At 44.2% G+C, this 57,445-nt stretch carries 58 protein-coding genes (2 of these 58 only partly in view); 43 read left to right on the top strand and 15 right to left on the bottom strand.

Annotation, left to right across the window (positions count from 1 at the left end; translation table 11 throughout):
• The 4 genes in view from MHO32_RS02595 to MHO32_RS02580 are tightly spaced (at most 2 nt apart) and all read left to right on the top strand, a layout consistent with a single transcriptional unit that may run on beyond the window.
• Positions 1-1,097, top strand: partial view of a restriction endonuclease subunit S gene (locus MHO32_RS02595; RefSeq protein WP_239210599.1) — the 3' portion only. The gene continues 175 nt to the left of window position 1, outside the view; 1,097 of the gene's 1,272 nt are visible here — the last part of the coding sequence; its start codon lies off the left edge, out of view; the stop codon is at positions 1,095-1,097.
• A gap of 2 nt (positions 1,098-1,099) precedes the next feature.
• Positions 1,100-4,081, top strand: coding sequence for a type I restriction endonuclease subunit R (locus MHO32_RS02590; RefSeq protein ID WP_239210598.1), 2,982 nt, complete (start codon positions 1,100-1,102; stop codon positions 4,079-4,081).
• Positions 4,081-5,961 carry an AAA family ATPase gene (locus MHO32_RS02585; protein WP_239210597.1) on the top strand — a complete coding sequence of 627 codons (1,881 nt, stop codon included), beginning with the start codon at positions 4,081-4,083 and terminating at the stop codon, positions 5,959-5,961. Before MHO32_RS02590 ends, MHO32_RS02585 begins: the two co-directional genes overlap by 1 nt.
• Positions 5,961-7,880, top strand: a complete 1,920-nt coding sequence (locus MHO32_RS02580) for an N-6 DNA methylase (protein WP_239210596.1) — start codon at positions 5,961-5,963, stop codon at positions 7,878-7,880. The genes MHO32_RS02585 and MHO32_RS02580 overlap by 1 nt, the downstream gene beginning before the upstream one ends.
• Before the next feature lie 319 nt (positions 7,881-8,199).
• Here the strand turns inward: MHO32_RS02580 and exsE2 are convergent, their stop codons facing one another.
• The gene (exsE2, locus tag MHO32_RS02575; RefSeq protein WP_005450284.1) at positions 8,200-8,490 is read right to left on the bottom strand and encodes a T3SS regulon translocated regulator ExsE2; all 291 of its coding nucleotides are present in this window, start codon (positions 8,488-8,490) and stop codon (positions 8,200-8,202) included.
• Between the two features lie 7 nt (positions 8,491-8,497).
• Positions 8,498-8,944, bottom strand: a complete 447-nt coding sequence (locus MHO32_RS02570; protein ID WP_239210595.1) for a type III secretion system chaperone — start codon at positions 8,942-8,944, stop codon at positions 8,498-8,500.
• Positions 8,945-9,317: 373 nt separating this feature from the next.
• On the opposite strand from MHO32_RS02570, the gene MHO32_RS02565 reads away from it, so the two are divergent.
• The 20 genes from MHO32_RS02565 to MHO32_RS02470 all read left to right on the top strand — a co-directional run bounded on the left by MHO32_RS02565 (position 9,318) and on the right by MHO32_RS02470 (position 27,329).
• Complete coding sequence (locus MHO32_RS02565; RefSeq protein WP_239210594.1) at positions 9,318-9,725, top strand: YscW family type III secretion system pilotin; 408 nt, start codon at positions 9,318-9,320, stop codon at positions 9,723-9,725.
• Between the two features lie 583 nt (positions 9,726-10,308).
• On the top strand, positions 10,309-11,169 hold the full coding sequence (locus MHO32_RS02560) for a helix-turn-helix transcriptional regulator (protein ID WP_239210593.1): 861 nt from the start codon (positions 10,309-10,311) through the stop codon (positions 11,167-11,169).
• A 143-nt stretch (positions 11,170-11,312) separates the two neighbouring features.
• Positions 11,313-12,293 (top strand): T3SS regulon anti-activator ExsD domain-containing protein, encoded by a 981-nt coding sequence (locus MHO32_RS02555; protein WP_005450278.1) that lies wholly within the window; start codon positions 11,313-11,315, stop codon positions 12,291-12,293.
• Between the two features lie 12 nt (positions 12,294-12,305).
• The gene (locus MHO32_RS02550) at positions 12,306-12,734 is read left to right on the top strand and encodes a YscB family type III secretion system chaperone (RefSeq protein ID WP_017188269.1); all 429 of its coding nucleotides are present in this window, start codon (positions 12,306-12,308) and stop codon (positions 12,732-12,734) included.
• Between the two features lie 65 nt (positions 12,735-12,799).
• Positions 12,800-14,605, top strand: a complete 1,806-nt coding sequence (gene sctC, locus MHO32_RS02545; RefSeq protein WP_223295722.1) for a type III secretion system outer membrane ring subunit SctC — start codon at positions 12,800-12,802, stop codon at positions 14,603-14,605.
• Between the two features lie 5 nt (positions 14,606-14,610).
• The gene (gene sctD / locus MHO32_RS02540) at positions 14,611-15,912 is read left to right on the top strand and encodes a type III secretion system inner membrane ring subunit SctD (RefSeq protein ID WP_239210592.1); all 1,302 of its coding nucleotides are present in this window, start codon (positions 14,611-14,613) and stop codon (positions 15,910-15,912) included.
• Positions 15,899-16,105 (top strand): EscE/YscE/SsaE family type III secretion system needle protein co-chaperone, encoded by a 207-nt coding sequence (locus tag MHO32_RS02535; RefSeq protein ID WP_005450274.1) that lies wholly within the window; start codon positions 15,899-15,901, stop codon positions 16,103-16,105. The genes sctD and MHO32_RS02535 overlap by 14 nt, the downstream gene beginning before the upstream one ends.
• A 15-nt stretch (positions 16,106-16,120) precedes the next feature.
• Positions 16,121-16,369 (top strand): type III secretion system needle filament subunit SctF, encoded by a 249-nt coding sequence (gene sctF, locus MHO32_RS02530; RefSeq protein WP_053052857.1) that lies wholly within the window; start codon positions 16,121-16,123, stop codon positions 16,367-16,369.
• Between the two features lie 3 nt (positions 16,370-16,372).
• Positions 16,373-16,729, top strand: coding sequence for a YscG family type III secretion system chaperone (locus MHO32_RS02525; RefSeq protein ID WP_005441753.1), 357 nt, complete (start codon positions 16,373-16,375; stop codon positions 16,727-16,729).
• Entirely contained in the window at positions 16,729-17,361 is a 633-nt protein-coding gene (locus tag MHO32_RS02520) for a YopR family T3SS polymerization control protein (protein ID WP_009698264.1), read from the top strand. Before MHO32_RS02525 ends, MHO32_RS02520 begins: the two co-directional genes overlap by 1 nt.
• An 8-nt stretch (positions 17,362-17,369) precedes the next feature.
• Entirely contained in the window at positions 17,370-17,714 is a 345-nt protein-coding gene (gene sctI, locus MHO32_RS02515; protein ID WP_005450269.1) for a type III secretion system inner rod subunit SctI, read from the top strand.
• 2 nt (positions 17,715-17,716) lie between these two features.
• Positions 17,717-18,460, top strand: a complete 744-nt coding sequence (gene sctJ, locus MHO32_RS02510; RefSeq protein WP_005441767.1) for a type III secretion system inner membrane ring lipoprotein SctJ — start codon at positions 17,717-17,719, stop codon at positions 18,458-18,460.
• On the top strand, positions 18,453-19,118 hold the full coding sequence (vscK, locus tag MHO32_RS02505; RefSeq protein WP_009698262.1) for a SctK family type III secretion system sorting platform protein VscK: 666 nt from the start codon (positions 18,453-18,455) through the stop codon (positions 19,116-19,118). The genes sctJ and vscK overlap by 8 nt, the downstream gene beginning before the upstream one ends.
• On the top strand, positions 19,097-19,732 hold the full coding sequence (locus tag MHO32_RS02500) for an HrpE/YscL family type III secretion apparatus protein (RefSeq protein ID WP_005441770.1): 636 nt from the start codon (positions 19,097-19,099) through the stop codon (positions 19,730-19,732). Before vscK ends, MHO32_RS02500 begins: the two co-directional genes overlap by 22 nt.
• A 224-nt stretch (positions 19,733-19,956) precedes the next feature.
• A complete protein-coding gene (locus MHO32_RS02495; protein WP_005450263.1) occupies positions 19,957-20,352 on the top strand; it encodes a hypothetical protein in 396 nt (131 codons plus the stop codon).
• Between the two features lie 3 nt (positions 20,353-20,355).
• Positions 20,356-23,247 carry an ADP-ribosyltransferase gene (locus MHO32_RS02490; protein ID WP_049535756.1) on the top strand — a complete coding sequence of 964 codons (2,892 nt, stop codon included), beginning with the start codon at positions 20,356-20,358 and terminating at the stop codon, positions 23,245-23,247.
• Between the two features lie 482 nt (positions 23,248-23,729).
• Positions 23,730-24,170, top strand: a complete 441-nt coding sequence (locus MHO32_RS02485; RefSeq protein ID WP_050903570.1) for a type III secretion system chaperone — start codon at positions 23,730-23,732, stop codon at positions 24,168-24,170.
• A gap of 12 nt (positions 24,171-24,182) precedes the next feature.
• Positions 24,183-25,160, top strand: a complete 978-nt coding sequence (locus MHO32_RS02480; protein WP_009698260.1) for a hypothetical protein — start codon at positions 24,183-24,185, stop codon at positions 25,158-25,160.
• A 220-nt stretch (positions 25,161-25,380) separates the two neighbouring features.
• On the top strand, positions 25,381-25,839 hold the full coding sequence (locus MHO32_RS02475; protein ID WP_017188265.1) for a CesT family type III secretion system chaperone: 459 nt from the start codon (positions 25,381-25,383) through the stop codon (positions 25,837-25,839).
• Between the two features lie 11 nt (positions 25,840-25,850).
• Positions 25,851-27,329 carry a cation transporter gene (locus MHO32_RS02470; RefSeq protein ID WP_045488059.1) on the top strand — a complete coding sequence of 493 codons (1,479 nt, stop codon included), beginning with the start codon at positions 25,851-25,853 and terminating at the stop codon, positions 27,327-27,329.
• A 165-nt stretch (positions 27,330-27,494) separates the two neighbouring features.
• Here the strand turns inward: MHO32_RS02470 and sctU are convergent, their stop codons facing one another.
• The 8 genes from sctU to vscN all read right to left on the bottom strand — a co-directional run bounded on the left by sctU (position 27,495) and on the right by vscN (position 34,612).
• Positions 27,495-28,547, bottom strand: coding sequence for a type III secretion system export apparatus subunit SctU (sctU, locus tag MHO32_RS02465; RefSeq protein WP_005450246.1), 1,053 nt, complete (start codon positions 28,545-28,547; stop codon positions 27,495-27,497).
• A 122-nt stretch (positions 28,548-28,669) separates the two neighbouring features.
• Entirely contained in the window at positions 28,670-29,452 is a 783-nt protein-coding gene (sctT, locus tag MHO32_RS02460) for a type III secretion system export apparatus subunit SctT (RefSeq protein WP_005441782.1), read from the bottom strand.
• Positions 29,449-29,715, bottom strand: a complete 267-nt coding sequence (vscS, locus tag MHO32_RS02455; RefSeq protein ID WP_005441784.1) for a SctS family type III secretion system export apparatus subunit VscS — start codon at positions 29,713-29,715, stop codon at positions 29,449-29,451. The genes sctT and vscS overlap by 4 nt, the downstream gene beginning before the upstream one ends.
• Positions 29,716-29,728: 13 nt before the next feature.
• Positions 29,729-30,379: a SctR family type III secretion system export apparatus subunit VscR gene (vscR, locus tag MHO32_RS02450; RefSeq protein WP_005426130.1), complete on the bottom strand. Its 651-nt coding sequence runs from the start codon at positions 30,377-30,379 to the stop codon at positions 29,729-29,731.
• On the bottom strand, positions 30,376-31,341 hold the full coding sequence (sctQ, locus tag MHO32_RS02445; protein WP_239210591.1) for a type III secretion system cytoplasmic ring protein SctQ: 966 nt from the start codon (positions 31,339-31,341) through the stop codon (positions 30,376-30,378). Before sctQ ends, vscR begins: the two co-directional genes overlap by 4 nt.
• On the bottom strand, positions 31,338-32,822 hold the full coding sequence (locus MHO32_RS02440) for a type III secretion system needle length determinant (RefSeq protein ID WP_239210590.1): 1,485 nt from the start codon (positions 32,820-32,822) through the stop codon (positions 31,338-31,340). The genes sctQ and MHO32_RS02440 overlap by 4 nt, the downstream gene beginning before the upstream one ends.
• Before the next feature lie 9 nt (positions 32,823-32,831).
• Positions 32,832-33,293, bottom strand: coding sequence for a type III secretion protein (locus MHO32_RS02435; RefSeq protein WP_005441793.1), 462 nt, complete (start codon positions 33,291-33,293; stop codon positions 32,832-32,834).
• A complete protein-coding gene (gene vscN, locus MHO32_RS02430; RefSeq protein ID WP_239210589.1) occupies positions 33,290-34,612 on the bottom strand; it encodes a SctN family type III secretion system ATPase VscN in 1,323 nt (440 codons plus the stop codon). The genes MHO32_RS02435 and vscN overlap by 4 nt, the downstream gene beginning before the upstream one ends.
• Before the next feature lie 187 nt (positions 34,613-34,799).
• Here vscN and sctW point away from each other — a divergent pair, with 187 nt between their 5' ends.
• Genes sctW through vopD form a run of 12 tightly spaced genes read left to right on the top strand, consistent with a single transcriptional unit; the run spans position 34,800 to position 44,742 of the window.
• On the top strand, positions 34,800-35,693 hold the full coding sequence (sctW, locus tag MHO32_RS02425; RefSeq protein ID WP_005441804.1) for a type III secretion system gatekeeper subunit SctW: 894 nt from the start codon (positions 34,800-34,802) through the stop codon (positions 35,691-35,693).
• Positions 35,674-35,958, top strand: a complete 285-nt coding sequence (locus tag MHO32_RS02420) for a TyeA family type III secretion system gatekeeper subunit (RefSeq protein ID WP_005441806.1) — start codon at positions 35,674-35,676, stop codon at positions 35,956-35,958. Before sctW ends, MHO32_RS02420 begins: the two co-directional genes overlap by 20 nt.
• A complete protein-coding gene (gene sycN, locus MHO32_RS02415) occupies positions 35,945-36,319 on the top strand; it encodes a type III secretion chaperone SycN (RefSeq protein WP_005441809.1) in 375 nt (124 codons plus the stop codon). Before MHO32_RS02420 ends, sycN begins: the two co-directional genes overlap by 14 nt.
• Positions 36,316-36,693, top strand: coding sequence for a type III secretion system protein VscX (gene vscX, locus MHO32_RS02410; protein WP_005441811.1), 378 nt, complete (start codon positions 36,316-36,318; stop codon positions 36,691-36,693). Before sycN ends, vscX begins: the two co-directional genes overlap by 4 nt.
• A 5-nt stretch (positions 36,694-36,698) precedes the next feature.
• Entirely contained in the window at positions 36,699-37,037 is a 339-nt protein-coding gene (gene vscY, locus MHO32_RS02405) for a type III secretion system chaperone VscY (protein WP_005441813.1), read from the top strand.
• Positions 37,021-39,147 carry a SctV family type III secretion system export apparatus subunit VcrD gene (gene vcrD / locus MHO32_RS02400; protein ID WP_086028144.1) on the top strand — a complete coding sequence of 709 codons (2,127 nt, stop codon included), beginning with the start codon at positions 37,021-37,023 and terminating at the stop codon, positions 39,145-39,147. The genes vscY and vcrD overlap by 17 nt, the downstream gene beginning before the upstream one ends.
• Positions 39,147-39,560: an LcrR family type III secretion system chaperone gene (locus MHO32_RS02395; RefSeq protein ID WP_005441817.1), complete on the top strand. Its 414-nt coding sequence runs from the start codon at positions 39,147-39,149 to the stop codon at positions 39,558-39,560. The genes vcrD and MHO32_RS02395 overlap by 1 nt, the downstream gene beginning before the upstream one ends.
• A gap of 60 nt (positions 39,561-39,620) precedes the next feature.
• Positions 39,621-39,911, top strand: coding sequence for an LcrG family type III secretion system chaperone (locus tag MHO32_RS02390; protein ID WP_239210588.1), 291 nt, complete (start codon positions 39,621-39,623; stop codon positions 39,909-39,911).
• A 10-nt stretch (positions 39,912-39,921) separates the two neighbouring features.
• Positions 39,922-42,012 (top strand): virulence-associated V antigen, encoded by a 2,091-nt coding sequence (locus tag MHO32_RS02385; protein ID WP_239210587.1) that lies wholly within the window; start codon positions 39,922-39,924, stop codon positions 42,010-42,012.
• 12 nt (positions 42,013-42,024) lie between these two features.
• A complete protein-coding gene (gene vcrH / locus MHO32_RS02380; RefSeq protein ID WP_005450229.1) occupies positions 42,025-42,516 on the top strand; it encodes a SycD/LcrH family type III secretion system chaperone VcrH in 492 nt (163 codons plus the stop codon).
• A gap of 3 nt (positions 42,517-42,519) precedes the next feature.
• The gene (gene vopB, locus MHO32_RS02375; protein ID WP_009698249.1) at positions 42,520-43,719 is read left to right on the top strand and encodes a type III secretion system translocon subunit VopB; all 1,200 of its coding nucleotides are present in this window, start codon (positions 42,520-42,522) and stop codon (positions 43,717-43,719) included.
• 9 nt (positions 43,720-43,728) lie between these two features.
• Positions 43,729-44,742, top strand: a complete 1,014-nt coding sequence (gene vopD / locus MHO32_RS02370; protein WP_005450225.1) for a type III secretion system translocon subunit VopD — start codon at positions 43,729-43,731, stop codon at positions 44,740-44,742.
• A gap of 94 nt (positions 44,743-44,836) precedes the next feature.
• On the opposite strand, the gene MHO32_RS02365 is transcribed toward vopD, so the two are convergent.
• A complete protein-coding gene (locus MHO32_RS02365) occupies positions 44,837-45,013 on the bottom strand; it encodes a hypothetical protein (RefSeq protein ID WP_167393747.1) in 177 nt (58 codons plus the stop codon).
• Between the two features lie 312 nt (positions 45,014-45,325).
• On the opposite strand from MHO32_RS02365, the gene MHO32_RS02360 reads away from it, so the two are divergent.
• The 3 genes from MHO32_RS02360 to MHO32_RS02350 all read left to right on the top strand — a co-directional run bounded on the left by MHO32_RS02360 (position 45,326) and on the right by MHO32_RS02350 (position 47,958).
• Positions 45,326-45,682, top strand: a complete 357-nt coding sequence (locus MHO32_RS02360; protein ID WP_038898134.1) for a MerR family transcriptional regulator — start codon at positions 45,326-45,328, stop codon at positions 45,680-45,682.
• A gap of 58 nt (positions 45,683-45,740) precedes the next feature.
• Positions 45,741-46,124 carry a carboxymuconolactone decarboxylase family protein gene (locus tag MHO32_RS02355; RefSeq protein WP_050923965.1) on the top strand — a complete coding sequence of 128 codons (384 nt, stop codon included), beginning with the start codon at positions 45,741-45,743 and terminating at the stop codon, positions 46,122-46,124.
• Between the two features lie 460 nt (positions 46,125-46,584).
• Positions 46,585-47,958: a carbohydrate porin gene (locus MHO32_RS02350; RefSeq protein ID WP_009698246.1), complete on the top strand. Its 1,374-nt coding sequence runs from the start codon at positions 46,585-46,587 to the stop codon at positions 47,956-47,958.
• A gap of 63 nt (positions 47,959-48,021) precedes the next feature.
• Here the strand turns inward: MHO32_RS02350 and MHO32_RS02345 are convergent, their stop codons facing one another.
• Positions 48,022-49,008: a LacI family DNA-binding transcriptional regulator gene (locus tag MHO32_RS02345; RefSeq protein ID WP_009698245.1), complete on the bottom strand. Its 987-nt coding sequence runs from the start codon at positions 49,006-49,008 to the stop codon at positions 48,022-48,024.
• A gap of 235 nt (positions 49,009-49,243) precedes the next feature.
• Between MHO32_RS02345 and MHO32_RS02340 the strand changes: the two genes are divergently transcribed.
• The 4 genes from MHO32_RS02340 to MHO32_RS02325 all read left to right on the top strand — a co-directional run bounded on the left by MHO32_RS02340 (position 49,244) and on the right by MHO32_RS02325 (position 53,747).
• Positions 49,244-50,683, top strand: coding sequence for a sucrose-specific PTS transporter subunit IIBC (locus MHO32_RS02340; RefSeq protein WP_005450218.1), 1,440 nt, complete (start codon positions 49,244-49,246; stop codon positions 50,681-50,683).
• Between the two features lie 165 nt (positions 50,684-50,848).
• Positions 50,849-51,772 carry an aminoimidazole riboside kinase gene (locus MHO32_RS02335; protein ID WP_038898132.1) on the top strand — a complete coding sequence of 308 codons (924 nt, stop codon included), beginning with the start codon at positions 50,849-50,851 and terminating at the stop codon, positions 51,770-51,772.
• 31 nt (positions 51,773-51,803) lie between these two features.
• A complete protein-coding gene (locus tag MHO32_RS02330) occupies positions 51,804-53,258 on the top strand; it encodes a sucrose-6-phosphate hydrolase (RefSeq protein ID WP_239210586.1) in 1,455 nt (484 codons plus the stop codon).
• 153 nt (positions 53,259-53,411) lie between these two features.
• A complete protein-coding gene (locus MHO32_RS02325) occupies positions 53,412-53,747 on the top strand; it encodes a zinc ribbon domain-containing protein YjdM (protein WP_005450215.1) in 336 nt (111 codons plus the stop codon).
• Positions 53,748-53,828: 81 nt separating this feature from the next.
• Here MHO32_RS02325 and MHO32_RS02320 read toward each other — a convergent pair whose 3' ends face one another.
• The 3 genes from MHO32_RS02320 to MHO32_RS02310 all read right to left on the bottom strand — a co-directional run.
• Positions 53,829-54,665, bottom strand: coding sequence for a heme/hemin ABC transporter substrate-binding protein (locus MHO32_RS02320; RefSeq protein ID WP_038898130.1), 837 nt, complete (start codon positions 54,663-54,665; stop codon positions 53,829-53,831).
• A 93-nt stretch (positions 54,666-54,758) separates the two neighbouring features.
• Positions 54,759-57,014 (bottom strand): TonB-dependent hemoglobin/transferrin/lactoferrin family receptor, encoded by a 2,256-nt coding sequence (locus MHO32_RS02315; RefSeq protein WP_239210585.1) that lies wholly within the window; start codon positions 57,012-57,014, stop codon positions 54,759-54,761.
• A 201-nt stretch (positions 57,015-57,215) separates the two neighbouring features.
• Positions 57,216-57,445: the 3' portion of a Crp/Fnr family transcriptional regulator gene (locus MHO32_RS02310; RefSeq protein WP_239210584.1), read on the bottom strand. The gene runs 451 nt beyond the window's last position; 230 of the gene's 681 nt are visible here — the last part of the coding sequence; its start codon lies beyond the right edge, outside the window; its stop codon occupies positions 57,216-57,218.

The following is a 57,445-nucleotide window of genomic DNA, read 5'->3' as shown; positions in this document are numbered from 1 at the left end:
GTGAATGGGGTGAATTAAAAGATGAATATTTAGGGCCCGCTTTTACTCGTAAATTTGAAGAAGGTGATATTCTTTATGGCTCTCGTCGTACCTATTTACGTAAAGTTGCCGTAGCACCGTTTGAAGGTATTACATCAAATACTACTTTCGTTATTAAAGCGAATGAAGCAATAATAGATAAGCGATTACTACCGTTTATTATGCTTTCAGAAGGCTTTGCCCAGCATTCAATTAAAAACTCAAAAGGCTCGGTAAACCCCTATGTTAACTGGAAAGATCTTTCCGATTACGAGTTTCTTTTACCTCCAAAAAACAAGCAAGGTCAAATTGTAGAGCTTTTAGTCGAGCAAGATGAACTATTGCAAAAGAGTCTTAATTTGAAATCTTATGCTGATATTTGTTTTACTGTTCAGAAAAATAATAATGTTATTTTGGGAATGGGTGGTGAAGCGGAGTTTTGTCCAAAACTTAAAGTTGAAAAATCAAAAGGCTGGAAAACATATACTATTTCAGATTTGCTAAAGGAAGGGTTTTTAATAGAAGTACAAGATGGAAATCATGGGGATATTCACCCCAAGTCTTCAGACTATGTTGAAAGTGGTATCCCGTTTGTAATGGCAAATGCTTTAAAAAATGGAAGTATTGATTTAGAAAATAGTAAAAAGCTTGATAAATGTTTAACTGACAAGTTAAGAATTGGTTTTGCTCATTCTAGTGATGTGTTACTCAGTCACAAAGGTACTATTGGCGAGGTAGCCATTGTGCCAGAAGAGTTAAACTACCCATATTTAATGCTAACACCTCAGGTGACATATTATCGGGTGAATAAGGAAAAATTGTCGAGCCAGTATTTGTATTATGTCTTTACTTCAAACTATTTCCAATCTCAGCTAGCGTCAGTTTCGTCACAATCTACAAGGGCATATATTGGGATTACAGCACAAAAGAAATTAAAAGTTGCCATTCCAAATGATAAATGTATTCAAGATGAAATAGTAGATTCACTAGTCATATCAAGAGAAAACTTAAGAAATACTGAAAACAACATTTCAGCCTTGAAACTGTTACAAAAATCAATAATTAATCAGGTGTTTTAGGTATGGGATTTACCGAATTAAATAGCGTTGAGCACTACATTATTCATCAAGTCAGTGGTGTGAATCTAAATGATGATCATGTTTCAGAATCAAAGCCTAGCTACTCATTGCAATGGCAGTATCAGTCTCCTGAGCAACTTGAGCGTGGTGTGAATGAGGTTCTGGTCGAGTCTGAGTTGGTAAAAGCGTTGGTACGCTTAAATCCAGAGATCGAAGCAAACCCACATCTAGCTGATGAAGTAATACATAAACTCCGCGCTATCTTAATTTCGGTAAATCAAATTGGCCTTGTGAAGGCTAATGAAGAATTTTTCGCCTGGATGACAGGCGAAAAAACCATGCCTTTCGGCGAAAACAATCGCCATGTACCAGTCAAACTAATCGACTTAGATGATTTGACGCGCAACAAATACGTCGTGACGAATCAGTTCCGTATCCACCATCGAGAAACCAAAATCCCGGATGTCGTTTTGATTATTAATGGTATCCCTGTTGTCGTTGGTGAAACCAAAACCCCAATTCGCCCATCAGTGAGCTGGTTAGATGGTGCTAATGAAGTACACAAGGTTTACGAAAACGCTGTGCCTCAGCTTTTTGTGCCTAACATCCTCTCTTTTGCTACCGAGGGTAAAGAGCTGTTCTATGGTGCGATTCGCTGTCCATTAGAATTTTGGGCCCCGTGGCGTATTGAAGAAGATGAAGAGTCAAAAGGTGTAGGGCAAGTATCTAAAGCGTTAGGTTTGACTGAAATCGGTAAAGAGCTGACAGATCTACTCAGCCCAGTACGCTTGTTGGACATTATGCGAAACTTCTCTTTGTTCACTACCAACAAGAAGAAGCAACGTATCAAGGTTATTCCTCGTTTTCAGCAATACGAAGGTGCAAACAAAATTGTTGATCGCGTAATCGAAGGTAAAATCAAAAAAGGTCTAATCTGGCACTTCCAAGGCTCAGGTAAGTCGCTTTTGATGGTATTTGCCGCGCAGAAGCTGAGACGTGAAGCTCAGCTAAAAAGCCCGACTGTCATCGTACTGGTAGACCGAACAGACTTAGACACTCAAATTAGCGGTACCTTTAATGCTGCTGATATTGCCAACGTAGAATCAACAGACAGCATTAAAGATCTTCAAAGAATGCTTGAGCGTGATACGCGTAAGATCATCATTTCGATGATCCACAAATTCCGTGATGCAAAGCCAAACATGAACGAGCGCGACAATATCATCGTGCTGGTGGATGAGGCTCACAGAACTCAAGAGGGCGATTTAGGTCGCCAGATGCGCGCTGCTCTTCCAAATGCGTTCTTATTTGGTTTGACTGGTACTCCTGTTAATAAAGCAGATAAGAATACGTTTTGGGCATTTGGATCAGAGGAAGATAAAGGCGGTTATATGTCGCGTTATACCTTCCATGATTCCATCCGTGATGAAGCCACACTGCCATTGCACTTTGAGCCGCGTTTGGTGGATGTACATGTAGATAAGGAAGCGTTAGACAAGGCATTTAAAGAGTTTAAAGAAAGTGCGGCATTAAGTGATGAAGAAGCCGATGCCCTTAACCAGAAATCAGCCAAGATGTCAGCTTTTCTAAAATCACCAGAGCGAGTCGAGAAAATTGTAGAAGACATTGCCATTCACTTTATGGATAAGGTAGCACCACACGGCTTTAAGGCCATGATTGTGACACCAGACCGCTATGCATGTGTGCAATATAAAGAAGAGCTCGATAAACATTTCGATGAAGCAGTCAGTAAGGTGGTTATTTCCACCAGCGCTAACGATGACTTTGAATTTAAGCAAAGATGGGGAGTTGATAAGAGTCAGCAAGAGAAAATTGTTGATGAATACAATGACGCAAGCTCTGAACTCAAGATTCTAATCGTAACAGCAAAACTGCTGACTGGTTTTGACGCACCTATCTGCCAGACTATGTACCTCGATAAGTCCATCAAAGATCATACGTTACTCCAGGCCATTTGTCGTACCAACCGTCTTTACCCCAACAAGACATTCGGTTGTATTGTTGATTACTTTGGCGTGTTTGATGATGCGGCAAAAGCGTTAGAGTTCGATGAAGAGAGTGTGCAACAGGTTATTTCTAACTTAAGTGAGTTGCGAGAAAAACTGCCACAGGCGATGCAGGATGCGTTAGCTCATTTTAACGGAGTAGATAGAACCTTAGATGGCTTTGAAGGGTTAGAGGCCGCTCAAAACGCCATTGGTGATAACGAGAAGAAAGATGCCTTTGCACTCGATTTTAAATATCTAGCCAAGCTATGGGAGTCGCTATCTCCAGACAGTGCTCTTGACCAATACAATGAAGATTACAAATGGCTTGCTCAAGTGTATGAGTCAGTAAAACCCGCCTCTGATAATATTGGTAAACTACTTTGGATGACCTTAGGTGCGCAAACCACACAGCTGATTCATGACAACGTCCATGTAGGTGATGTGCATAACCTAGAAGAGTTTGTCCTTGATGCCGATGTGATTGAAAACATCTTTAACAATCCTGACCCACGTAAAACTAAGCAGTTAGAAAAAGCATTGGCTAAGCGCTTCAAAGACCGTGGTGATTTACCAGTATTCAAATCACTTAGTGAGCGTTTAGAAGAGCTGCGAGACAAAGCAGAGAAAGGGTTAATTGCTTCAATAGACTTCGTTAAAGAGCTTTGTAAAATAGCTAAAGAAACCGTTCAAGCTGAAAAAGAACTGGATGAAGAGCAACAAGAAAAATCACCAAAAGCCGCTCTGACTGATTTGTTTCTAGAGCTTAAAGATGACCAGACCCCAGCAGTCGTAGAGCGCATCGTGACTGATATTGATGCTATTGTACGTATCGTCCGTTTTCCAGGTTGGCAAAATACCACAGGCGGTGAGCGTGAAGTCCAAAAATCTCTTCGTAAAGCTTTGCTGAAATACAAACTTCATACCGACCAACTGCTGTTTGATAGAGCTTACGGATACATCAAGGAATATTATTAATGGCAACTGTTTCACTTCCTCTACCACCTAATGTTCTTCATGACCAACCACAGGAACTAAAGTTTGACAAAATTGCTACTTTCATCGGTGGGAATGGTTCAGGTAAATCAACAATATTAAAGTCTATCTTTGATGAAAAACTAAAGGGCTCACTATACGAAGAATTTAAGGTGGTGTGTTTTTCGTCTGGCCAAAATGAAAGCTATTCGGAACGTTTTGCTCATTACTTAAATACGGAACGTAAAGATAAAAGGGCACTAAACCTAGATTGTTTCTACTATGATAAGTCGCTAGCAAAGCTACTAATATTCTTGTCAACTACTGGTGACCAAAACGGATTGGTTCGCAAGTTTTTACGCCATAACGGCTATGTCATCGAAAGTGAACTTGAAGAGGATGATTCAACAAAAATCTCTTTTGATATTAAAGTTGATAAAGCGTATGTGAGCTTAGTAGGTCAAGCTCAAAAAGAAGAAGACCAAGGCAACAGCGATGTTATGACCAATAAGGCTTATCATCTAACTCTAAGCAACTTTATTAACACTTTAGTGAATGAGAGTTACGATTTTAGTCAACCTATAGAGCTGAAAACGATTCAGTTATCTCAAAGTGAGTTATCCAAGGTGTCTTTTGAGACCGATGAGCATACCTCTTTTGATTCGAAAATCATGTTCTTTACACAAGCTGCTGATAACGATTACTTTGTAGTTAAAAAAAGTCTCAACCTTGAATTTTTGAAAGTGATTGGTTCTTCAGGCGAGGACAGTAAGCCGCTACGCTTGGAGGATTTGAGTGATGGTGAGTACCAACTACTTTTCCTGTATGCATTAATAGATCTTTTTGACAGGGAAAATACTCTATTTTTGTTTGATGAAGCAGATTCTCATCTCCATTATAGAAATATTGATAGGTTGTGGGAGGTTTACAATGAAATTAAAGGTTCACTAATCACAACATCACACTTGTTGGACTCTATTGCTAAAGCTGGGATCGATAAATTAAGAACTATCGAGTGTGGAGAGGTTCAATATGCCAATTCATCATTCAAACTACTTCAGAGATTAGAAGCTTTATCTGAAGTTGAAGAAACACAGTATAAAATTATTTCTATGTATAAAAATGTCGTAGTTATGGATCATGCACATGACTGGGAAATTTTTAAGTTGTTACTTAAGAGAAAACTATCTATTGATGAAGAATATTCAGATGAAATGATTGAAGATAGTCTATCTGATTTCATTTGCTTGAGTATTTCTTCTGGGTTTGTTGAGGGGCAAGATAAAAATACATTTGGTGACAATAAAATAAACTGGTTAAAAAATTACGAAAGGTTTTTAACGACTTTAAAAACATTGAAAAAACTGACAGCTAAAACCGAAAGAGTATTCATGATATGTGATGCTGATGAATACCCTAATAATCTGATTGGTACAACTGAAAATCCATTTTTAGTTAAGGGCCACTCGTTTAAGCCTACAGAGCCCCCTAAGCCTTCTAAAAAAAATACTAAACAAAAAACTGCAAAAGATTCAAAGCCTTTGAAAAAGGTGGCGTTATTGTCTTGGAGAAGAAGAGAGATTAAGCATTATCTACTGTCTTATACTGCTTTAGGTGCTGAATGTGATGAAATTAATAGGCACTACGCAGAAGATTGCCAGTTAAAAGTAGGGAGAAATGGAGATATTGGAATTGATGGTAAGTTTAACAGTTACTTGGCTAAGCATCCATCAAGCTCAGTTAAGAAAATCGTTGATCCTTATATAAACGTTGAAGGTAAAGGCTTTTGTATCGAAGAAGCTCAAAAGTATGTTAAAAAAATAATTCCTGAAGAGATCAGTAATGATATCGTAGATATGTATAAATACTTGGTGAGAAAGTAATGAATAATAATAGATTGATAGATATCATTGAACTCTTAAGAAAGGATACTGGCATAAATAATGCTATCGATGCCGTCGAGCAATTGTCACTGCTACTATTAATTAAATATATCGACAAGGCGGCCTCAATAGAATTACTAAATGAAAATCATTTTGGTTCGTTTCCTAATTTATTTATCGAGCTGGATTATCTTTCACAAAATGGTTCAGTAATTGATTGTTATACTTTAAGAGATAGATTAATCCAGATTGAAACTAATATTATTTTTAATGAAGATGAATTATCTCATAGAGTTTTCTCTCGCCATAACTGGAAAAAAATCGAAAACATATTTGAGCAGATACCTTTTAGAATAAGGTCAAATAAAATCTTATATTTGGTTATACATAAACTGGAAGCGATAGATTTATTTGAAGATATTGAAGTTGATTTTGACTACCTATTGCTTAATATGATTAAGGATTCTGGTTCATCAGGTGCATATTATTCACCAAGACCGTTGATTAAGGCAATGGTCAGTGCTTTAAACCCTGAGCCACTAACTACAGTTTACGATCCTGCTATGGGAACAGCTGGTTTTTTTGTTGAGGCAATCAAACACGTAAAGAATAAGAGCTACTTTAATGACTTAAATTTTATTGGTAATGATCTAACTCCATTCGCGCATTTGATAGGAACGTTGAACTTACTACTCAACGATATCGACATTAGTGGTGTATCGATATCTGACTCATTGCTAAATAGAGATTGTCAGCAGTACGATTTTGTCATATCGGGAGTGCCATTTGGAAAAGTTAACGAGTTAACTAAGTATGATTATTACTATCACGGTTATAGTGGCAGTCTTGAAGCTATGTTTCTTAAGCATACGATGGATAAGCTGGCAAAAGGAGGACGGGCTGCGATAGTTATTCCAGATGGCATTTTATTCGGTAATGCATCACATCTAGATGAACTAAAGCGACAGTTGCTAACTCAATTTGATCTTCATACGGTTCTGAGTCTCCCAAAAGGTACGTTAGCACCATACTCTGGAGTTAAAGTTAGTGTTTTGTTTTTTGATAATACCTTGTCGGATAAAGATATTTGGTTTTATGAGCTAAGAACGGACAAACCTTTGAGTAAGTTAAACTCAATAACTGAATCTGACTTTGAGGACTTTACGGCATTGTACGAACGTAGAGAAGTTAGTGAGCATTCTTGTTTAATCAGTAAGGAGTCTTTACTACAAGATAAGACACTTAACCTTTCATTTTCTTTACCTAAGAAAGAAGCGGGCTTGAAGTTCGACAAACAGAAAATGATCGCCTCATTAAAAAGCGAACAGTTAGCTTTGGTGACATCAATTGAAAAGCACTTTGATACTATGTCTCGCAATTTCGAGTTAGAGTACATACATCATGTAGCGTTAAAAGATGTGTGTAAACTTAGAAGTGGAAAGAATCTCAATAAAGATGACGTCGAAAACAAGGGAGAATTTCCTGTGTATGGGGGAAATGGAATAATAGGATATTACCTAGACACTAATAGACCCGGAGACTCAGTCATAATTGGAAAGGTTGGTGCACACTGCGGAAACATACACTTTTCATCTAAACCATATTGGTTAACTACCAACGCGATAAGCTTGGAACTATTGGACACGACTAGGGTGTATTTACCTTACTTAGCTCATGTTTTAAAAAGCTTAGACTTGAACAATTTGGCAACAGGCACCGCACAAAAATTTGTTTCTATCAATCAGTTATATGAAGTGGAAGTTTCTTTACCTAGTCTAGAAAAACAAAAGGAACTGAGTGACTGGTTTACTTCGATTGAAGAAAGCAAGAGTAAGATACAAAGTCTGTTAGAAGGTTTCAGCAAAGATATTGGAGCTATCTCAACGGAATCAATTCATGAAAAGGCGCTGAAAGGATAGAAAGCTATAGCGATTCATAACATGAAATTTCAGATTTAGGGTCGAGTAACCAGGCTTAAAGTAATGGAAGGGCACTTAATCGATACCTTTCTATTCAATGGATTTCATTAAGTAATACCTGTAGTAATACTTTTAAATCTTAGATTTTTTATTTATTTTTTAAATCAAGCTCTTGATTCACTAATCCTGCTGTCTCACTCTCTTGAAGAAAGACGTCCTAGGACGTCTTTTTTTGTATCTGCAGTTTAGAAACAACAAAAGCCCCGAGAGTTCGGGGCTTTTCGTTTTTGGCGAAGCGAGTGCTTGTTTAAAGTCGAGCTTATTGAGGTTGACTGAGCACTTGAACCTTTCTATTCAACAAAGCTTGTACCGCATTGGAATCTTTCTCGAAGCTTAAGATTGAGTTGCAAATATCGACGTTGGCAAGCATCGACAGAGACTCACTTAACTCTAGCTTGGAGTTAGCTCGGTTCACCTCTCGCTCTTTAGGGCTTATCTGCACAACGGTTCGACCTAGAAACGAGCCTTGCTTTACAGAGGCTGTTTGCTCGGTATGTTCTAACCGGTCGATAGACAAGTTCTTTGGTGTTGGTTGGATGTCATTGGACATAGGGTACCTAAACTCTTAAGTCCGAGCTCTGAAGCATAGATGGTGAAACTTCCATTGCGATATGGGCAGACAACAATGACTCCCAAGATTCGCTCTGTGTGAGCAGTTCAGCAAGTGCACTCTCAAACAGCTCATAGTCGAGCTGCTCGGTCTGAAGCGACCTGTTTAAACAAAGCTTGTGCCTGTGATTATCTAGGCTAAAAAACAGTTGATGCTCAGACCAATGATAGTTGAATGCCAAAAAAGAACGATAAAGATCAGAATTAACAATTTGTAGGTCGACAATCTCTGCTTCTAGTTGAAGCGTTTCTGTATCTGGGTGGAAAATGAAATGCACTCTTAAGTTATCGTCAAAAGCTAAACCCAGTTCGTCTTCAGTCAAATGTAATTCAGGCAAACCTATTTGATGAGCAAACTTAAGCAAAACCTCATCTACGATTTGGCGCGCTGACATAGAAGCAGTCCTTTTTAGAATTTTATCATCGAAATTATGGAAAGTTAAAACTGATGTTTATCAATATTGGTTGGAATTTTTTATATAAGCGTTTTTTCTATGCGGATAATAAAAACTTATCAACTATGTTGCTTATGTCTCAAGTGTTGTACCACTTACCTTTGCAGAAAGTTTGAGCATTTATTTGGAAGCAGTATCAACTATAAAATAAAGGCAATAAAAATTCCTTATCAAATAATAATGAGTCTTACTTTTGAGAATTTATATTGTCCGAATGGTGTATAAAATAATAGTTGATCTTTTATATATTTGTGTACCAAAATTGCGCCTGCTCATTTTTATTTAAAACATATTCAGTCAAATAGAATCCATAATGAAATGTAATACATATATTCCGATACTAAGTGCATTGCTTCTCAGCGCTTGTACTACCACAAATACGGTATCAGATGGGTTTTCTAATCATATTCAAGGAACGCTATTTGGTTGGATAACGTTTGATGATTACGTCGCTCCAGTGAGTACTTCTGTAAACGTCGAAGTATGTCAGGTTTCAGATAATCAATGCTTTACAGTTGTACAGCAAGACTATCAAGGGGTTCAGTTACCTGTTCAGTACTCGGTTGTTATTGCTCCAATACAAGCTGGAAATGGCGAAATGAAAGTGCGCGCTATATTGCGTTCTCAAGGTGAAATTATCGCAAAAAAAGAAGAGCAGTATATTTTTACGCAAGGCAGTGTACATAAGGACTTAAAGCTAGAAGCTTATAAGAATTACTAAAAAAGTAATCGTTTTCATTTATCTTTATTATTTTAAAAAATTAAGACAATTGAAAGTAATATCTCCAGACCTAGGTCTCTATTAATCAATCAACTTAGGTCATCGGGTCAGTTTGTCTTTATATGAATATCGGTTGCGCCCATCATAATTTTTATGGTTATATCCACCGCCTTGGATACGTTGGCTAGGTAGAATGGTTTAAAAATAAACAGCTCAAAGTTGTTAGAAATATCAATATAAATGAAGTGGACTTTAACATTAGTACTTTCATTTATTCTAATATAAAAAGAGTTTTTGCTGCTTTAGTATCACTAGTTATAAGTTGAACTTTAGCAAAAGCTTATTAATTCCCGAAAACAATACATAACAATATCGGGAAGGTTTCTTTGCCAAGATTATTTTGCTACCAAAGGTAGCGCTTGAGCTATTCGTTATTATTCGGGGGGGATGGGAGTGTTATGCGCTTCTATGCTCTTTTCTTTGCTTCTTTAATTGAAATTGTCCTGCGTTTGTCTTCGCACTGCGGGACTTTGACAGTTTCTCTGATGGGGATTAGAGAAATTAAAATTATGAAGGGTAGAAAATGGATGTGTTAGGCCAACTAAACACAGAAAGGGTCGACTCGCGCTTGCGAAAAATCAATAGTGCTTGCTGCTATGAAAAACACGATGAAGTATTTCATTCTAGTCAATCTCACATTGTTGTCGTTCACAATGGTCAACTGAGAGTCCAAACAGGGGATTGCACGCTAGACGTTGTTGCTGGTTGTGGAATTTATCTCTCTCAAGGGGATTACTTACTAGAATACACACCGATAGATGGTCAATATACGGCTTCTGTTATCGAGTTTGACAACGAACTGGTGAGTCAACTATTGCAAAAGCATAGTGATCTTTTGATGTCGTTGCCAAAGGTTGAGAATGTTCAGTCTGGATTATTCCCTTTTACTCTCAACTTATTGATAGAACAGACACTATCAGGGATGAAGACGCTAGAAGAGCAGTCTTTTCCTGATGCTATTATGCGCTTAAAGTATGAGGAAATGCTCATCTTATTGTTGCATGGGGACCAAGGTGAACACCTCTACGCGTTGTTATCACAACTGACAAACCGAACCTCAGACCGACTGCGTCGCTTTATGGAGCTTCATTATCTTAAAGAGTGGAAACTGACCGACTACGCCCAAGAATTTGGTGCGAGTTTGACTACGTTTAAAGAGCTCTTTAATGAATATTATGGTATTTCTCCTAGAGCGTGGATCAGTGAACGTCGTTTATTGCATGCTCACAAGCTATTGCTCACAAGCAAAATGAGCATCGTCGACGTTGCGATGGAAGCGGGGTTCTCAAGCCAATCTTACTTTACACAAAGTTATCGCCGCCGCTTCGGAACGACACCAAGTAAGGTTCGTTCTGGAGATGAACAAGTAGCAATTGCTAAGTGAAATGTCTGACGACTAAAATTTTCTGACTAATTTTGAAAGGCATTAACTGACGTAAACTCTATTATGCTCAGCGTAACAACGAACAAAACTATTACCTCTACTTCCTTCTGGATTGTTCGAAGTAGATGCGGAGAAGAACACAAATGAAAAAGCAGCATTGGCGACGCCGTTCGCTTTTTCCTAACAACATTGTGACGCAAAGGAAGGTCACTGTATTACAGCGAGGCGCACGATACGAAGGTTTATCCCAATCATCGCAAGAGCCCAACGTTGTTAATGTCAATCACCGACAGCTACTCAGTGAAGGCGTTCTGAGTTACGACCAATTGTCTTTACTCCAGCGCTTGCTTGATCGCAATGTCGTCGATTGTTTATGTGCTAGTCAGCTGATTAAGACATATCAAAAGCTTGGTACGTCTCTAGATCGATTTGCTATGCGCCTCTTTTTAGAGGTGGGGGGGCAACTCAGTGACAATCGTGCGTTGAGCACTTTTGAACAAAGACTGGATTACATTAATCACCGATTAGGTTACCGCTTCAATCTAGCGTCACCTAAGACGCTGATCCTTTCGATGTACTTGACTCTAAATGAGTGGGTTAATCAGCAGACGGATCAGACGGTGTTGCATGATTCCATCAAGCTTGAACAGTTAATCAATCAACTGAGTATTCAGAAAGAGTATTGGTTGAGGTTGTCTGGAGAAGAGAGCAGTGCGATTTTTGCAGAGCAACAACTGGAACTGATTAAGAGCCAGCAGAGTGAATTGCATGAGCAGCTAAGTGTTCTCAATGAGCAGCAAAACCAAGTGGTTGAATCTCATCGAGCATTGGTTGAAGAGTGGAAACCAACTCTAGAAAAACTCAAGGGCTTATCTGAGTACAGCAGAACGTCGGATAAGTTTATCTCTGAATGGAAAATATGGTGTAGCGAAGCGCGAGTACAAGCGCCTGAGCTAAACGATGTTTGGGATGCGTGTGATCTTGTATACAGCGACCTAAATGCCGTCGCGAAAATTTGGCAATGGTTTCAAGACATGCAAACCGTTGGCAGTGTAGATCATTACTACTTTGACATTCAGAGCAACCAGTGCGGTCAAGCTTGTAACCATCTCAGCCAGATTTAAATAGGGCTAAATATGTTAGATCAAATGATGAAATCTCTAGCGGCAACGCTAGGGGTTGGGGATTTTATTGCCTCAAATAATGGTTCCTATGACATCGAAGTCGACCAGATGCTGCTTAACATTCGGCAGCAATCATCATGGGTCTTGTGGGAAACCGTTCTCCCATTTCAGTTTGAACAGCACCTTGATTATCAAAAAGAACAGGCGCTAAAGCACTGTATGCAGCTCTCTTTGAAAACGTTGCGAGATACGCGCAGCACGTTAACGGTGAACGACAAAGCGCAGTTGATTGTGCAAGGCAAAATGAATATGGAAAGCGCAACGACAGAAGCGCTTTGTACGCAACTTTCTCAACACGTGAATTTGGTGGAGCAGTTCAGCGATTTGCTCGAGCACCAGCGTGTTAATCATACCGTTAGCCACAGTGTTTGGATTCCATAATGCTTGCAGTTTTAAAGACACAAATGCGCAGACTCGTGTTATCAGCGGTGTGTGCTTCAAGCTTGATGATGGCACTTCCTTCTCATGCTTCTGAGCTTAATTGGTCTGATCAACCGTTTCGTTACTACGCGGACAATGATTCGCTAAAAGAATTACTGAACAACTTTGGCGCAAACTACCGCGTTTCTGTATCGGTGAGCGATAAAGTAAATGACCGTGTCAGTGGTCGATTTACACCAGAAGACCCAGCCGAGTTTCTCGACTATTTGGCGCAAGTTTACAACTTGATGTGGTACTTCGATGGCGCGGTACTTCATGTATACAAAGCGACGGAAACTCGTTCGCGATTGCTACAGCTAGAACTGCTAACGGCTCGTGAACTGCGTAGCACGCTGATTTCAACCGGGATCTGGGACTCTCGTTACGGTTGGCGCGCAGCAGAAAATAAAGGTCTGGTTTACTTGGCTGGTCCTCCGAGGTACGTCGATCTGGTTGTGCAAACGGCAGAAGCGCTGGAAAGCCGACTGGTACAAAAATCTAACTCTACGGATGAATTGTTTGTTGACATTATTCCGTTGAAGTACGCCTCTGCGACGGATAGAGAGATCACTTATCGTGACCAAGGGGTGACGGTGCCAGGTATTGCTTCGGTATTGAGCCGAGTTCTATCCGGTGTTCAAACTCAAGTTAAGGTGGCGAATGAGAGCGACGAAGCAGGAGCGAGTAAGTCTGCGACAGTGACTAAAAAAGCTTCTGTCCATAGCGGCGCATCGGTGGAAGCTGAACCAGGGTTAAACGCGATCATTGTGCGCGATACCCAAGCTCGATTGCCGCTGTATCGCAAGTTGATTGCTCAGTTGGATCAGCCGCAGTCAAGAATCGAAGTGGCGCTTTCAATTGTTGATATCAGCGCGAACGATTTGAGTCAGCTTGGTGTTGACTGGCGAGCTGGTGTTGCGGTTGGTAACAACAGCATTCTGGATCTCAAAACAACGGGTGACGTCGGTGATGGCGATGTCGAGCTTGGCAGCGGACAAACCTTTAAGTCTTTGCTTGACGCAACGAACTTGAATTACCTATTGGCTCAAATCCGTTTGCTTGAATCTAGAGGCAGCGCGCAGGTGGTTTCAAGACCAACCTTGCTAACACAAGAAAACGTGGAAGCCGTACTCAATAACAGCAGCACCTTTTACGTCAAGTTGATCGGTAAAGAGACGGCAGCATTAGAGCAAGTGACGTACGGTACGTTATTGAAAATCGTGCCTCGTATCGTCGGCGATCGATTTGTGGAAAGACCAGAAATCAACCTGAGTCTGCACTTAGAAGATGGTGCGCAAATCTCTGATGGTGACATCGACGGTGTGCCTTCAATTCGCAAGACAGAAATCAGCACACTGGCGACAGTGAAACAGGGACAAAGCCTGCTCATCGGTGGTGTATACCGTGACGAAATCAGCAACAAGCTGCGAAAAGTCCCTTTGCTAGGAGACATTCCATACCTTGGTGCTTTGTTTAGAAGTACGGAAAACACCACAAGAAGAACGGTACGTATGTTCATTATCGAGCCAAGAATCGTTGTGGATGGTATTGGCGACAACGTTCTCATCGGCAATGAATATGATTTAAGACCAAAGATTGGCACGTTAAACAACATTTCAAACAACAGTGCAGACCTTAAATCAGCGCTTGCCTTGTACAGCTGTACGACTCAAGTGCAAGCCGAGCGTTACCAGCAAGATTTGTTGTCACAAGGAAAGTCATCGTTGCTAGCAGAATGCGAGCTTCCTACGGGACAAAAAGGATGGCGAGTACAAATTAAAGAGTGTAATGGCTCAGAGAATCATTGCGTTCGACCATTAGAGGAGCAGTAGCCTCAATGCAGCAATGGAAAATTCGTATCCTCTCCGGTGTCCATTCCGGAGTGGAAGTCACCTTACCCAATGATTCATTGGTATTAGGTAGTGATGATTTTACTGCAGATTTGGTGTTAACCGACTCTGGCATCAAAGCAAGTCACCTTGTTTTGGTTTGCGATGGCGAAACAGTTTTATTGCGCGATTGTGAAGAGGTCTCCATCAACAATGAGAGTGTCACCGTGGATGCTGGTGGCATTGAGCTGGCGCGAAACGCGCTGGTCTCTGTGGGTCGTTTAACCTTTGCAGTCGGTTATCTAGAAGACGATTTGGTTATCGATGTGGCAAGCGATGCATCAGACAAGCAAGCTGCCCCCGTCAGCCATAAACCATCGTCAGGTTGGAAGAGAACACTGCTCATTGGATTGATGTGTAGCTTGATTCCAAGCGTGATATTTGCAGGCGTTTGGTACAGTCAAATTCATGCCAGTGACAAAGACGCCATCACCGCAGCAGAACCGATTGTCTTGGTGCGCAACATTCTTAGCGAGCTCAAACTTGACGATGTTCGTGTTGAATGGAACGCAAGTGCTCGACAGGCGGTACTTGAAGGTTACGTCGAAGACAGAACACAGAAACTCCAACTACTGGGTCGGATTGATGCCTTAGGTATCAACTACAAAAGTGACCTGAGAACGATGGAAGAGATACGCCGTGGTGTGCGCTTTATCTTGCGCAACCTCGGTTATCACCAAGTCAAAGTCGAAAATGGTGATGAGACAGGCACGCTGCTGCTAACGGGCTATATCGATGACGCAAGTCGTTGGAGCCAAGTTGAGCAGATATTAGAACGCGATGTCCCTGGACTTGTTGCTTGGAAGGTCGAGCTACAAAGAGCGGGTGCGTACATGGATACGCTTAAAGAACTGTTAGAAAAAGCGGACCTCTTGAAGAAAGTTCAGCTTGTGACTAGCGGTGACCGCATCGAAGTTCGTGGTGAGCTTGATGACATTGAGACCACTCGATTTTATGGCGTAACGAGAGATTTCCGTGAGCAGTATGGCGAGAAACCTTATTTGGTTTTGAAGTCCATTCCTAAGGTAAGCAAAGGAACCAACATCGATTTTCCGTTTCGTAGCGTGAACTTTGGTCGAGTCCCTTACGTCATCCTCACAGACAATGTTCGTTACATGGTAGGTGCCCGCACTCCTCAAGGATATCGCATTTCTAGCGTTACTCCTGCAGGGATTGAACTCGTAAAAGGCGGGCGAGTGATCACTATTGATCTAGGGTACGAAGGTGAAAATACCAATGACAAATCTTGAGCAGTTATTACAAGGCGATTCAGGACAGCAAGAAAAAGAGGCGATCATCCTCAAGTTCAAGCAAGCGCAGTCAGCAGTAAAGCGTCAGCTCGATCTTGGTTGTTCACCACAAGAATATCAATTGCTACTCAAACAGCATGAGGCGTATCAAGCAGCCTTAACTGTAATTGAAACTTTCAAAGACAATAAATAAAAAGAGGCGATACCTATGTCATTTTATGATTCGAGTAAAAGTGTTTATCTCGACGACGTTAAGGCGAAACTAGAAGCACAAGCTAAAAAAGCGAACGAAGACGTAAACACGGCAATCAAAAACCTAGAAACGAACGCAGACGATCCGTCGAAGCTTGCAGAGCTGCAGCACACAATCAACAAATGGTCTGTGGTTTACAACATCAACGCGACCACAACTCGTGCAATCAAAGACGTGATGCAGTCGATTCTGCAGAAGGTGTAAGTTATGGATAAAGACATGCGTTTGCTGCTGGCTGAAACAGCGTTGATGGCAACCGGTCTGCATCGTCATGAAGAGGCAAATACCATCGCGGAATGCCTTGAGTCACAAGGTGGTGCAGAAGAAGTCGTCGCTATGATTCGTTCAATGAGTTTGATGAATCGTGGCTTGTACGAAGACGCTCATCGTCTACTTGAACCGCTTTGTATGACGTACCCAGACTTAATCAGTCTGGCAGCGTTAGCAGCAGGAAAAGCTGGGCTATCAAGCAAAGCGGAGTCTTGGCTAGATATGGCATCAAAAGGCAGTGAAGAAAACCAAGCCTTTGCCATGAGTTTCTCTAAGGACATCAGGAACCTTTAATGAAGGTTGAAAACAACGCATTCAACTACACGCTCGGTCATGTGCAGCAACCTTCTAGAGTTGATGCACATGATGCGAACAAGATGAGCCGGTTAATGAGTGATAGCTCATCAGATAAGAGCACATCGTCGACGCAAAAGAGCACGGACAGCGTCACACAAGCCGAAGCCAAAACAACGGCGATAAAGGAATGGTACGAGACGCTAAAACGTACTGGAAATTTCAGTGCTACCACGCTCAACAGTACGCTTGAAGGTGCGTTTTCCTCGCCTAGCGAGAAGAAAGAAGCGTTATGGTACGCCTTTAGTCAGGAGAGAAGTGCAAAGGGCACCGATAAAGCGTCACCAGAATTGTTGGCATCATTAGAGCAAGAGTTGTTGGGCAGTTTTTCGGGGCGCTTATTAGCGGAACCCCCAAAAGACCGCCAAGAGTTGAAAGCGTTGCTTTCTGAGCATTTCCCGCTTGGCGCGCAAAAAGAACAAGCGCTTTGGCACAGTTGGGCAGAGTTGAAAGACATCCCTGATCAAGCCCCAGTGTTGGACATGGTCCGAAAAGAGCTGAGCTTTGTTATACAAAAGAATGCCATGGTCAAGAACATGTTGACTTACAGCCACAAACTAGACCTCTCATAGGAACGGATATGATCAATACGCAGTACACAGAAGTAATGCAAACCAACCTCGAGCAAGTGCAAGACGCACAAGCTGAAGAGGGGCTTAGTGAGCGTTTCGAGCAAGCGATGCTAGCGCCGGAGGGAAACCACGGTTTAGAAGGTGGCTTGTTAGAAAACATTAGCGAACTGAAAAATACCATCGACAATGCAAAAACCAGTTTAACCGACAGCATGAAAATGGTCGGTGACGATCCCGCTCAACTTTTGCAGATGCAGTGGGCGTTGACTCGAATTACCTTTCAAGAAGAGCTGATTGCTAAGACGGTAGGTAAAACGACACAGAACGTAGAAACACTGTTGAAGGCCCAATAGTCATGATGAAGACAATGCGTGCCGCGTGCATGTTACTCGTTTTATTTTTAGTCGGTTGTCAGACGGAGCTATACACTGGAGTAAGCCAGAAAGAAGGTAATGAAATGCTGTCTATTCTGCTTTCTGAGGGCGTAGTGGCAACGAAAGAGCCAGATAAAGACAACACCGTTAAATTGATGGTCGATAACGCCCAGATTGCGTTTGCGGTTGATGCACTGAAACGTAAAGGTTATCCGAGAGAGCAATTTTCAACACTGAAAGAAGTGTTCCCGAAAGACGACCTGATCTCGTCTCCGCTTGCTGAAAGAGCGAGACTTATCTATGCGAAATCGCAAGAGCTGTCTTCAACCTTGTCACAGATTGATGGTGTGCTAGTGGCTCGCGTTCACGTTGTACTTGAAGATCAAAACCTTCGTCCAGGTGAGCGTCCGACGCCAGCATCGGCATCTGTGTTTATCAAACACGCAGCGGATGTCGCTCTGGATTCATACGTCCCTCAAATCAAGCTGTTGGTGAACAACAGTATCGAAGGGCTGAATTATGATCGTATTAGCGTGGTTATGGTGCCATCTTCAGAAGTTCGAGTGACGGCTCAGGGCAACCAATTTGAAAGTATTTTGTCGATTCAAGTAACCAAAGACACGGCAAGCCATTTGATTGCAATCCTCGTATTCTTAGTGCTACTCGTCATTGGTTCTAACGCGGCGACGTTTGCATGGTGCCGCAGGAATGCAAAACGTGGTTAATTCTGATACGCCGGTTTCTCAGATTCAGCATCAGTTTAACTATTGTCCTTGCAGCTATATTGATGAGAGCTGGGTAAGCGAAAAACAGCCTTGGTTGTTACGACTCCAAGGCTGGAGGGAGCAAGCGACAATCAATCAGTGGTGCATTGAAGAGTGGCAGCTATCGTCGATTACTGACCATGTCTTTAATCATCCATTTAACAGTTTGGCACTGTTGCCAGCCGAAGCGACCAACAGATTGTTGTTGATGATTGGCGGAGCAATGTATTGCGAATCGATGCGCCAAGTCGTATTGAAACAGCCTAAACAGTGTCTCAATCATGTTTTTGGTGTCGATGAAACCCGCTTTCTTATTCAGCAAGGACCAATGATGATTTCAAACTGGCCAAGCGGTTGGCAAAAATCGTTGCCGCCGACTTTAGATGAAGCCAGCTTTGAAAAGACTGCCCGTGAGCTCGGCTATCTATGGATAAGATTCCTATTGGCAAAATCGCCCTCTGAGCTCGTACAAAGATGGCAGTTCAAACTCGAACGTTCACTCACTCAAACGACACTCAATGCAGATTGGTTGGATGAAACGCATCGAGACCTTGCTTATCGACTTATAAAGAAAATCGCAAAACAGGTAATTCCTCAATGGTTTCATTTGTTGAAATAAAAACCGACAACTTACAGTTGGCTCCGGGTCTAAAAATTCTCAAAGCAAAAGATTATGTGAGTTACTTAGATTCGCAACATTTGGTTGAAGCAGCACATTCCAAAGCCGAGAGCATTGTTGCTAAAGCCGACGAAGCCTATGAGTTAGAAAGACAACGTGGTTATCAAGATGGTATCGATCAAGCGAAGATCGAGAACGCGGAAACCATGATGGCGACGCTAGCAAGATGTAATGAATACTACTTGCAGGTTGAACAGAAAATGACAGGTGTAGTACTGGATGCAGTCAGAAAGATCATCAGCAGCTTTGATGATGTGGATACAACTGCAAGTGTCGTAAGAGAAGCGCTTCAACTGGTTAGCAACCAAAAACAAGTGATCTTGCATGTGCACCCAGAGCAGGTGGCTGAGGTTCGAGAAAAGGTTTCTTCAATACTCAGTGACTTCCCTGAAGTTGGTTATGTTGAAGTGATCGCCGATGCGCGACTCAAAAATGGCGGATGTATCTTGGAAACGGAAGTCGGCATCATTGATGCCAGTATCGACGGACAGTTGCAAGCGCTCAAACAAGCGATTACCAAGCAGTTCAGCGAGCGCCAACAGGTACTTTCATAACGCCTATCTTTGAAACTTGAAAGCTCAGCGATGCTGGGCTTTTTTGCTTTCAGTGGCTGGCTATTTCTAGATTCAGCATCAATTTTCTCTCACTAGCATGCAAATGAAAGCGGCGAGCGCTAACTGATAAAAGCCGCCCTAAAAACTTCTGACCAAAAGTGATATATGGCGAATGCCCTTGCGCTTATCGTTTTGATTATTCAATACGAAAAGGGGTCCTCGCAATGAACAAAGAAGAAATCATAAACAACTGGCTATCCGACTTATCTGGTGGGCAATGGCAGCTTTTGAATGGTCAATGTAACTTGGTTGGCGAAGATGGTATGCATTACGCCACGATTTTCAATTATGAAAATCGCATGGTGGTCATGTTCCCTTTGTCACCAGCCAAACAGCCAGAAGGGGGCATATCGCCTTCCAAACTGCTGGCGCTTAATTCTCACCCTGATGTCGTCGGCATTGCGTCGTTCTCGTTAGCGGCAGACAACGCTACTGTTGTACTCAATTTTTCACTGCCGGATGACTCCGTGGTGAATAGTGACCTCAATGTCTTTTGGCAAAATGCGCTCAGTTTACGCAGTGCCTTGTTTGATGCGATCACTGAATCCACTGCGGGGTGATCGATGCAAACGACGATTCGCACAGACGGGGCGACAAGTACCGCGGCTTTACTGTCCTCGCAACAGACACCAAGAGCGGTTAATACCTCTTTAAGTCAGACCCCATCGGTCTCCGTTTCCCTAGTTGGTAATCAGCCGCCGCTGAACACGCAACCTGTCTCAATGCCGCCATTGCGTCAGGCTGTGGAGGAGTTTAACCATGCCATCATGCGTGCTGCACAGTATGAAGGCAGCATTGAAAATTTGGTCCGAGATAAGGTGAATGCGCAGTTTCCAACAACCTCTAACGCGGTGAAAAACCAGATAGTTGCTCAGTCGGTGGAGAAGATTGCAGAAGCCAACCAAGCATTTGAGTTTAACCATTTGGGCAATGACCTGCTGCAGAACCCTGCAGTTGAGTACATGTCTCAATCGTTTTTGCGTCGAATCCTAGAAAATGTAGCGATCGCTCAAGCGAAAGATCCTTCAGTGCCAGTAGCAAAGACAAATGAAGACGCAGGTATCGGTTTTCTGGACGGCTGGAGTGACGACGACGCTAAGTGGGCAGAGCAGCTCAACAGCGTACTCAATGACCCTAAAGCTAATGCTCGGGTACTGACTACATTAGCTTATAGTCATTTGAGGGTATTTCGTGATCCTTCGCGACTTAAGATGATGGGCGATGCCGTGAATCAGCCATTGCTGAATGCCAAGGAAGCGAATCAAAGGCTGAACATTTTCCACTCACATGGTGCAGGGGCAAAGCCCGAAATCTCGACTCCGACCACAACCCAACCCCACGGTTGGGCATGGCTTAAGTATGCCGATTGGAATACAAGTGAAGCGCTTGGCAACAAAACCGGCAATGACTTTATCGGCAGTCGTCAAAACGGCGACCCTCATAAAGGGACCGGATTCAAGTTTCAAGGAATGCAGGAGGCCATGAAGCCTGCGGCTTATCACAACGACGCCGTTGCTTTAAAAGAGCGTTCAGAGCATGAGTCCGGTTATGGTGGTTTCGTTATCAATGATAAAACCTTAACCACGATTGGTCAGGATGAGCCAACTTCAGTCAACTGGCGCCAACAGAACATGGATAAGAAATTACCTATGTTTGCTGGACCATCTAGTACCACCTCTTTTATGTACGAAGTGGCACGCCTTCTCAAAATGCCCGCTTCTGAAGCGCAAGCATTTCGAGCCTTGCTATTGGGGTGGATGATTCAGCCACGTGATCACAGTTTTACAGAGATCATGGGAGCACTGGATGCTTATGCGATGGAGCACAACGACCACGGCGCTGCGACGGTAGACAGTGATGGCATGATGGCGTGGCAAGCGCGCGAGACGGGCAATTGGCTTGGTGCTTACGAGGGGCTAGTGAGCCAAGACATCGACTTACCCGGAATGGAAGCCAAGACAATCACGCTAAATGGGCAAGAAATTCATTTACCTGCGATTGAACCGGTGAAAATGAGTGTTGAGGAGTTCGACCATTCTGTGACTCAAGGGAAAGGCTACCCATCACAATATGCTGGGAGTGAATATCTTGATGCACTGGCGCAGGCTGCTCAGAGTCATCAAGAGGCGGACGATACCTTTGGTCTGGCTTCTGAGAAAATTCTCTACGCTGCGCAAAATATGAACGACTTGAAGTTATACAATACCGAGCAGAGAACCATGCCGGAATTGCCTGAGCGAACACCGTCAGGACAGCCATTCATTGACGGTGTTAAAGCGGAAGCGTTAGGCAATTGGTTAGAGCGTCAGTCTCCTGAGCAATATCAACAGCTTCTCAGCAATGCTGCGTCTTTGTTGGCGGAATCTTCACAGGAAGGATCGCTGAGTAATGTTTTTCGTTACGGCGACCGTAATGACGTGTGGGATACTTTTCGTACGGTAGATAAGTCAAACATGCTTGATGCTCAGTTGGTGCTAAAAAACAAACCTGATCACCAAGATGCGTTGGCCTTTTTGCAAGATGTCGTGAGTAGCAAAGCTACGCCAGCTGAACGCCAACAAGCGGTATTAGAAGCCATTGGTGATGATGCGAATAACCAAGCGACATTGATTAACGTGATGCTGCTGGCGACGACTCGATTCTACACAGGGAATGGCGCGAATATTATCAACCCAGGCTACGGCGACTTTGCTCCGCCAAAGAACGAGAGTGAAATGGAGATTCGTCTTCAATCGTTCCTAAAACGTAACCAATACACCAGTTCTGCTGAGCGAGCGCAGGCGAAGAAAGAGTATCGCCAGACCGTGGATATGTTGCAGGCTGCGCTAGACTCTCCAATGTTTGAGCGATACTCCGGTAAAGTCTGGCATGGCTGTCACACTAGTGTCGCCGATGCGGCGTTAGAGAAAGGAACCGGTTTTCAGTTTCCTGGATTCATGAGTACAACGCGTGCTCCAGACGTGGCACAAAGTTACATGGCGAAAGGTGCGCTTTTAGTCATCAACCCTACGCCAGACATCGGGATGAATATTGAACCTATCAGCAAAGCTGAAGGTGAGAGAGAAATCTTGGTTCCTGCGGGGACGTCTTTTACTGTTGAACAAAGCTACACCTTACATCTCGAGAAAGGTTACCCGTCTTCAGCCAATACTATGATGAAAAAGCGAATCCACGATGCAGAAGTTGCGATGGGCCGCCGCCAACCTCATGTGACCATACGTGTGACGACGCCAGAGATGGAAAAAGCGGGTTTGAGTGGTAAAAGCGATCCAAAAGGAGAGGCGGAGCTTGCTGACTTGATTGATCATATCAAAAAAAATAGCTCGAACATGGAAGAGCAAACCAAAGTTGTGGTTTTGAGCCGAGAATCCAGTGCACCAAACGTCAGTGTGGCGAATGCGGATAAAGCGGCAACAGAAGCCTTTAAACCGATGTATTCTGGTGGCTTTGTTTAGCTAAGTCCTCATCTAATTAACGAAATCCATTCAACTTGAAGTATCTCAGTAGCTGTAACTTGCTTGAGATTGAAAGAGTAAAGCTGGGTATATGGTGAGATTCTTTGATTCTCACCATATACCCAAGTCATTCTCGCTGAACCTAGCGCCTTGAGGTTTCTTGGATATACCTTTCTATAAACGGCTTAAAACGAAAAAAAGCCGACCATATCTGGCATATTCTGTCGCTGTTATTGAGCACAATACTCCCATCAACTGACAATCTGTTCATCTTTAAAGGTTTTACTATTGCCTCATAAGAGCGGAACGTTTGCTCAAGAATACTTAATTTGGTTTTTGCAGTAATGGTTAGTTTAATAAAGTTAACCATAGTAATAAAAAATAAAACAAAAATGATGTGATAGATGTATTTTAAATTCGAGATTTTATATCTGGTTGTTAAATTAATACATCAATATCAAATATCAGGATAGTAGGTGAGTATGGATAAGGTGAATACCTTACTAATTGAACTTGGTAACACACTCGATATTGATCGAGTGACGGCATATGATAATCAAATGTGGGCTGTATATATGTCTGCAGGCAAAGAAGTTGAAGTTCAAAGCTTGGATGAGAGACAAGAACTGTTATTTTCAATCAAGGTTTGCCAAGGTGAAGAAGCATTTGAGCTTAAAAAACTGCAGACACTTTTAGAATATAACTTCTTATACCGCGAATCAGGTGGCGTGCAGTTCTGCATAAACCCAGAAAACCAAGAAGTACACATGCAAGTAAGCATGCCAATGACGTCAGAAGTGAGTCGAGTTTCGACCATGATTACTCAGCTTATGGAGCTTTGCCAGTTGTGGAATCAATATCTAACGACTCAGCATCAGTCGGCTGAACAACACGAAAAGCTGCACTCTTTCATCTCTGTTTAAAAGGTTATAGTCATGGTAAATATCAATACATCACATATGCACTCGCTCAGCGAGCTGACTGCACACCTATCTACGCAAAATCAATCAGACGACAAAGAAGTCCGAGCTCATGGTGGCAAGGATATCTTTGTTAAAGAAGGTGCGCCGAAAAACACAAGTGTAAGCGCTCGTATCAATCACCAAAACAAAGCGAAAGCGATTGTAGTGGGTTTATTGGTTAAGCAAGGTCTGCCGAAAGACGTCGCAAAAGCCATGATGCAAAACGTACTTAATGGTGAGAATAAGCTGACTCTTGGAAACCTTAAAGATTTAGAGCGACTATCGACAGGACCACGAGAGAACTGGCCGAGTGTTTCAAGCACTTCAAAGCCATCCAGCACGGGTAAAACAGACCCTGCAGATGCCCTGATCAGAAAGCACCAAGGCGCACTGCAAAAGCTGGGTGACTTTGCCTGTACTGACCTTAATACGTTCGGTGACAAGCGATCTGAGTTCTATCAATCGAAAGCGAAACCAAGATTAGAGGGGTTCTACGCCAACCCAGCGAGAGTTCAACAAGATAAAAAAGCAACCATGTCGGCAAACATGGTTCAAGTCGCAGCGCAAAGAGGCAATAGCCCTCAAATGGGCACACTGCAAAACATCGCGAAATCTGTTCAAGATGCTAAAGCCGGTTGCTGTACGACGTTTGCCTTTGCCGCCGCCTCTGAAATGATTCAAGGAATGCAAGGTGAAATGGATCAAAACACCAAGGTTGAAGTAGTGGCATTCAAGAAAGGACACTCAGGAACGCACTTGTATGTTCTGGTTGGTCGACAAGATGGTAGTGATATCAAAGACCCAAGTACATGGAATAAAGATGTGAAGATTGTAGACCCTTGGGCAGCATCAGCTTTTGGCGCAAGAATGTTTGGTGATATTGCTCATCCACCTGTTTCTAATATGTTCCCACCGTCTGAAGTTATTTTTGATAGCCATAAGCTAAATTAAAGATTTCATAATCGGTTGTTAATATTTAATCTCTTAAAAGAGCAGCATTTCGCTGCTCTTTTTTCATTCATTAAACTCAAAATTACTCATTGTTTATTTCTCATTTTTTGTGGCGCAAATCACGACAGTATCGTGAAACTAACAAAATAAAAGCCATTTTCGACATCGTAATTATGCCATTCGTTGTTTACTAGCAATAGTGAAACAGAAGGAATAAACGATGAATACATTACAAGTTCTATTGAAAGAGTTTTGCGAAATAAACGAGCTACCACCACTTTCTTTTTCTGAAGAAAATCGTTGCCAGTTATTGGTTGATGATCGTTACGTTATTTACTTTAGTGCGACAGAACAAAACGATCTTATTTTATCGGTGGCTTTTGGTGGGCTCGAAAAAAGCGGTGAACTGAGACTGAAAGGTCTCGAACTTCTCGCCCATGCTAATTATTTCGGTATTGCGGATGGGAGCTTAACGCTTTCACTTGCACCCAATGGTCGACAGTTGGTTCTTGCGGGGCGAAAGCCAATTGAGCATTTAAACGCAGCGAGCCTATCAACTTGGTTCCATGCCCTCAATGAGCAAACGCAACTCTGGCAGGCTCGATTTGCGATGCTAGACCAAGACCCAACCCAATTTATCAATCAAGAACAATCTCACGTTCAGACGCTTCGAGTTTAAGGAGTTCTCCCATGGTAAGTCCAACCAGCAAAATCAGTCAAAGCCCCGTTCCGAGCTTGGATCAATTCCGTTCTGTTGCGGCACAAAAAGATGATCGTGTGATCAGTAAGCGCGGTGAAGTCAAAGAGCCCTCGACCTTCCATAAAGGGCAAAAATTCGCAGCGGTGAGTGAAAACGTGCTGCGCTCGAAATATCAAAAGTACTTCCAAGAAAACATTAAGACTCACTTAGATTTAAAACAGGCGCTGTTAAAAGAAGAAAAACCAGAAACGGCATTATTGGCGTTCTCTCTTGTTAGCCCATCAGGTTATCGCGGCGAGCCTTTGACTGAGCGTAAGATCCTTGAAGTCGTCAGCCTATTGGAAGAAGTAAAGGTTGACGGAAGCGCTTATGAAAATCTAAAAGGCACGTTCGATTCGATCAGCAAAGACCCACGTTTACAAGTCAGTATCGAAAACCAATACCCAGGAAAGATGGATGGCTTTGGCGCTGAGTTACTTGAGATGGCGAAAGAGAAGATTAAAGGGACTGGTGTCAACGCAGCGATTAACTTGGCGCTACCGGGTGTTGGCTTGTTGGTTGCCACTGGGCGTGAATTGCATAAAGCCGCCGTCAATGGTGATGCAGAGGCATACCACCACCAATTGGATCAAATTGCCCAGTTACCCGGTCGCGACCAAAGGCTGGCACTGCCAATGCAGCAAGCGCTTGCACATGGGCACGCCACTCTGTCGGCAGAAGGTGCGATTGGTGCCACGTTAGGTATGGCAACAGGTAGCCTTGGAGCATTTGGTGTTACCTCCGTAGGTACCGCAGGTGTACTTCCTGTTGCAAAAGAAGCACTAGGCAGTGTGGCAGCATCGGGCTTAATCAGTGGCTCTGGTTTTGTTGCTGGTCAAGCTGGCTCTTACGGCTTGAACAACGAAGTTCAAGATCAACTTCGTCAAGAGCCGATGTCTGGCGTGTTACCACGTATTGAAGTGTCTAACAGCAAGGGTGACTTTACCTTCAGCATGCAAGATGCAGCATCAGTGCGCGCTTTAATGGCGTACTTAGGTCCAAAGGAAGACAAGTCTATGACATCGCCTCAAGCACCAAAAGAAGCGCAAGAAATGGAAGCTGCGCGTTTGACGCTTAAGAAGATGTTGGGCTCAGATGCTAGTGAGCATTTAGTACCAGATGTCGACCCTATACTTAAACTGAGTGTGGAAGATGCTCCAAGTCAAACTGAATCGGTGGCGAATGGTGCGTTTAAAAAACTGCTCAATGAAGATTGGGACTGGTTGATGCCAGCCGTCCGAGCCATTGATCAAGGTAAGGCACAAGACATCAATAAGACTTTGACCTACAAACTGCCTCTTGATGCAGCGAACGGACGCGTGTACTTGGATAAAAGCCCGAACCTTGATGATGGGCAACTTTCGGCGCTGGAAAAGCTAGGTTCGCCAAGCCAACTACGTTTGATGTACTTAGCAGAAGGTTGGATTTAACTGATTTGGCTTTAAACCAAAGTCCGCAGTGAAACCCTAGCGAACAAGAAAACACAAAAGGGAGCAGATGCTCCCTTTTGTTTTTGATGAAAAACCGTCTAATGAAAAAAAGTCAAAACAACCGCGACCAAGGCTTGCTGTTGTAAAGACAAAACTTGCTTCTGCTTATTGCTCTTCAGATTGCTCCAAAGACGCAACCCAACGTAAGATCTCTGCGGTGGCTTCAATAAGATCGCCAGGTATGTATTGGTTTAGCTGGCCATCCGAATATAACGCACGTGCGAGTGGCACTTTCTGCATGACAGGGATCCCTTCTTCTTTGGCTATTGCAATCATGCGTTTCGCCATCGCATCGGTCTCTTTCAGGGTAATTACAGGCAGAGGTGTTTCGCCTTTCTTGTAGTACAAACCAATGGCAATGTGCGTTGGGTTTGTTACCAAAACATTCGAGCGTTTAACGTTATCTCTTTGGTTGGAGGCTTGTAGCTCTTGGTGCAACTGACGACGCTTACTTTTGATTTCTGGACTGCCTTCCATCTCTTTGTATTCGCGCTTCACTTCATCCTTGGTCATTTTCAATTGTTTGGTGTGGTCAAACTTTTGGTAAGCAAAGTCGGCAGCAGCAATCACAATAAAACCAACTGCCGAAATGATCATTAATTGTTTGATTAGCACGCCAGTGATGGTCGGTACACACTCTAATCCACAGGTAGGAATCTGCAGTAAAGTGTTTAAGTTACCTTTTAACGTTACCCAAATAATGCATGAAAGCAGTGAAACTTTAAGGATCGACTTAATAAACTCAATAATGCTCTTTAACGAGAAAATTCGCTTGGCCCCTTCAACAGGGTTGATCTTCTTGATATCTGGTTTGACAGATTCGCCACTAAACAGAAAGCCGAACTGACCCATGTTCGCCATGATGGCAATGAGAGCGGCGACTAAGATGATCGGCGCGAGCAGATAAACCATTTCTTTGGCAATGGCGATTGCTACATCGAGAAGAGCATCTTGAAAGCCCTGATACGCCAGCTCACTTGGTAATAAAAGTAGGGCGGAGATATGCGACATATAGTAATCGGCAAACGCAAATAGCACGGTGATCAAAGCCAGAATCAACGCCGATGAAACGATTTCCTGACTTTTTGCAACTTGCCCTTTTTGACGGGCATCCCGGAGTTTTTTCGGGGTGGGGAGTTCTGTTTTTTCTCCGCTCATTACTGGGCCTGTTTATCTTTCGTAGTTAAATTTAGTTCAATCTAAAAGCGTTTTAATCATCGGAGAGGCGGAAGCTAGTGAACAGTCACCTATTCGCCTCTCTCCACTGTGTTCTTATGCGATCACCAAATGGTATTGAGCTGCTCTCTGAACAGTACAATTTCAGAGAAAAGTGCTTGAAAGTGATTCATCATCAACGCCAGGTACACAATCAACAACACACTGGCGATGGCACTTTTGATTGGCATTGCCAAGAAGAAAACGTTCAGCTGCGGTGCAAAACGGCTGATCAATGCCAGACCAAATTCGGCAAGGAACATCGCCAATACTAAAGGCGCAGACATCAATACCCCAAGCCACATTAATTGTTCGAACTGGGCATAGAAAAAGTGTACCCACTCTTCCGTTACGGACGGAAAAAAGCTGATGACGGGCCAAGAAGCATAGCTGTTAAATAGCGCGTAAATAAAAGCGACAAAGCCACCGCCCGAGAAGAACAAGGTGATGAGAGTTTGAGTCAACAGTACTGCTGTTGGCGTCGATTGTGAGCCGAGGGTAGGGTTGAACATACTCGCCATTGCTGCGCCTCGTTGGTTATCCACGAGAAAGCCTGCCGCCTCGATTGCCCAAAAAGGGATCGCCGCAACAAAGCCAATCAGCAGACCTAACAGTACCTCTTTGCCCAAGATGATCATCAACCAGATCCCATCCGTTTCTGCGGGCAAATCCTGCTGGTTAATCATCGGAAAAATAAACAACGCAAGGGAGCACAAGACACCATTTCTCACCATGGTGCCGCCCAGAGTTTGCTTGTTTAAGATGGGCAGAAATATAAAGCAAGCCATTAACCTAGGAAGCGTTAAGCTGTATAGGAACAACGCTTGGTGCAAATCATCGTAACTCATCGTATTTGCGGGATTTTATCCAAAGCTAATGTTGCAAAGGCATGCAGTTCTGCGCCTAGCCACTGTGTGGTGACGAACAAGGTAATGATGACGGCGATCAGTTTAACGACAAAACCCAACGTCTGTTCCTGTACTTGAGTTAACGCCTGAATGAGCGAGACCAAAGTACCAACCAGCGCCGCAACGACAATCGGTGGCAACGACAAGAACAGAACAAGCGTCAAAGCTTGAGTGGTAAAGTGGATTATTTCAGCCGGATTCATGCTTCTCTCCTTACTATCCGTAACTGAGCACTAAGCCATGAGTCAGCTTGGTCCAACCGTCTAGCAATACAAACAGCAGCAGTTTGAACGGTAGCGAGATCGTCATCGGCGATACCATCATCATGCCCATTGCCAATAGGATGTTGGACACGATCAGGTCGATTGCGATGAAAGGTAGGTACAACAAGAAACCAATCTCAAACGCCCTAGTCAACTCGCTTACCGTAAAGGCGGGGAGCAACAACAATAAGCTGTCTGATTCCAAACGATCGACGTACTTTTGTGGCCACAATGTTCTTGCCGCATCGGTAAAAAACACCGATTCGGTTTCACGAATGTGCTTCTTCAAAAACTCACGATACGGTTGCAATCCGCTCTCAATCAGTCCTTCGATACTCTCGGAATCTTCTAGGGATATTTCATGCTGCGTCACGTAGTCATAGGTTTCAAAACCCACTGGTGCCATGATGAAGATCGACAGAATGATCGCCAATCCATAGAGCGCCATGTTAGGTGGTATTTGTTGTACACCCAGTGCGTTTCGCAATAGGGAAAACACCACCGCCAGCTTAACGAAAGAAGTCGCCATCATTGCAATGAAAGGAATCAAAGCAAGTAGGGCGAGTGTGACGATGAGGTTCAGTTCATCAGGTAACTGGATCATGCTGGCTCCTGACTACCGCCAAACAGTTCGAGTACACGCACACCTAGGCGTTCATTAATGTTCACCAATTCGCACTCACCAATGATTTTGCCATTTGCTCGCATTGTCACTGGGTTAGAAATTGGTTGGTTAAGTTCAAAGGTAAAACCAGGTTGCAGAGCGTTAAGTTGCTCTAAAGTAATGGTCTGCTGACCAACATCAAACGTGAGTTCAATTGGCAGTTGCTGGTGGTCGGTAAGTACTTCAGAGCTATTGATATCGTTCATATTGGTTTCTTTTTCTAGGATATGGAGTGTGGTTTCGTCGAGTTGGCATCGCCAAAGGTTTTGATTGGATACCTGAAAGAGCACTTGATGTTGTGCGATGTAGCAATCATCGAAGAACACCACATCGCCCAGTTCCAATTGTTCAAATTGACCGAGTGCTAAACGTGTTTTGCCAAAGCTCAGCCAGAACGGCAGCGCAATGTTTTGGCTTAGGTAAGACGGTGCTTGTGGCAAGGCGTCAATCAGCACATCTCGACCTTCATTTACCCATAGGCTAAGAGAGGCGTCATCACGGTTGATGGTAAGCATCAACACATTCTCTTGCTGAGCTTGCTGTTCATGAGCTTGCAATTTACTCAACACTGGCAGTTGCCCAAACAGACGCTTAATGACATCGGTGTAGGGCTCAATCTGACTGCTGAGTAGCGCCATTTGCAATGAGTTTGGCAGCGATTCAAATGCCGTTGAGTCAAGCATGCCATGTAGCCACTGTTGTAGCTGCGCACCACAAAAATCGATTTGAATCGTTTGTCCGCCAATGAGTAGCGTTAAACGGTAGCCCGAAAATTCAGGCTTTTGTCCAAGCGTGACCGACAGGCTGTTGCTCTGGCTATCTTGAAAGTGACATTGCTTCGCACACAGTTGGTTGCTTAGTGCGATGCTCGATGCGTCGACCTTGGGAAAATCAAGTATCATCGTTCGTCCTCAGGTTTCCATTCATCATAAATACTGCGTTGTTGTCGCGAGCGTTGTTGATCTTGTTGTTGGTTCATTTGTTCGCTGACCGAGATTCGAATTGGTTGGTCGATACCCAAGCGTTGCAAGCGCTCAACCAATTCTTGTTTAGCGTTTTGATTGATCAGTGACAGGGCATGCTCTTGCTTGATCAGGACGCTGTAACCAGAACTGTCATGTTTAATCGAGATCTCGCCACCTTTTAACTGACCTTCATTGAGAAGCAGTCGGACTTCCTTCTCGTTCGCACTTGGCAAAGACACATAGATCTTGTCAACCAACTTGCTGATCAGCTCGTTCACATCTCTTGCCGAACTTTGTGGTGCTTGTGCCTCCATACTCTTGAGGATCACATCACCTTGGGTGGTCGGCTGGCTTATATTCGACGCCGAGAACAGTTTGGTGTCGGCTTCAGGCGTCGAATGATGTAAATCAATGTGCTTCGAGTGCTTTAGTTTCTCTTCAAACGCTGACAACGCAGCTTTCGCTTCTGCATTAGTCTGCGCGTTACTTAAAGTGCCTGCGTCTTTTGTTGTCGTATCGGGCTTTTGTCGCTGACCATTTAATACGTTTTGCACGGCGGTAGCAGCTTTGCCATCAAGCTGGATTGGCGTTGGTTGACTATTCAAGTCTTTTTGGAAACCGCTAATAATGGCTTTAGGATCGTGATACAGACCATCAAGAGATGCGGTTGAACCTGCTGAATCAGCTTGGTTATCACGAGTCGTTTTTTCTTTTGTTGCTGAGGAACCGACGGATTGGTTTTTCACAATGATTTCCTCTTGCTGCTGTGCATGTTTACCTGCCATATTACTCAGAGGCGCTTTTTCAGATAGAGATTGAGCAGCGTCTTTATCGTTGTTTTCGGCAGGAGATTTGTCCTTACTTGGGCGCTCTGTTATCCCTGTATTGTGCAAGCTGTTCTCATGCTTTATGCGTTCTTTATCGCCAATAGCTTGCTCGACTAACGAGTTAGGCTTAACGGGTTTTGTGATATCTGATTCCGCTTCTGTCGCGGTCTTTGGCAGTTCTACAACATCAGTGTTCGAAGCGTCTTTTGAAGCTTGACGATTTGTGCCTAGCGTAGAGTCTTTTTCTAACGAAGAAAGATTGGCTTTAGCAGCCTGTTTCGCACTGTCTGAACTGTCAGCACCGTTTGTACTGCCAGCTTTGTCCGTTTTTTCAGAAGAAGCTTGGTCTTTAGCTCTTTCTTGCTGAAGATTGTTAGGCTGAGCTTTAGGCTTCAGGGGCTCAAACTTATCTAAACTCAATGCCGCTTTGTACAAACGAGTCGTCTCTTGACCATGCTCCGCTTCTGACGGCATTGGCTTAAGAGCGTTGTTAAAGCGAGACTCAAGTTCTTCAGAGATGTTGCTTGCTGGACTCTGTTGACCTTGTTGTGAGAATTCTGTTGTGTTTGGGTGATCGTGTTTGACTCGCATCTTTACCTTCTATGAAACAACGACGCTACGAAACTCTTCCTGTTCGAGCTCTTCTTGGTACTGCACTTGACGCATTTGTTCAGCAATTTCTTGTTCGTTTAGCTGAATGAATTTTTCTTTTGTTTTATGAGCGGCAAGGGCTTCTTGTTTTCTTTCTTTAAGCCGTTGGTTTTCTTGTTCTAATGCTTTCTTTGCCTCTGCGGCACGTTGTTTTAAATCTGCTTCTCTCTCCCTTAATAGCGCGATTTCTTGGCGTAATATTTCAAGCTCTTTTAGTACCACCGTTTTCTGCTTCGCTTTGGCAAACCGTCGCTCTTCTTCCTCTTTTCGCCATTGGTGATAATCGACCACGGACTGCTCGGCTTTTCGCAATAAAGAAAGCGCACTATTGACTCGATACTCTTGCTGCTGAACGGCACTGTCTGCTCGATCAGCTCGAATCTTTTTTATCTCTAGTAACTGCTCGATCATAAGCCCGCCAGTCCTCGTAGCTGAGCCACGGTTTCGTCGAGTTCACTTGGTTCGTGTGTGCCTTGGCGTAAAAACGCTCGGATATCATCACCTTGTGCAATCGCCATATCCGCGCGGCTGTCAGCACCATGTTGGTATTCACCAATTTTGATCAGCAGTTCCACTTCTTCATATTTTGCCAACATTTCACGCATATGAGCTGCCGACGCTTGATGAGTTTTGTCCACAATTTGGTTCATCACACGGCTCGCGGAGCGAAGCACATCAATAGCTGGGTAGTGGTTCATCGCTGCCAGTTTGCGAGAAAGAATGATGTGACCATCCAGTATCGAACGGGTCTCATCGGCGACTGGCTCTGTCATATCGTCACCTTCTACAAGTACGGTATACAGCGCGGTGATGGAACCTTTGTCTGATTGACCGGCACGTTCCATCAGTTTTGGTAGTGCAGCAAAAACAGAGGGCGGATAGCCTCGTCGTGTTGGTGGTTCACCAGCAGCCAAGCCAATCTCACGCTGAGCTCGGGCAAAGCGCGTCACTGAATCCATAAGCAGCAAGACACGTTTACCTTGGTCTCGGAAGTACTCCGCGATAGAGGTCGCGACAAACGCTGCTTTGGCACGTTCCATTGCTGGTCTGTCGGAGGTCGCAACAACCAATACTGACCTTGCCATGCCTTCTTCACCAAGGTCGTGCTCGATAAATTCTCTTACCTCACGACCCCTTTCACCGATAAGGGCGAGGACCGTTACATCAACATCGGCAGAACGAATAAGTTTTGCGAGTAGGGTACTTTTACCACCGCCCGCTGCCGCAAAAATACCCATCCTTTGTCCTTCGCCACAGGTGAGCAATCCGTCTATCGAACGAACCCCCATGGAAATAGGTTTCTCGATCAGTTTTCTCTGCATCGGCGGCGGCGCGTCTCTGTAAACCGGATACCAAGCACTCGGCTCTTTGCTTTGGGCACCATCAAACGGTCGACCCAGACCATCCAGAATCTTCCCTAACAGGTGATCGCCAACACCCACTTCGTGCATCTTCCCAAGCGGGCTTACTTCGGTATTGGAGGAAATACCAAACATGTTGCCAAGTGGGGTGAGTAACGCGTGATGTTGTTGAAAGCCAACCACTTCCGCTAGTAGTGACAAGGTTTGATCCGGATTACGCAACTCACAAAGTTCACCGACACGTACACCTGGCACCACGGCTTTGATGATGGTGCCGGTAACTTGAGTAACTCGACCGCGGATTTGGATCAAACGTGTCTGTTTGATTGCAGATTGTTGGGTTTCGGTGATGTATGAGAAGTCGTTCAATTTAGGAAAACATGCGCAATAACTGATGATGAGAGAATAAAAAGGATGGTGCAGTATTTATAGTGACTATTGGTCGGGAGTTTTTAGAAAACTTAAAACGCCCTAAAAAAACACGTCTGATTTTGACAGCCCGTTGCAAATGCAATTCTTATAATTCGCTCATATTGTACGAAAGGAGTGCAAGTGAATGAGTATTATCAATAATCAAATTACAACGGGTAACAAGTTTGACACGCCAATTCGAAGCGGTCTTGAGTCTTCACGTTCTGGGGAGTCAATTGGTGGCAACTATCGAGGCGAAACTGTCCGTGTACACAATGCTACTCAATCACTGTTTGACGCGATGGAAGAGCTGACGTCATTAGGCTCAGAAAAAGCGGAAAAAGATCTGACCAAACGCAAAGTGAAAGATGGCGGTATTCGCGTTAATGAAGCCCACGAGTTGGTTTCTGATTACCTAAGAAAAGTGCCTGATCTTGAGAAGAACCAAAAGATCAAAGACCTTGCTGCCAAAATGGCAAGTGGCAACTTATCAACAATTGCCCAGTTACAAGCGTACCTTAATGGTTTTTCTGAAGAGAAAAGCCACCAGTACCTTGCATTAAAAGCGGTCAAAAAGTTTCTTGGCGCTAACCCAGAAAGTAAGAACCTACTGGCGCTGATCGACCAAGCCCTTCTGAACTTTGAGCAAAACCCAGATTCATGGTCTCAAATTGATACTGAAATTCGCGTATCCAGTTTTGCGGACGAATACAGCCAAGAACAAGGCTTCAGCAGTTTGCACCAACTGCGTGGTTTCTATCGCGACACCGTACATAGCTACCAAGGTTTAGGCTCAGCATACAAGGATGTGGTTGAGCGCTTTGGTGAAAAAGAGGTGTCTACGGCGGTCGACTTTATGTTGCAAGGCATGAGTGCTGACTTAAGCGTTCAAGGTAGCAATATCGACTCAGTTAAGTTGCAGCTTTTGATGTCAGATATGCAAAAGCTTAAAACGCTGAACACCCTTCAAGACCAAGTTGGCAATCTCTATCAGATGTTTAAACCTCAGCAGGCAAGCCATGGCTTATCAAGTTACTGATTTGATGTCAGATGTCATTGCTTTGGTTGAGCAGCGCTGGGTGGGCAGTGAAGAGATCTGGAACTTAGCGAATGCCATGGAATTGGAATCCACCGAGCGAAAAATTAGCTTTTTCAGAGAGCTGCATAAACTGGTTCGGCATATCCCAATTGATGTGTTTAACGATGAAGAACAGCGACAAAACCTAATACAAGCCGTGCAAAAAGCGCTTGATGAAGCGATTGATTTAGAAGAAGAGGAAATGTGGGACGATGAATTGGATTGATGCGTCAGTGGATGATTTTTGCCGAGGAATGGGGCTTGACGCTGTGGATTTCTCGTCAGCAGGACGTGTTCAGTTGAGCTTTGAACAGAGCGGTACTTTGCACCTTGAGAAGCATCAGGACTGTTTGTTTCTTATGTTGGCGAAAGCGCTGCCGTGGCATCAATCTAATGAGCCGATCAAGAAGGCACTGAGCTTTTGCCATGCAGGGCAAGGTTGGCCATTTACCATTAAAACCGGATTGCTCGATGAACAGACGCTGGTTTTCTCTGCGCAAATTGAAGGTGATGAAGTGACATTGCCAACCATCGAACAAGCATTCGCGCTCTTGGTTCGCTTACACAATGATGTGGCGAATTCATGAGTAGAATTAGTACGTTAAACGTTGGTATTGAAGGCTTTACTCATGTCTCTCTTGAGCAAGTTGAAAACGATTTCCCACAGCGTTTTCAACTGCTGCCAGATGGTCAAGCCATCGCGACGCACTTAGAGAAACTGTATGAGCTTCGCCCATCTGAGCAGTACTTGATGTCGCTCGCCAAGCCAAAGCTTACCCATTCAGAGCTACTTCGCCCAGACAAGTATCGTCAGCAGTTTGATACGACTCAGCAGCGACTTCAGGAATTGGCACAGCAAAACGGTTCCCATGCGCTTTCCCAAGCGGTGGAAACGCTGCAAAACACGCAATTAGACCAACGTTATCTCACCATGGCGTTGAATCTACTGATTCAGGTTTAAGCCCCATGTTGCAAACAAAAGATGTGGAGCTATTGCTTATCCACGCAGCACTCCAAGTTCAATATCAAAAGCCCGAACAGGCGATCACGTTGCTGGACGCGTTGTTGGAAATCGAACCAGAGCATCAAGAAGCTCGCCAAACATTGGCGGTGGCATGCCTGAATTCTGGTCGTTACACACGTTCAATCGAGCTGTGCGAAAGCTTATTGGAAGCAAACAACTCAAATAAAGCGGGCTTATGGTTTTGTCTCAGCCAAGCGCGCTGGAAACAAAATGATGTTGAGGGGGCACGCCGTGCTCATCGACGTTATCTGAAATCTCTAAATAGTGAATCAAATGAATAAGTTGATCGATATTCTAAACAAAGTTGGACAACGCAAAGACATCATGCTCGCCGTGATGCTATTGGCGATCGTCTTTATGATGATTTTGCCTTTACCGACGGCACTGGTGGATGTACTAATCGGTACCAACATGAGTATAGCGGTCGTCCTTTTGATGCTTGCTATCTACATTACCTCACCGCTGGAATTCTCTGCATTCCCGGCGGTTCTTTTGATCACAACGCTGTTTCGCTTGTCACTTTCTATTACGACAACGCGACTTATCCTTCTGCAAGGTGACGCCGGTCAGATCGTTTATACCTTCGGTAACTTCGTAGTTGGCGGTAACTTGGTCGTGGGTATCGTGGTGTTCCTGATCATCACCATCGTTCAGTTTATGGTGATCACCAAAGGTTCTGAAAGGGTTGCGGAAGTCAGTGCTCGATTCTCCCTTGATGCGATGCCGGGTAAGCAGATGAGTATCGACGGCGATATGCGTGCTGGAGTGATCGACGTTCATGAGGCACGTCATCGTCGTTCATTGATCGAAAAAGAAAGTCAAATGTACGGTTCGATGGACGGTGCAATGAAGTTCGTAAAAGGGGACTCCATTGCCGGTCTGGTGATCATCGTGGTGAACATTCTGGGCGGTGTGACCATTGGTGTGACTCAAAAGGGCATGTCAGCGTCTGAAGCGCTTGAACTGTTTGCTATTTTGACCGTCGGTGATGGCCTGGTATCGCAGATTCCGGCGCTGTTTATCGCTATTACGGCCGGTATTATCGTTACACGTGTTTCAAATGAAGATTCCTCTGACCTAGGTTCAGATATCGGTGGTCAGGTTACCGCGCAACCAAGAGCTTTATTGATTGGTGGTGTCCTATTGGTGCTGTTTGCACTCATTCCAGGCTTCCCGAAAATCACTTTCCTTGTGCTTGCCGTTGTTGTAGGCGGTGGTGGTTTCTTCTTGTTCTATCAACAGAGAAAGCAAAGCGAATCTGACAGTTCTGACCTACCTAGTTTTGTCGCCCAAGGGGCGGGCTCGCCAGCCGCCAAACCGAATAAACCAACCCCTTCTCGCAACAGCAAAGGCAAATTGGGCGAGCAAGAAGAGTTTGCGATGACAGTACCGCTGCTCATCGACTTGGATTCTCGCTTACAAGAAAGCCTAGAAGCTGTGGCATTAAATGATGAACTCGCACGAGTCAGACGCGCGCTGTACCTCGATCTAGGTGTGCCATTCCCGGGCATCCACTTGCGATTTAATGAAGGGATGAGCAACGGTGAATACCTGATTCAATTGCAAGAAGTACCGGTTGCTCGCGGTCGAATTGAAAGCGAAAAATTGCTGGTGACAGAGGGCAATGAGCAGATCGATTTACTGGGTGTGCCTTACGAAAACGATGACGACTTTCTGCCGGGCATTTCGAGTATTTGGGTTGACCACAGTCACCGAGAAAAATTGCAAAACAGCCATGTGGGCTTTTTGACTCCCGACCGCATTCTGACTTACCACCTGTCTCACGTACTGAAAGAGTACGCGCAAGACTTTATCGGTATTCAAGAGACCCGTTACTTGCTTGAACAAATGGAAGGCAGCTACTCCGAATTAGTGAAAGAAGCGCAACGTATTGTGCCTCTACAAAAGATGACGGAAATCCTGCAACGCCTCGTTTCTGAAGATATTTCTATTCGTAACTTACGTGTGATCTTAGAAGCAATGGTTGAGTGGGGACAAAAAGAGAAAGACGTGGTTCAACTGACGGAATACATCCGTTCCAGCTTGAAACGCTACATCTGTTACAAGTATGCCAGCGGTCAAAACATGCTGCCTGCGTATCTGTTGGATCAGAGCTTGGAAGATACGATCCGTAACGGTATTCGCCAGACTTCAGCGGGCAGCTACTTAGCGCTTGACCCTTCTGTGACTCAACAGTTTGTCAGCGACGTTAAGCAAACCATCGGTGATTTGAGCCGCATGCCAAATAAACCTGTGCTGGTGGTGTCGATGGATGTGCGTCGTTACGTACGTAAATTGATTGAATCTGAATACTACGAACTGCCAGTGTTGTCGTTCCAAGAACTGACGCAGCAAATCAATATTCAACCGCTGGGAAGGGTAGGAATGTAATGGCGTGTGAACTCGCTCAGTCTTTAATGGCGTCAGGAATCGAAGTGACGCCTTACTTTTGGCAGAAAAGCACCATCTTGCTCGGGCAACGATACGAGTGCGACGGTATGGAACTGGTATTCCGAGTAGAAGAAGGTGAAATCATCATCGTACTGCTGCGAAGAATCAGCCCTAATCAAGGTTTGAGCAATCCTTTCTCTGCACTGTTTTTGCTCGCAGAACACGCGATCCGGTTGTACCCACTTGATTGGAGCATTCGCGGCAACGTTGACGTATTGCGAGGCAGCAATATGAGTAGCCAAAGATTAGCGCAGTTCTATTTAAGAGCTTGTGGGGCGAGCCACGATGAACAAGAAGATTGGTACTTTTTGCGCCTCAGTGATTACCGCCCACTTAAAAAGAGAAAAAAGTAAAAACTCTCGACTGTTACTGACAGCATCCAAGAGATGCTTCGCTTTAAGATAGGTATCAAGATGAAGCAACCCTTTACCGAAACCATTGAAAAATCAGAACTTGCTATCCGTAATGCGGAAGATAGAACTGATGTATTCAATGAATTACTTGAAGGATTAGGCGTTGGTCCAGTAGCAGGCAATATTCTGCTCGATGGGTTAAATGCTTCGCCCCAATTGATGAAACAAGCAGAGCATGAACTGCTTGAAGAAGTACAACACCGCAGACAACAACAGCATCAAGTGCAAGCCACGAGTACCAAAGGCTCTAGGCGCAAGCGACCAACAATGATGCGTGGCATGGTGATCTAGAGGTTTCTAAATGACGGATATGACAACCATGAACTCTGTATCTGGAGTTCTAAATACAGCAACGAATCGTGACTCTCAAGCCTCTTTCCAGCAGCGTTTGGTAGAGACTCTTTCTCCAATTCTAGGCGATTCCGATGCAGCTCAATTAGAGTCTTTGATTCGCCAATTACCAATGGTAGTTGGGCGCACCGAACAAGAAAGTTTGGACCTATATGCAGATTCATTACGCACGCTGCTAGAAAAGCAAGCCGCCTTTAAGGGGACTGCTGCCGCTGAGACTGCTGCGCATTGGATGCAGTCACTGCAACACCAAGCGGTGAATGGTCAGATTGCGCCTCAAGACGTAGTGACTGGCGTAAACAACACGCTCGCGCATCAATTCCAGTCTTGGTTCGATAAGCAATTAAAAGATACGGTCGACAGCTCGCTTCCAACAGATTTTATCAATGAGTTTCGTTTAGGCAGCCAAAGCACCCAAGCGCAGCAAATTGCAGCCCTAGATGCGAGCGCGCTTACAGCCGCGACAGCAGAGATCAGCAAATTTGTAGACGCTCTTGCGCAGCAAATGAGCTCTAGCGAAGTCCGTGATAGTGCGATTTCATTTTTGCGCAATGCCTTTCGTAATCTAGGCTCGGTAGACATCAACGGGCTCAAGAACTCGGACTACTTGCTAACGCAAGAAAGCTTTAGTGCAGCGGTTACAGCTCAACTGGTTACTTCTTTAGACAGCGTAGGCATCACGTTAAGTAACAGTGATGCTAAGGCTTTGGCAGATAAGATTGCTTGGATTCCAGGTATGTCCAAGCAAGAGCTTACCGGTGCATTAAATGACCTAGCAAAACAAGTGAAAGGTCAGTACGAAAACGCATATGGAGCAGGACAGGTTGGTCAACTGCAAAACGTGCTTAATACCGTGGTAGCAAACCTCAAGAACTCCCCAAATGCGATAACACTTTCGAGTTTGTTTTCTAGCATTGCGGTAAGCCTTGTGAACACGCAAGTCGATACGTTTTACGGTAACCTCCATAAGGTACAGAAATACCAAGCGACGCAAGATCAGGTTGACCTAATCAAACAAAATACTGCACGAGACATAAACCTGCTATTTGAGAAGATTGTTGCCAGAAAAGACATTGGTACTGATTTCATTACGCGTCATCAAAAAATGATGGAGAACCTTAGCAAGTTAAATACGCGCTTGAGCAAAATCTCAGAAGAAGAAAAGAAGATAACCACAGGAGCTGACGGGAAAGAGCACGCTGATGTTAAAGCGGAACACTCTCTGACTGCTCGCGATTTACTGTCTGTGATTGAATCCAGCATTGGTGATCGCTTTGATGAGCGTGTGCTGTTTGCCTTAAACGAGCGTCGCGTTAACCGACTTGAAAAACGAGATCAGCAAAAAGAGGAACTTCAGTCTTATACAGCAAGGCTAAAAATCTTTGGTGAAGTACAGTCTCAGATACATATCAAGCAAAGTGGAAGCGGTACTTATGGTGAAGGTTACAACCCTGAAAGTTATAAATTTGACCACACCAGTTTTAACTACAGTACTCCAGAGGAATTTCAGAAGTCACCTGAGTTTAAACATCTAAGTGACGTTTTTCGTAGCAGTAGAGGTTTGGAGCAACCTGGACCAGGCAAGGATGTGCTTTTAGATCGACGATATATCGATTTTGATGCAATAAGCAGAGACAACGTTGATCTGAATAGTGTCGTCAAGTTTCAATTTGGATCAATTTCTCAATTTGTTTTTACTAAAGAAAATGTTGAGAAATACATCAAACCAGAATTCCGAGACCCTTCCGGTGGAATTAAACCTTCAACTGAAGACGTACTATCGGTTACGCACCGTATGTTTTTGAAGTATGAGGGAATTGATGCAAAAGATGAGAATTATCAAAATGGCGAGAAATCCAAAAAATTGTCTGATTTCTCTAGTTCTGTCAGTGATAAATCCAAGTTGCTTAACGATGAAGTGCAAATCAAAACCACTGAGCTGAACGACACCAGTTCTCAATACAACTCTACCGTTGAAGCTATGAACAAGTTTGTTCAGAAGTACCACAGTATTTTACAAGAAATCCTACGAGCGATTTAAGGATAAACAACCATGACTACACAAAACGCGGCAACTGACCCATCTCAAATGCAAGCAGAGGAACTACTTTCGTTTCTAGAGGATGGGGGTACGTTAAAAATGCTGCACGACGTATCGGCAGATACTATCGAGCACATTTATGCGGTTGGATACAACTTTTTCCAATCAGGCAAGGTAGAGCAAGCCGCTAAGGTTTTCCAACTACTTAGCATGCTTGATCATTACCAAGCGCGCTTTTTCATTGGTTTGGGAGCCGCTCGTCAGGAACTGGGTGAGTACCTGCAGGCGATTGATGCCTACAGCTACGCTGCGCTTGTGGATATTAATGATCCACGCCCACCTTTCCACTCTGCAGAATGTCACCTTAAGCTTGAGCAATTGACAGAAGCAGAGAGTGGGTTTTACAGCGCGAAGGAGATGTCTGCCGGGAAATCAGAGTATGCAGACTTGCATCAACGAGCAGACATCATGTTAGAAGCGGTGAGAAACAAAAGGAGTAACTAGAATATGAATTCTATTGCACTTGACCGCACTCAGAGTCAGGTATACACACCTGATTCTGGCCAAACTACGTTAGACAAGGTAACGAAGACCGCATCTCATGCGTCACCTTCTGTAACCGTTGAAAACGTAAAAGGTAAAGATGCTGAAGCATTGAACACTGGTAAAGTTAAAGTTCAGCTTGATGCACCTAATGCCGCAGTAAGCGATAAGGTTAATGAACTTACGCTGAAAGCCATGGCTCAGCTACAAAAAATCGTAGACTCGATTGCCAAGGTTTTGCATGCGGTTGCCGACAATACGGGCTCGCTAGCAGTGAGAATCATCGCAGGTTCTGCGGATGATTTTGAAGTAGAGCTGGCTGCAATCACAGACAAACTGAAGAGCGCTCAAAACGAGCTTAAAATTCAGGAAGTGAAAGTAGCGAAAGCGAAGCACGAGCAAGAAATGGCAGAAAACCAAGAGAAGATCAAAGAGTCTGAAGCTGCGGCAAAAGAAGCTCAGAAGTCAGGCTTAGCCTCTAAGATCTTCGGTTGGATCAGTGCTGTTGTCTCTATTGTCGTTGGTGCCATCATGGTGGCTACTGGTGTTGGTGCGGCAGCAGGCGCATTAATGATTGCCGGCGGCGTGATGGGCGCGGTTAGCATGGTTCTACAAGAGCCAGCTGTACAAGACGCGATGAAAGAGGCTGGCATTAATGTCGATGCTCTCAACAAGGTCGTGATGGCTCTAGAGATTGCCGTAGCAGTTATCGGGGCAATCGTCACCTTTGGCGGCGCCGCGGCAGGTGGTATCGCGAAATTGGCGGCGAAGAGTGCAGGTAAGATTGCACAGAAAGTCACTGATATTGCGACCAAAGCAGCAGCGAACATGGCGAAGATCGCAGATATGGGCTCTAAAGCTGCGACTACGACTGCGAAAGCAATCCGTTTTGGTGCAGAAACCGTCGACCTTGCTGTCAATGTTGGTAAGGGGACCACTGATGCGGTTCATGCTTCTAATAACGCGAAAGTTACTAATATCCAATCGGATATCACTGACTTGCGAGCGAAGATGACCCTTAGCCAAGCGGTTATCGACAAGCTTAAAGAAGAGATCGCTAAGCTGATGGAAGACTTCCAAGAGCTGATGAGTGTCATCATGCAGATGATTCAGGCGAAAGGCGAAACGATGCAAGCGGTGATGAGCCGTCCAGCGACGGTTTAAGGAGCGTTTATGTTAGATAAAATTGGCAATACTGGACGTGCAGATCTTTACGGTTTGGGCGAGCTAGGTAAAACCACTAAGGCTGAAAAAGCGCCTGAGACAAAAACGGAAGCTGCGGCAATCCGTGGTAACAGCGAGGCAGCAGTATCAGGTCCTAAACATTACCAATTGGATGGTCCAAAAGCACCTGCAATCGGCGATCAAGCTCGAGTAGTTGAAAAGCTGATGAGCGCATTGGCGCCAACTGTGAATCTGCTAATGCAGACAACAGAAAAAGCCCTAAACGGTGAGCAGGTCATTAAATCTCCATCGGACGCGATTTCACAATCACTGTCTCTGCTTACGCTGCTTTATCAAGTGTCTAAGCTAAGCCGTGAGCAGCAAGTACTGCAACGTGAAATTGCTGTTGAAGCAAACGTAGCAAGCCTTAAGAGCCAAGCACAAGAGCTTAACAACTCAGCCAAAGCGATGATCGCAATGGCGGTTATCTCTGGTGTTATGGCGGGTGTTACTGCAATCATGGGCGCAGTTGGCTCAATGAAAGCAGGTAAGAAGATCAAACAAGAAGCCGCTGGTAACAAAGCATTTAAGGGGCAACAAGCAAACTTAGATGCCAAAATGGCTGAGATCAAAAACACCAAAGGTTTTGAAGGCGCGAAAGCAAAACGTGGGGAAATGCACCGCGAAGCAAATATGATTCGTACCGATATGGATCATATCAAAGCGGATACCACGGCTTACGGACGTAAGTTTGATAAGCAAATGGGCAACAACCAAGCGACGAACTCAGTCATTCAAGCTCTGACTCAAATGGCAAACTCTGCGTCAAACGTAGAGCAAACCAAAGCTCAGGCTCGTAGTAAAGAAGATGAAGTTCTAGCGACACGCGCACAAGCATCTAAACAGAAAGCAGACGAAAACGTCGGCTTCCAAGAAGGGTTGCTAAAAGAGTTGCGTGAACTGTTCCGCTCAATTGCTGATAGCCAAAACCAAGCTTGGCGTGCATCTATCCCAACAGTTTAAACCATAGCGGATAAGATCGCATAAAGAGTTAAGGCGCTGTATATACAGCGCCTTTTTTGTGTGGATCGCAATGGTATAAGCCGTATAAGCCAGATTATTCTTTTGGTTTTGAAACGCTTTGCTTCCGGTAGTAGCTGAACGCAATGATGCTCTCTACGGCTAAGATTGAAAACAGCTTCATGTTGTCCGATAGCGGTAGAAGTAGAATACAGACCAGTGCGGTAACGCTAGCGGTCAAACAAATTGATAGCCGATGCTTTTGACGTTCCATGTCGAGTCCTACGGTATGGTTTTCAATGTCTTGTTACTTGGCGTTTTCATCAAGAAGGTTGAGTTTAGGCTACCTAATTTGTTGGATCATCGCTTCTTTCTATATGATTAAAGCTATTGAAAATTTGAGTGCCTTTATAGCACAGGTGCTTTGAAGGGCGAGTTGCCTTGGTTCGTATGTTTCGTTAACGATTTTTGATTTAGAACCACTAGAGCTTCAAATTGTTGCCTCGCCTTCAAACCAAGTCATTCTTGCTGAACCTAGCACCTTGAGATTACTTGGGTATACAGCAATTTAAGTAGGGAAATGAGCATGAACATGAGTGAGTTTTCGAAGCGTGTTGAACTGTCGCCTCATACACTCAGATATTATGAAAAAATTGGTTTATTGAAGAATATTCAAAGATCCCCCAGTGGACATAGGATGTATACCGCCAAAGACTTGTCTTGGATCGAGTTCGTCAAACGTTTGAAAGACACCGCGATGCCGCTTGAAGAGATCCTTAAGTACGCAGATTTACGTGAAGTAGGCGAGAGCACGATTGAAGAGCGTCAGGTATTGCTAGAGAAACATCAAGAAAAACTGACTGAATACCTAGAGTTACAGAAGCAACACCTTGCAGCGCTAGAAGCAAAAATAGATTTGTATAAGCAAGGAAAAGTTCGTTGACTTAGAGTTAACTCTAACTTGTAGAGTGTTCCTAGATTCATACAAAAGGAGCATAAACATGTCATCGTCACGCTTTGATCAAGGATTAAAACTGCTTTCAGACATCGATGGTGAGGCAGGGCATAACGTTATTGATAGTCTGCAAGATATCTGTCCGGACTTAGCCAAGTTCACCATTGAATACCCGTTCGGAGATATTTACTCGCGACCTGCACTGGATATCAAATCGCGTGAAATCGCGACGGTTGCGGCATTAACAGCATTGGGGCACTGTCAGCCGCAGTTAAAAGTACACTTAAATGCAGCATTGAATGTTGGGTGTACAGCAGAAGAGATAAAAGAAGTCTTACTGCAAATGTCGGTTTATGCAGGTTTTCCTGCGGCATTAAACGGAATGTTTGTGTTCAAGGAGGTCCTCGCTGAACGGAGTGATCTGAATTAATAGGGAGCTCGCAGGTCGTAGCATCAAACCGCACTCAAGGTCTTGAAAAGGTAATACAACAAAGCCAGAGCGTCGAATCTGGCTTTTTCTTAACTCATCTCATCTCTAATCTACTAAGAAGGCGAGGACAACATGGGATGATCTTCTTATCTCTGCTTGGTCACCGCTATACCAATTCCTCGTTTATATAGCTTCAATCAATGGAATGTGCGCTGGTTAATGATTTTTATGTAAATAATGCCCCTGGACGTGATACAGCTAACAAAATTATTTTTGTTCGGTAACGTTCCCGAAAAGTTTGTATATTATCGCCCCATTGATACAAGTGGTAGAGACGCTCTGAGTCTGAGCGCTCTGAAATTCAGACTTTAGATAGGTATTTAAAGTCACCATAAGTTTGCAATTTTACTTGGGAACGTTTGCAAATAACCTAAGTATAAATTTACGTGAGACTATGGAAATGAAACTACACACTTTGACGATGGCAGTAGCGCTTGGGCTGGTTACAGCACCTGCATTCGCAACAACAGATGTTGACGCTCTTGAAAAGCGAATTAATGAATTAGAACAGAGACTTGAACAGACAGAAAAAGTATCCACAGAAGCAAATGAGAAAGCCTCAAGCTTTGAGTTTCATGGCTACGCTCGTTCCGGGCTGCTCATTAATGATGATCTGAATGGTGCAGTGGGTACTGGTCCTTACATGACGGCAGCTGGTGCTATTGGCGCGCCAATTGGACGATTAGGGGTTGAGGATGATCATTATGTGGAAGCAAACCTTATTCACAAACGCTTTGCAGATGATGGTTCCAGCGCATTGTTCCGAATCATGTTGGCAGATAGTACGGAAACCAATAACGAATGGACAGCGAGTGAGAGTCAATTAAACGTTCGTCAGGTATATGCTGAGCTAAACAAGTTGAGCATGTTCTCTGAATCAAGTGCGTTTGCTGACGCAACGTTTTGGGCAGGTAAACGATTTGACCGTGATAACTTTGACATTCACTTCTTTGACTCGGATATCGTTTTCCTATCTGGTACTGGTGCTGGCGTGTATGACGTCCAAATGAACGATTCGTGGAAAGCAAACTTCTCGATCTATGGTCGTGATTTTGGTGAGATTGATAGCTCGTCAACTGATGTTGAAAACTATATCGCGACAATGAACAACCGCTTTGGTAATTGGCAATTGATGCTGAGCGGCATGACGTCAGCTGATAACAATGATCGTGTAGAAGGAGCAGCAGACAAAGGTTTACATGCGATGTTTGCTTACCATGGCGATAACTTCTTTGGCATGAGTGAAGGCTTCTCTAAAACCGGTATTTTGATGGGTGATGGACTGGGTGCAGAACTTAAAGGCATTGGTTCAAACGGTGATTTGCTAGAAGACGCAAAAGCCGTACGCTTGTTCAGTTATGGTGTAACACGCATCGGCGACAACTGGCGTGTAGCACCTGCGTTGCTAGCAGAACACAGCCAAGATCGCTTTGCTAAAAATGATGAATTTACTTGGGCATCGTTCAACATCCGCTTAGCGCAAGAGTTTACACAAAACTTTGAGATGGTTTATGAAGGCTCATACCAATACATGGACCTAGACAATGCGATTGATAAAGCAAGTGGCAGTTTTTACAAAGCGACAATTGCACCAACGCTTAAGATGTCTACCGCAGCAGGTTTCTTTGACCGTCCAGAGCTACGTTTTGCTGTTAGCTACGTTGATTGGAGCGAAGACTTGAATGGCTACTCGATTAGCCAGGATGCGGGCGCTGCAACGATGGGTGATGGTGGTGAAGTTCTGTTTGCACTGCAAATGGAAACTTGGTTCTAAAGGGAGCTAACCTACAAAGAGTAATAAGAAAAGCGCCAACTGATTTCAGTTGGCGCTTTTTCATTAACAGGACTGACGCTCAATTGTTTTGAAGGTTAGTACCATCTTACTCATTTCAAAACTTCTGTTAGCAATTCTATCTAGTAACAGTTTCGCACCATTTTCCCCTGCTTTATCAAATGCATAGTTAAATGTTGATAAGGTTGGGGTGCACACTGATGCGAGCTCATCATCACCAACTCCTAACACTAAAACGTCTTTACCCGGTGTTAACCCGAGCTCTTGAATCGCTCTCATCGCACCGATAGCAATACGGTCTGTCGCACAGAACAAGCCATCTAGCTTAGGGTTCTTTGTTAAGTGTTGTTTTGCCAATGAATAGCCAGAATCGATTGTAAAGTCACCACGAGCATGGAAGGCGAGCTCAAAACCATGGTGTTGCAGAGCTTGAACAAATCCTTCAGAGCGTTGCTTATCTACCGCGATATCGTCACCTTGCACACCAATAAAACCCATGGTTTGGCAACCTTTTGCAACCAGTCTATTTCCCGCTTCAAACCCTACTCGTGCGTCATCATGAATGATGCTTGGAATATTAAACATGGAACCATCTTGACCGACGAGCACAACTGGGACGGCTGAGTTTTGAATTGCTTTTACCAGCTTGGAATCGAGGTGGGTGGCGTAAAGAATGATCCCTTCAACCCGTTTTTGGTTAAAGATCTGAATGTATTCCAGTTCTTTTTCGTGGGCTTGGTGAGTGCTAGCAAGTAAGACATGTTTCCCAGCTTTTTCAAGGACATCGGTTAATCCATCGACACCTTGGGATGTGGCATGAGAGGAAACCCGAGGAACAATGACACCAACCAGATTGGTCTTTTGAGATTTTAGATCTTTAGCGACTTGGTTCGGCACATAGCCACACTCCGCTACTGCTTGGCGGACCTTCTGTTTTGTCGCTTCTTTTACGCCATACTCATCGTTTATAACCCGTGACACTGTTGATTTTGATACGCCAGCCAGACGGGCGACATCATGCAGACTCGCCATTGTTCCTATCCATTCTGTTTTTCGTTTTTGGGATTGTTTGCAAAGAGAAGATGAAAATCTCTTTGATAAGTAGCGATTCTAACCTCCTATACTGCTCTTAGGGAGAGAATTTGACGATCATTCTCACATTCTCTCTGCTTTATCTTTGATCATTTGGTTTTATTGAGCAAAAATCTGTTTTGCAAACGTTCCCGAAAATATCGCAAGCTCAGATAATAATCCAATGGGGTATGAAATGAATTATCCGGCAGTAGCAAAAGAGTTGTTAACTCTATTAGGTGGTAAAAGCAACATCACCGCACTTGCGCATTGTGCGACACGCTTACGCCTTGCCGTTGCAGATGAGCAAAAAATAGATGAACAAGCGATTGATAGCCTTGAAGGGGTAAAAGGGCAGTTCAAAGTTGCGGGTCAGTACCAAATCATTTTTGGATCAGGCATCGTAAACCAAGTTTATGCAGAAATGGCGAAGTTGACGGGGATGAGTGAAATGTCCACCAACGACGTTGCGTCTGCTGGCGCAGAGAAACAAAACATCGTTCAGCGCGCGGTGAAAGGGCTGTCTGATATTTTCGTCCCAATCATTCCAGCAATCGTCGCTGGCGGTTTGTTGATGGGTATCTATAACCTTTTGACTGCTCAAGGCTTGTTTATTGATGGCAAATCTTTGATTGATGCCAACCCAGGACTGACAGACTTGGCGAACATGATCAACACGTTTGCGAACGCTCCGTTTGTTTACCTGCCTATTCTGCTGGCATTTTCAGCTAGTAAGAAGTTTGGCGGTAACCCTTATTTAGGGGCGGCGTTAGGTATGTTGATGGTCCACCCAGAATTACTTAACGGGTGGGGCTTCGGGGGGGCTGCGGTATCTGGCAACATTCCGGTTTGGAATATTCTTGGCTTTGAAATTCAAAAAGTGGGCTACCAAGGTTCGGTGTTACCGGTTTTGGTATCGGCATTCATTCTTGCGAAGGTTGAGTTAGGTCTGCGCAAGGTCATTCCTTCTGTTTTAGATAACCTCTTAACGCCGCTACTTGCGATTTTCATTACGGGCTTATTGACGTTTACTGTCGTCGGTCCATTCACGCGTGATATCGGTTTCCTATTGGGTGATGGTCTGAACTGGCTATACAACACAGCTGGCTTTGTTGGTGGTGCGGTATTTGGTCTTATCTATGCTCCGTTTGTTATTACCGGTATGCATCACAGCTTTATTGCGATTGAAACGCAACTTCTTGCGGACATTGCAACGACTGGCGGCACCTTTATCTTTCCTATTGCGGCAATGTCTAACGTTTCTCAAGGCGCAGCAGCGTTGGCGGTGGGCGTGATGAGTAAAGATAAGAAGATGAAAGGTATTGCGATTCCATCGGGTGTCACGGGTTTGCTGGGTATTACAGAACCAGCCATGTTTGGTGTTAACTTAAAACTACGTTACCCATTTATTGCGGCAGTTTGCGCTGCGGCGTTATCAAGTGCGTTCATCACAATGTTTAATGTGAAAGCTCAGGCATTAGGGGCAGCTGGTCTTCCAGGCATCATTTCCATCACGCCGGATAAGATTGGTTACTACATCGCGGGTATGGTGATCGCGTTCTTGACCGCATTTGTTCTCACCATTGTTCTTGGTATGCGTGACCGCGCTAAAGTCGGTAAAAAAGCAACGGCTTAATCTGAACTCCTTAAGGATGGAGTCCCCCAAAATCCACTTCTTTTCCTAAATGTTTGGGGTGCTAGCCAAGCACTAATGGCTTGGCTAGCCTTTTTCAATTTTTACTTGGTAGTGAAGGTGTTCAACACGTTGGACTATCAGGGCTTTAATTTTAAGGTAAGCAAGATGAATCAAGTGTGGGTAACTGGTGATGCTGTTGTCGATCTAATACCGGAATCTGAGACTTCTTTACTCAAATGTCCCGGTGGTGCACCAGCGAATGTCGCCGTAGCAATTGCTCGTCTATCTGGTAAGAGTGCGTTTTTTGGACGTGTGGGTGATGACCCATTTGGTCGCTTTATGAAATCAACTCTGGATCAAGAGGGCGTGTGCACGGAGTTTCTCGTTAAAGATCCTGAGCAAAGAACATCAACAGTGGTGGTGGATTTAGACGATCAAGGTGAGCGCAGCTTTACGTTTATGGTAAAACCGAGCGCTGATCAGTTTATGTCTGTTGAAGATATCCCAAACTTTAAGCAAGGTGACTGGCTGCATGTTTGCTCGATTTCACTGGCAAATGAGCCAAGTAGAAGCAGCACATTTGAGGCGATCAAAAGAGCAAAAGCCGCTGGTGGTTTCATTAGCTTTGACCCTAACTTGCGTGATGAAGTGTGGCAAGATCAATCAGAAATCCAAGCTGTCGTAATGAAGGCTGTAGCGATGGCTGATGTGGTTAAGTTCTCTGAAGAAGAGCTTTTGTTCTTAACTGACTCAACATCGATAGCGCAAGGTTTACAACAAATAGCCGCTATGAATATTGCTTTGGTCTTGGTGACACAAGGTGCGAAAGGCGTTTGGCGCGTCTTTGAAAGTCAGAGTGAGCTGATCACCGGTCAAGTCGTTAGTCCGATTGATACCACAGGTGCGGGTGATGCTTTTGTCGGAGGGCTACTGGCATGTCTGTCTCAACATGAGGATTGGAAAAATCATCCTGTTGTTAGCTCTGCGATTCAATGGGCAAATGGCTGTGGTGCATTAGCGACGACGCAAAAAGGCGCAATGACCGCGCTTCCAACCCAGACAGAATTGCTGCAATTTATTGGGCAATGATCTTCAGATCCAATTTCAGTTGAGAAAAATTATGAGCTTAGACAACCGTTGGACTGTAGAGCAAAGATATCGCCGACTTGAACAAATCCCTCAGTGTGATATCGAAGAAATGACACTTTTACGTCAGCAAGATAAAGGCTTTCCTAGTTTTCATATCGCCCCTAGATTTGGGCTGTTAAATGACCCAAATGGGTTGTGCTATTTCAATGGTGAGCACCACATCTTTTACCAGTGGACGCCAGTGGGACCAGTCCATGGAATGAAGTATTGGTATCACCTTTCTACTAAAGACTTCATCCATTTTACTGATCATGGCGTGGGTCTTCATCCTGACCAAGACTACGATTCACATGGTGTCTATTCGGGCGGCGCTTTGGTGGAAAACAACAAGGCTTTACTGTTTTTTACTGGCAACAAGCGTGACCAAAACTGGAATCGAATCCCAACACAGTGTTTTGCCACCATGGATTCAGACGGCAACATTGAAAAGCACGGTGTGGTCATTGAGAACGAACATTACACGGAGCACTTTCGTGATCCAAAAGTTTGGAAGAAAGGCGACGACTATTTGATGGTGGTGGGTGCTCAAACCAAAACTGAACATGGTTCAATGGCGCTCTATCAAAGCAAAGATTTGAAAACGTGGCAGCATAAAGGTTCTATCAAGACCAAGTTTTCTGACCTTGGGTACATGTGGGAGTGTCCTGATTTCTTTGAGATTAATGGTCAATCGGTGATGCTGTTTTCTCCACAGGGCGTGAGCAGTAGTAATCCTTATGATTTTAAAAACATCTATTCTGTCGCGTATATCGTGGGTGATCAGTTGAACCTAGAGTCGATGACTTTAGAAAACCACCAAGATATTTTGCAGCCAGATTATGGGTTTGATTTCTACGCCCCACAAACCTATTTAGATGAGAATGGGCGTCGCATTCTTATTGCATGGATAGGGTTGCCAGAAATCGACACGCCATCGGTCACACACCAGTGGGCAGGAATGCTGTCTCTTCCTAGAGAACTAACGTTGAAAGATGGTTTTCTTGTTCAAACTCCGCTCCCTGAGCTGAAAAGTTTAAGAAAAGAAGAGGTGGTCTTTGCACAATCCCATACACTGGAAAGTACCAGTTGTTTGATCCAATTAGACCTTGTGGGCGATGGCTTTGAACTTGAGCTGAGCAACCTCAAAGGTGACAACATCGTCTTTAGTGCGACAGAGCATGAGTTTATGCTGGACCGTCATCACATGTCGCACTTGTACGCAGAAGAATTTGGTGGCATTCGAAAAGCACCAAGATTGGACGCTAAGCAGACGATTGAGATGTATATCGACCATTCTGTCATCGAGATTTTCATTAATGGTGGCAAACACACGATGACCAGTCGTTTCTTTATTGACGACCTCAATACGGTAACGTTGAGAGGGTTGGATCAAGCAAGGCTTTTCCCTTTGAAAGGTATTACAGGCTTGTTTGAATCGTCTATGTAGTTCGGCGCATCGAACGGCGTTGTCCTCGGGTAAGAGATGACGCCGTTTTCAATCAGCTTTGTTTTTCGATATATACGATAGTTTGCAAATAGGCTCGATAAGGTGAGCAATTACCATTACCATATTGGCAAATTCATTAGCTCGTGATTATTTATGTCTTTACCTCCTTGCCCAAATTGTAACTCAGAATACGTTTATCCAGATCAAGACCACTTAGTTTGCCCTGAATGCGCACACGAGTGGAACCCGACTCAGGCAGCAGAAGAAGACGCCGTAAACGTGAAAGATGCCAACGGCACTTTGCTGCAGGAAGGTGATAAGGTCACGTTAGCCAAAGATCTAAAAGTAAAAGGCAGCTCATTGGTGCTGAAGATCGGCACCAAAGCTGTGATTCGTCGTATTAAAGACGGCAAAGATCATCAACTAGATTGTAAAGTCGATGGTGCTGGCGAGATGATGGTGACGGCGCAGTTTGTGAAGAAGGCGTAATACCTGCACTTAGATATCGCTTTCAGAAGCAATAAAAACAGCTCATTAGGAGCTGTTTTTTTGTTTTTAAGCAACGCTTGATTATTGAGGGCAAAACGTTTGATTGAGCTCTTTTGCTACCTCGATACTTGCTAGCCCAAATCCACCCAATAAGGCGCCACTTGGTACGACAAGGATATTTTTGTTGATGCCGGCTGGCGTTGATTTTAGAGCCGGCAACTTGTCCAGAATCTTATCCGCACTCTGATACATATCCCACGCTCTTTGACTCACTAAAATGTAGTCGGGTTGCATCTCTAACATCGCTTCCATACTGGTTGAGCGATAGCCTTTAAAGTGTGCTTGTGCAGGATTAATCGCCCCTGCGAGAGTAATGATGGTGTCGATTGCCGTATCAGCGCCACCGACGCGTGTTGCTCCAGAGCGGTCAAGCATAAAGAAAATAGCTTTTGGCTTGGTTTGGCATTGTTTGTGTTCTAGTTTCTCAATTTCTGATGTCACGCTTTGTTTTAGCTGCTTGGCTTCAGTAGGATGCCCCATGACTGCTGCCAGAGTGTCTATTCGAGACAACAGCTGAGGGACATGTTGCCCTGAAGGGATTGTTACCACTTCGACACCACTTTTCGCAATTTGTTTGATGGCAGTTTGTGGTCCCATTTCATCAGTGCCGATCAAGTGGGTAGGGCGCAGTGCCATTACTCCTTCAGCAGAGAGACGAACATGTAAGCCTAACTGTGCGATGTCTTCATTGCCTTCAATCAAATGTCTACTGGTAAAATCTGCACCGACTAGCTTGTCTTGCGCGCCTAATGCATAAATGATTTCTGTCACCCCAAAGCCTGAGCTGATCATGCGATCTTCAGCATGCAAGGGCATCGTGACCAAAGAAGCGAGTGCCAAACATAAGAGTTTTTTCATGTATTTCACCTTACATACCATGAACAAATACGGGTATGTTTGATAAATCAAAGCCCCTCCGTAGAAGAAGGGGCTAAATAGTATAAATGTGCTTTAGAAAACGTATTTCGCGTTCACGCCGAAGTTGATACCTGGCGAAGTTAACGAGTCTGAATTTGCAACGGACGTTGGTGTTAACCCTTTCACACGGCTGTAGCTCCAGTATTTCTTATCAAATACGTTAAATACACCACCTCGAATGGTTAGGTTCTTGATTGGTTGCGCATAGGCGGTAACATCAACGATGCCGTAGCCTGGTGCTGACAAGTTATCTTTATTGCTCCAATCGCTGCCATCTTTGCTAGCAACAGCCGTTAAGGTGGTTTCCCAGCCGTACAGTGCATTGGCTTGGTCGAAGCCAAGACCCAATACCCCGCTCAGTGGTGCGACACTGTCTATGGCTTTTCCTGAGTCTTTATCCTCACCTTCAGACCATGCACCACTGACACGTAAGTAAGTGCCATTTGGTACAGGCATTAACGCTCCGAGCTGCAGGGCACTTGAGAATTCCACACCGTAGATTTTCGCGTTGTCGATGTTCTCGTTTTTGCTGTACATGTATCGAGTACCTTGGTGCACTTCAGTCCAAGATGTTGAGTTAATGAAGTCACTGTAATCGTTGTAGTACGCTGCTAATTCCCAGTTCAACACTTGATAGTTCTGGCGAACACCCAGTTCAATAGAATCACTGGATTCGGGCTTCAAATCAGGGTTTGCAAGCACTACAACATGCATTCCAGGGACGGGATTACGCTCAAAGCTGTAGTAAAGCTCTTCTGGTGTTGGTGCTTTAAAACCACGCGCGTATTTAGCGAAGGCGCTGGTGGTATCGGTAAAGTGGAACACGCCTCCCAATTGTCCTGTGATTGCATCTGTATCGAGATCTTTGTATTCACCTAGGTTGCCGTTGATATTGCGATGATCTTTGGTTGGTCGGTATTGGAACATGTCGTAGCGAAGACCAGTGGTTACAATCAAGCGGTCATTCATAAGATACATCTGATCTTGCGCGAAAAGCCCAGCTTTGCGTACGTCAGTTTTTGGTGGCATTTCAACAACGCCACTGGTGTCTTTCCCTTTATTATCCGTGTCACGAGTTTCGAGCTTGAACTCGCTGTCGATTAAGGTTGCTCCGTAAATAAAGTCGTGATTTGTGTTTCCTAGCACGAACGATTTATCGAGCTGTACATCCAGCTGGAGCGATGTATCCTTCGCGTTACGCTGTCTGGTTCGTTCGGTGCTGGTAAAAGGTGGGAAAGCGCTTGTCAGTGTGTCTTTTGTGGTGTTTTTCGCTTCCGAAATCTGCCAGTTTGCTTGCCAAGTTAGGTGATCAAAAGCGGAGTATTGAGCATTCCAAGTGTGCTCAATGCCAACGCGACCTCTGCGCTGAGTGTCCTCGAAATGATAGTTAGAATATTTACTGAAGCCACTAGAGCTACCTTCTAGAGAAAGACTTTTCCCATCCGAGTCTTGTTCGAAGTACTGCCCAGTAAACCCGAAATGATGATCTTCACTGGCTTGAAGCTCTAACTTAGACAAAATGTTGTTTGATGTGTAGTTCATCGGATCGGCTTTACCACGACCTTCGCCAGTGATATCAGCCCCATCGCCATGCGTTTCCAGTTCGTCACCATCGCGATGAGTAAAGATAATCATCCCTTTAAGGTCTTCATTAAACTGGCGAGCCGCGTTTACGGTTGCTTTGTAACTGCCGTCGCGAGATTGATACCCTGCGTCGACACTCGCATGACCTTCTTCGCCTTGGAGGAGATCATCAGCGGATTTTGTTCTCATCAAAACGCTGCCGCCGAGTGCACCACTGCCGTACAAACTTGAAGACGAACCTTTGTTAACTTCAATGGCGGTGAGCGTATCAACTTCGACTTGCCCTTGACCTTTGCCAAGAACATTCATCACAGTTCCGCTGACTCCTGAACCGTAAGCGACAGGTTGTTCTACGCCATCGACTAGAACTTTAACCCGGCTTCCGTCCATTCCTCGGACATTGAAATCTGACGCCCCAAAACGTGAGTTGCCATTCATGCTGACGCCCGGTATGTAACGCAGGCTTTCTTCGATATTGTTTGCCATCTGCTTTTCAATATCTTCTGAGCTGACAACCGCCACACTACCTGCGACGTCAGAAATAGACTGTTCCATACGAGACGCAACGACGACAACGGTTTCCATTTTTTGTGTGTTTGCGGTGGGCTTTTGTTGTTCGGCATCACTAGATGCATAAGTGAGAGGGGCAATAAGCGTTGGCAGCAATAATGTAAAAGGTGCCACCCTTGGCTTTAAAAGAGACATACTGCATTTCCTTAGAAAAATCGCACTAAAAATAAAAGCTCTTAGCGCTCCAAGTGGGAATGGTTATCATTATTATTGCAGTATGATGAACAAGATTTGCTCACCCAGATTTGATCTTTATCAATTAATAATGCATCTCATTTGCATCTTTTGGGTGGTGGTGGAATGTTCAAGTCGGCAAACACCGCTGATGGCTGCCTCTCAATCTCGTTGGAATATTTCTGGTGCTAACTCCACCGCTTCGCACATGGCAGGAATATCTAGCAACGTGATATGGCTTTCGCACTCAGTAATAAAACCCTCGTTTTTCAGTTTTTTGAACGTCCTAGAAAGCGTTTCTGGCGTCATCCCTAGCTGTGTTGCGAGCAGCTTTTTTGTCACGGGTAATGTGATTTTCCCTTCGCTTCTCGATTGAGCACAATAGAAGTCAG

Source organism: Vibrio sp. MMH1-50 (assembly GCF_022347645.1).
In the GTDB taxonomy this organism is placed as follows: Bacteria; Pseudomonadota; Gammaproteobacteria; order Enterobacterales; family Vibrionaceae; genus Vibrio; species Vibrio harveyi.
Note: the sequence above shows the minus strand (reverse complement) of the source record. Positions and strands in the feature narration are given on the sequence as shown.

Bases quoted from the DNA above. Each gene is read 5' to 3' on its own strand.
- sctC (WP_223295722.1), top strand. From the start codon at position 12,800: ATGATGGCACTTCCTTCTCATGCTTCTGAGCTTAATTGGTCTGATCAA.
- vopB (WP_009698249.1), top strand. From the start codon at position 42,520: ATGAATTCTATTGCACTTGACCGCACTCAGAGTCAGGTATACACACCT.
- MHO32_RS02355 (WP_050923965.1), top strand. From the start codon at position 45,741: ATGTCATCGTCACGCTTTGATCAAGGATTAAAACTGCTTTCAGACATC.
- vscY (WP_005441813.1), top strand. From the start codon at position 36,699: ATGTTGCAAACAAAAGATGTGGAGCTATTGCTTATCCACGCAGCACTC.
- MHO32_RS02420 (WP_005441806.1), top strand. From the start codon at position 35,674: ATGGCTTATCAAGTTACTGATTTGATGTCAGATGTCATTGCTTTGGTT.
- MHO32_RS02330 (WP_239210586.1), top strand. From the start codon at position 51,804: ATGAGCTTAGACAACCGTTGGACTGTAGAGCAAAGATATCGCCGACTT.
- MHO32_RS02360 (WP_038898134.1), top strand. From the start codon at position 45,326: ATGAACATGAGTGAGTTTTCGAAGCGTGTTGAACTGTCGCCTCATACA.
- sctJ (WP_005441767.1), top strand. From the start codon at position 17,717: ATGATGAAGACAATGCGTGCCGCGTGCATGTTACTCGTTTTATTTTTA.
- vscS (WP_005441784.1), bottom strand. From the start codon at position 29,715: ATGAATCCGGCTGAAATAATCCACTTTACCACTCAAGCTTTGACGCTT.
- MHO32_RS02525 (WP_005441753.1), top strand. From the start codon at position 16,373: ATGGATAAAGACATGCGTTTGCTGCTGGCTGAAACAGCGTTGATGGCA.
- sycN (WP_005441809.1), top strand. From the start codon at position 35,945: ATGAATTGGATTGATGCGTCAGTGGATGATTTTTGCCGAGGAATGGGG.
- MHO32_RS02585 (WP_239210597.1), top strand. From the start codon at position 4,081: ATGGCAACTGTTTCACTTCCTCTACCACCTAATGTTCTTCATGACCAA.
- MHO32_RS02495 (WP_005450263.1), top strand. From the start codon at position 19,957: ATGAACAAAGAAGAAATCATAAACAACTGGCTATCCGACTTATCTGGT.
- MHO32_RS02390 (WP_239210588.1), top strand. From the start codon at position 39,621: ATGAAGCAACCCTTTACCGAAACCATTGAAAAATCAGAACTTGCTATC.
- MHO32_RS02475 (WP_017188265.1), top strand. From the start codon at position 25,381: ATGAATACATTACAAGTTCTATTGAAAGAGTTTTGCGAAATAAACGAG.
- MHO32_RS02345 (WP_009698245.1), bottom strand. From the start codon at position 49,008: ATGGCGAGTCTGCATGATGTCGCCCGTCTGGCTGGCGTATCAAAATCA.
- vscR (WP_005426130.1), bottom strand. From the start codon at position 30,379: ATGATCCAGTTACCTGATGAACTGAACCTCATCGTCACACTCGCCCTA.
- MHO32_RS02395 (WP_005441817.1), top strand. From the start codon at position 39,147: ATGGCGTGTGAACTCGCTCAGTCTTTAATGGCGTCAGGAATCGAAGTG.
- MHO32_RS02520 (WP_009698264.1), top strand. From the start codon at position 16,729: ATGAAGGTTGAAAACAACGCATTCAACTACACGCTCGGTCATGTGCAG.
- vcrH (WP_005450229.1), top strand. From the start codon at position 42,025: ATGACTACACAAAACGCGGCAACTGACCCATCTCAAATGCAAGCAGAG.
- MHO32_RS02435 (WP_005441793.1), bottom strand. From the start codon at position 33,293: ATGATCGAGCAGTTACTAGAGATAAAAAAGATTCGAGCTGATCGAGCA.
- vopD (WP_005450225.1), top strand. From the start codon at position 43,729: ATGTTAGATAAAATTGGCAATACTGGACGTGCAGATCTTTACGGTTTG.
- MHO32_RS02480 (WP_009698260.1), top strand. From the start codon at position 24,183: ATGGTAAATATCAATACATCACATATGCACTCGCTCAGCGAGCTGACT.
- MHO32_RS02470 (WP_045488059.1), top strand. From the start codon at position 25,851: ATGGTAAGTCCAACCAGCAAAATCAGTCAAAGCCCCGTTCCGAGCTTG.
- MHO32_RS02325 (WP_005450215.1), top strand. From the start codon at position 53,412: ATGTCTTTACCTCCTTGCCCAAATTGTAACTCAGAATACGTTTATCCA.
- MHO32_RS02565 (WP_239210594.1), top strand. From the start codon at position 9,318: ATGAAATGTAATACATATATTCCGATACTAAGTGCATTGCTTCTCAGC.
- MHO32_RS02490 (WP_049535756.1), top strand. From the start codon at position 20,356: ATGCAAACGACGATTCGCACAGACGGGGCGACAAGTACCGCGGCTTTA.
- MHO32_RS02560 (WP_239210593.1), top strand. From the start codon at position 10,309: ATGGATGTGTTAGGCCAACTAAACACAGAAAGGGTCGACTCGCGCTTG.
- sctW (WP_005441804.1), top strand. From the start codon at position 34,800: ATGAGTATTATCAATAATCAAATTACAACGGGTAACAAGTTTGACACG.
- MHO32_RS02590 (WP_239210598.1), top strand. From the start codon at position 1,100: ATGGGATTTACCGAATTAAATAGCGTTGAGCACTACATTATTCATCAA.
- MHO32_RS02385 (WP_239210587.1), top strand. From the start codon at position 39,922: ATGACGGATATGACAACCATGAACTCTGTATCTGGAGTTCTAAATACA.
- MHO32_RS02440 (WP_239210590.1), bottom strand. From the start codon at position 32,822: ATGCGAGTCAAACACGATCACCCAAACACAACAGAATTCTCACAACAA.
- exsE2 (WP_005450284.1), bottom strand. From the start codon at position 8,490: ATGTCCAATGACATCCAACCAACACCAAAGAACTTGTCTATCGACCGG.
- MHO32_RS02335 (WP_038898132.1), top strand. From the start codon at position 50,849: ATGAATCAAGTGTGGGTAACTGGTGATGCTGTTGTCGATCTAATACCG.
- sctU (WP_005450246.1), bottom strand. From the start codon at position 28,547: ATGAGCGGAGAAAAAACAGAACTCCCCACCCCGAAAAAACTCCGGGAT.
- MHO32_RS02350 (WP_009698246.1), top strand. From the start codon at position 46,585: ATGAAACTACACACTTTGACGATGGCAGTAGCGCTTGGGCTGGTTACA.
- MHO32_RS02500 (WP_005441770.1), top strand. From the start codon at position 19,097: ATGGTTTCATTTGTTGAAATAAAAACCGACAACTTACAGTTGGCTCCG.
- MHO32_RS02340 (WP_005450218.1), top strand. From the start codon at position 49,244: ATGAATTATCCGGCAGTAGCAAAAGAGTTGTTAACTCTATTAGGTGGT.
- MHO32_RS02320 (WP_038898130.1), bottom strand. From the start codon at position 54,665: ATGAAAAAACTCTTATGTTTGGCACTCGCTTCTTTGGTCACGATGCCC.
- sctF (WP_053052857.1), top strand. From the start codon at position 16,121: ATGTCATTTTATGATTCGAGTAAAAGTGTTTATCTCGACGACGTTAAG.
- MHO32_RS02580 (WP_239210596.1), top strand. From the start codon at position 5,961: ATGAATAATAATAGATTGATAGATATCATTGAACTCTTAAGAAAGGAT.
- MHO32_RS02570 (WP_239210595.1), bottom strand. From the start codon at position 8,944: ATGTCAGCGCGCCAAATCGTAGATGAGGTTTTGCTTAAGTTTGCTCAT.
- MHO32_RS02315 (WP_239210585.1), bottom strand. From the start codon at position 57,014: ATGTCTCTTTTAAAGCCAAGGGTGGCACCTTTTACATTATTGCTGCCA.
- sctD (WP_239210592.1), top strand. From the start codon at position 14,611: ATGCAGCAATGGAAAATTCGTATCCTCTCCGGTGTCCATTCCGGAGTG.
- MHO32_RS02365 (WP_167393747.1), bottom strand. From the start codon at position 45,013: ATGGAACGTCAAAAGCATCGGCTATCAATTTGTTTGACCGCTAGCGTT.
- MHO32_RS02550 (WP_017188269.1), top strand. From the start codon at position 12,306: ATGTTAGATCAAATGATGAAATCTCTAGCGGCAACGCTAGGGGTTGGG.
- MHO32_RS02535 (WP_005450274.1), top strand. From the start codon at position 15,899: ATGACAAATCTTGAGCAGTTATTACAAGGCGATTCAGGACAGCAAGAA.
- MHO32_RS02555 (WP_005450278.1), top strand. From the start codon at position 11,313: ATGAAAAAGCAGCATTGGCGACGCCGTTCGCTTTTTCCTAACAACATT.
- sctI (WP_005450269.1), top strand. From the start codon at position 17,370: ATGATCAATACGCAGTACACAGAAGTAATGCAAACCAACCTCGAGCAA.
- vscX (WP_005441811.1), top strand. From the start codon at position 36,316: ATGAGTAGAATTAGTACGTTAAACGTTGGTATTGAAGGCTTTACTCAT.
- sctT (WP_005441782.1), bottom strand. From the start codon at position 29,452: ATGAGTTACGATGATTTGCACCAAGCGTTGTTCCTATACAGCTTAACG.
- MHO32_RS02485 (WP_050903570.1), top strand. From the start codon at position 23,730: ATGGATAAGGTGAATACCTTACTAATTGAACTTGGTAACACACTCGAT.
- sctQ (WP_239210591.1), bottom strand. From the start codon at position 31,341: ATGATACTTGATTTTCCCAAGGTCGACGCATCGAGCATCGCACTAAGC.